Genomic DNA, 56,862 nt, shown 5'->3' on the forward strand with positions numbered 1-56,862 from the left:
CGACGGCCAGCCATTGCACCTGGCGCGGTGCATCCTTGGCGACGTAAGACAGCGAATCCTGACTTTTCACACCCACCAGGTAGGGCGCGGACGACACCAGCAAGGCACTTTGCGCCGCCACGTTGCGACCGCCTTCGGCCTCGAACACTTGGGTCATCACCTGCAAGCGATAGGTGCTGTTGGCAAAGCGTTGCAGGTTGAGGTCGATCACGGCCTGGCCGTTGTCGTCGACGGTGGTTTCGGCCAGATCTTCGGTCGTGGCGTCTTCCAGGGAATCGTTAAGGCGGAAACGGTAGTCCGGGTAGCGATCAAACGCCGCGAGCGTCGGGCTCAGGGACATCTTCGCGGTGACACGACGGCCCGCAGCCGGAGCGCCGAACAGGTGCATGGCGGTGACCTTGGCCACCACTTGGTCCGGTGCAATCCAGCCCTGCACCGGCGTGTCATGCAGGCTCAGGCTGACTTTCATGCGGTCCGGCTCGAAGTCGCGGACCTTGAAGTTCACGCTGCCCAGGTCGGTGCGCGTCTGCTTCTGGCCGATCAACTGCAAGGTCGCGGTGTACTCCCCGGCGGGGGCGACTTCGCTGCTGGGGAAATCAAAGGTTTCAAAGCCGCTGGCGGACAGTTTCAACGGCTGGCGAATCACCTCCAGCCCACGCGGGTCGGTGATTTGCAGCTCCACCGGCAGGCCTTGCAGCATGCCCTTCCAGTTGCCACTGCGCACGATCATGCCCAGGTGCGCGGTTTCACCGGGCCGGTACAGGCCGCGGTCAGTAAACAGGTAGGCGCTGAGACGATCACTCGCACCGTCTTCTTCCAGGCCGCCTACGTCGAAACGCGACAAATCCAACTGCTGGGACTGGCGGGCGATCGGCAGGAACGACTGGTCATTGCCGCGGGTGACCACATACATCAATGGCGTTTTCTCACGACGCAGTTCATCCAGCTTGGCGAAGTGCGCGTGGCCTTCGGCGTCGGTGCGGCCGCTGCTCACCGGCAAACCGTTACGCCCGATGATGTCGACTTGCGCGTCGGACACTGGTGAACCATTGCCGATGGATTGCACGTACACGTCATGGCTGCCATCACTGGAACGCTTGGCGATGATGCCCAGGTCTGTCACCACGATGAAACGCAGGTCGCTGGTGCTGCTGTGCTCGTACTCGAATGTGCGCGTGGCCGGGTCGTCCTGGGGGCTGAGCTTGAGCACGAAAATGCCGCGCCGACCGCCGTTGGCGGTGAGGTAGTGGCTGAGGTCGACATTGTCGTAGACGGTTTTCGCCGGGTCATTGGAGGACAGCGGGATATCCAACGCCTGACGCTCGACCATGCGATCGAAATACTCATTGCCGAAATTCGGCCGGGCAAAGCTGCCGCTGCTCTGGTCCACCAGGTGTTGCAATTGGTTGGGCAGCAGGCGGGCGATTTCCACATGGGCGCCGGGCACGCCACGGGCCATGAAGCCCAGGCGTTTTTCGCCGTTGAGGCTGAGCAAGGCGCCGTCGGACAGGAACTGCAAGGTACGCGGATACGCCGGCATGCTGATCAGCGACGCCGTAGGATTTTTTGCCAGGTAGCCGCCGATGGCTTCCAGGTTGGCGGGCACTCGCACATACAGGGCGCGACCGGCCGGGGCCTTGAATTTGAAGGCGTGCAGGGTGTTCAGCGGCTCGACGCTGGGCACGTGGGTCAGGTTGACCTTGGTGCTGCGGGCGAGCAGGGCGTCATCGATGTCGTTGCTGCTATAGGGGCGCGTGTCGTCCTGGGCTTTTTCCGGCAGGAGCCAGGCCTGTACCTTGCCAGCGATGGTCTCATCGGCCACGGCGCTGGAACTGCTGAACATCAGCACGGGCTCCGGCTCACCACGTTGGTTGTCGACAAAGCTGACTTCGGCCCCGGTGAAGGTCAGGCGATAGCGACCGGGCACGGTGACTTCCGCCACCAGCGGCGCAGTGCTGGTGTTGCCGCCGTCGCGGGCCTTGATGCCTTCGTCGAGCCGGGCGCTGACTGGCGTGCTTTCCAGTGGCGTGGCCAGGGCGGCGGAGCGTACGTAGGCGTTGAGTTTCTTCTCGTCGAAGGTAATTTCCGGGCGGTTGGGCAACTGGGCGTCGCGGTAGGCCATGCCTTTGCCGAGGGTCACGCTCACCCGCTTGCGTAGGGTGTCTTCATCCACCGGGTGGGAAAAATGGAAGGTCGCCACCAGCTGTTTCAGCGTCGGGTTGGACGGGTCCTGATACAGCTCGTTTTGCGCCAGGGTGGCGCGGAACGGTTGGGTGGAAAACTGCGTGCTGTATTGGTCCAGCAATACGCCATCGGCCAGCAGGTTTTTCTTCGCCAGGTCGAGGGTGTAATGGGCGTCGATGGGCCAGTCGTTTTCCGGGACGAACAACAGGGTGCGGTCGTCCGCCCAGCGCCAGGTGCCTGCGACTGCAGGTTTCAGGGTGATACCCTCAGTGACCGGCTTGCCGATGGCCGCCAGCGGGGCCACGGATTCGCCGAAGCGCACCTGCAAGTTATCCACAACCGGCGTGGGCTGGGTGTAGTCGGTGAGGTTCGGTTTGTGCAGCGAATAGCTCGCGGTATGTGGTTGCGGCAGGTTGGAATACCAGTGCCACCCATAGAAACCAGCGGCCGCCAGCAACGCCAGGCCTACTACGCCGGCACCGGTTTGACGTGGATAAGCGCGGGCTTGGCTGCCCAGGTTAGCCAGCCCACGGCCCACGGCACGCAGCCAGACCGGCGGATGCCACTGGCCAAAGATGGCCCCCACCACAGTCAATAACGCACCGAGAATACGGCGGCTGATCGCTTTGAACGAATCGAACATGGTGAGCATCCCTGGCTAAGTGCGGCGTATCTTACACGCGTCTTTGATACAAAAGATGACGCCGATACACCGTCCCGCCAGGCGTGTTGCACAAAAGTGAGGCGCACCTCACAACTGATACGCCGCGCCGCCGAGGCGCGGTTTGTCATGGGGCTGCTGCGCAGCCCAACGCGGGGCAAGCCCGCTCACCACCTGCCAGATCGTTATCTGGCTTTAGAGCGGACCTCAGGTCCACCAGTAGCGCACAAGATGAAAGAAGATCGGCGCCGCAAAGCACACCGAATCCAACCGATCCAGCATCCCGCCGTGCCCTTCGATCATATGCCCCCAGTCCTTCACGCCCCGGTCGCGCTTGATCGCCGACATCACGATGCCGCCGGCAAAGCCGAGCAGGTTGATCAGCAGCGCAATCAGGAACGACTGCCACGGGTTGAACGGCGTGGTCCACCACAGGGCTGCGCCGATCAGGGATGACAGGAGAATCCCGCCGACGAAGCCTTCGACGGTTTTGGAGGGCGACAGGTTGGGGGCGATCTTGTGCTTCCCGAACAACTTCCCACATACGTACTGCAGCACGTCCGACAGTTGCACCACGATCACCAGGTAGGCAATCAGCAACAGGTTGCGGCCTTCGTAGCCAGGGATGTCGAGGGTGAGCAGGGCGGGCACGAAGGATACGCAGAACACTGCGATCATCAGGCCCCATTGCACTTTCGAGGCACGTTCGAGGAAGTGCGTGCTGTCGCCACCCAGGGAGGCGAGGATCGGCAGCAGCAGGAACACGTACACCGGGATGAAAATCGAGAACAGCCCGTACCAGTCCGAATAGATCAGCAGGTATTGCAGCGGCAGCGCCAGGTAGAACGCGGCGACCAGCGCGGGATAGTCGCTGCGGCGGGTGGGGGTGAGGGTGAGGAATTCGCGCAGGGCGTAGAACGAGACGGCGTAGAACAGCAAGATCACCGCGCCGGTGCCGAGCCAGAAGGCGATGCCGATGACCACCACCATCACCCACCAGGCGTTGATGCGGGCGTTGAGGTTGTCGATCACCGCGTTGGGCGTACCACGGGTGCGCAGTTTGAGGATCAGGCCGATCAGCGAGGCCAGCACCAGAATCGCGCCGATACCGCCGAACAACATCAGGGTTTGGCTATCCATGTCAGACGTGCTCCGGAGCAAGGGCGAGCAGAGCATCGCGGGTACGGGCCAGGAAGGCGGCTTTGTCTTCGCCGTCTTCCAATTGCAGCGGGGCGCCGAAACTGGTGGTGCATAACAAAGGCAGCGGCAGCACGCGGCCCTTGGGCATGACGCGGTTGAGGTTGGCGATCCACACGGGGATCAACTCGGCCTGTGGGTAACTTTTCGCCAGGTGATAAAGGCCGCTTTTGAACGGCAGCAGGCCGTCTTCGAGGTTGCGCGTGCCTTCCGGGAAGATGATCAGCGAGTCGCCGCCTTCCAGGGCGTCGAGCATCGGCTGTAGAGGGTTATCCACAGGGTCCTTGCGTTCGCGGTCGATCAACACGCCGTTGAACACCCGGTTGATGATGTAGCGGCGCAGGGCGCTTTTGTTCCAGTAATCACTGCCGGCCACCGGGCGCGTGAATTTACGCAGGTTTTGCGGCAATGACGCCCAGAGCAATACAAAGTCGCCGTGGCTGCTGTGGTTGGCGAAGTAGATGCGTTGCACCGGCACCGGCGCGCACCCAAGCCACAGGCTGCGGGCGCCGGTGACGGTGCGGGCCATGGAGGTAATCAGCGTGGCGACCACGGGTTCGAACATGGGGATTCCTTATCCGGCGAAAGGCAGCCAAGGGCTGGCGAGGATCACGCCCAGGGTCAGCAGCGCTTGCGCGCCGAGCAGCCAGGCTTGTTTGCGCAACAGTTTAAGCGCGCCGCGACGGCGTTCAGCCCAGGGCCGGCCAATGCGCTTGGCCGATTGCAGGCCGAGCGTCACCAGGGCCTGGTCGAGGTCCGGCGTGCGCTCGATGTCGCGAGCCAGCAGGGCGAACAGGTCGGCGTCGAACGCCACGCGCAGCGCCCAGTACTTTTGCAGCAGCCCGAGGATAATCATCCACAGGCTGAGCAGCAGGCAGATGATCGAAATACTCGCCATCAACAACTGCGCCATGCCGAACAGCACACCGGCCAGCGTCAGGCCTGTGGATAACTGATCCAGCGAACGGCCACGACGCAGCAGGCTGGCGACCACCTGCAGTTCCATATCAGCGGGCATGGGGCAATCCCTCCAACGCTTCTCGGTGTGCGGGGCGCAGGACCACATCGGTCCGTGCTGTACGAATGATAGACAGCGCTTGCTCTACCGTCGCGGCGCGCCGGGTGTGCAGCAACCAGGCGGCGACGGCGGTAGCGCTGCGCGAGTAGCCGAGGGCGCAGCACACCAGCAAGGGGCCGCTGGCGCGCAGACGTTCGATGGCTTGGGCGGCTTGCAGGCATTCGGCAGGCGTGGGCGCGATCAGGTCGAGTACCGGGATGGATTGATAGGCCCGCCCCTGTGGATTAATCGGTAATTCGGCACACAGGTCGACGATGGCCTTGAAGGGCACTTGCTCGCTTGTGGTAGGAATACGCCCGAGCCAGACGTTATCCACAATCAGGTCGGGCTGTGGATGCTTGCGTGTCCACAGGCGCGAGTTGATCCAGGCGGCGGCCAGATAGGGTGCATATAGCCAGCGTGCGGCGGGCGTCTGTTGGCCGTCAGTGCGTTTCTGGAAGCCCGAAGCCCCCAGCACCAAGTAATTGGCCTTGATCAAGGCGAGGGAAACCGCCGGCCACAGTAGCCACAGCCACCAACCGCCCAGTACAAACGCTGGAATCGCCAACAGTACCGCGCCAAGCCCATAGCGCACGCCCAACCGCCAGCGCTTGGGATCTCGCGTCAGCCGTGCACTCAACAACGGGCTCGGATGTTCCACCGGCCACAGCCACACACAAATCCACCCGGCGAGGGCGCCTGTGGGTAAGTCGATAAAGTGGTGTTGATAAGTGGTCAGCACCGAAATACCGATCAACGCGAACCAGCCATGTACCAGCCAACGCCATACGCCTTGGGTGTGGCGCTGGTACATGACCCACAGGATCACCAGCAGCGCGATGTGCAGCGAGGGCGCCTGATTGAACGGTTTGTCGAACCCGGCCAACACCGCAAACAGCCAGCCAAACACACCATCCAGTTCCGGCCGTTCGAAGGTAAAGCGCAACGGCCAGAGCAGGAAGCAGCTCACGGCAATCACCTGGGCACTCAGCAAGCGCAGTGCATGTTGCTTCAGCTCATGCCGGGTGTTGGGCAACAACAACGAAAACCCATATAGCAGGTCGATGGACCAGTAAGGCACGATCGTCCATGCCCAGAACGGCATATGGGTTTCCCAGCCGAACACCAGCGTGCCGACGTCGCTGCGCTGGCTGGTGACCCAGGTGGCAAAGCCGTAGGTGCTGAAGAACAGCGGCGCCAATAGCAGCAGCCACAGCACCGCGGGTTTCAATAAACCGGGTTCGCGCATGTTCAGATCTTCTGTGCCAGGGACACGGTGAAAATGCCCCACTCATCCACACGCTGGGTGATTTTGCGGAAACCGGCCGCCTCCACCAGTTGATCTATTTCCGCCTGGCTGCGCCGGCGCATCACCCAGGCCTGGCCCTGGCGGTGGCTGGTCAGGGCACGGGCGATCAATTCCAACTGCGGGTGCCACGGTTGGCCGGTGTAGACCAGGTAACCGCCGGGCTCCACCGCTTCGGCCAGCCCGGCCAGCGAACCGCCGACCATGCCGTTATCGGCAAACAATTCATACAGCCCGGACACCACCGCCAGGGTCGGCTTGGGGTCGAGTGCCGCCAGGTCCAGGCTATCAAACGCATCACCTTTGACGAACTGCGCGATATCCCCCAAACCCTTCTCGCGAATCAACGCGCCACCGTCGCGCACGTTGATGTCGCTGTAGTCGCGCAGCAGGATCGATTCCGGCAGCGGCGACACGCCCTGCAAGGCTTCCAGGATGTAGCGACCGTGGCCGGCGGCGATATCCACGATGCGCACTTCCCGATCTTCACCGCGCAACTTGGCCATGGCCAGGCGCAGCAGTTCCTCCACATTCAGCTTGCGCTGGCGAATACCACGCCAGCCGATGGAGTTGAGGTAATTGGTGTCGATCATCCGCCCCAGCCCGCCTTTGCCGGTAGGCGTGTTGCGGTACACGTAGTCCAGAGTGCTGCCGGAGTCGAAACCGGTATCGAAGCCCAGTTTCACCCCGTCCGACAGGTTCTTGCCCAGGCCCATGCTGGCGCGGGTCATGCGCCAGTACAGGTCGCGCAGGGAGTTGCGCGGCAGCGGTGCGGCCAGGGCTTCGGATTCGGCGCAGGTGGCGCCGAGTTTGTCGGCGTCCAGCAGCGAAGCGCGATCCAGCGGGTGTTCGAAGTTCTGCAGGATGAAGCGCCGGGCGCTGCTCAAAGCCGTGGCGCGATCACGTTCGCCGAGGGTGTCGTGGAAGAAACCGGGGAGAATGTGCAGCTCTTTTTTCAGGCTGCCCAGGCGGTCGAAGAACTGTTGCTGGGGCTTGCGGTGCACCACAAAGTCGGAGCCGGAGACCAGCAACTGGGTCGGCACCTGGATCGCCTGGGCATCGGCTACGACCCGGTCGGCGGCTTCGTACAGGCCCAGCAGCACATTGACCGAAATGGCCTTGGTGATCAGTGGGTCGCTGTCGTAGGACGCCACGCGTTCCGGGTCATGGCTGAGGAACCTGGCCTTCACGTAGCTGTTGACGAAAAAGTTGCCGCGAAACTTGCGCATCAACGCCAGGCCCGGCCGGGCGAAGGGCACGTAGAGCTTGACCTTGAACGCCGGGGAGGCAAGCACCAGCGCGCGGATTTTCGGTGCGTAATCATGCACCCAGGTCGCGGCAATCACCGCGCCGACACTTTGCGCGACGACGGCAAAATTTTCTTCCTCGATGGCGTAAGTGGCGCCGATGTGGTCGCAGAAGGTCTGCACATCGCGGGCGCTGGTGGCGAAGCTGGGGCTGTCGCCGCGCTCGCCGGGGGATTGGCCGTGGCCGCGGGCGTCCCAGGCGAAGAAGTCGAATTGCGGCAGGTTCAGCTCATCCACCAGGTGGGCGATACGCCCGGAATGCTCGTGGCCGCGATGGAACAGCACGATGGCCTGGCGCTGACCGGTGGTTTCCGTGGCCGGCCAGTGGCGATAAAAAAGCTCGACGCCATCATGGGTACTGAAGGTGTGCTCTTGCTGTTCGCGCATCGCAAAAATCCTTATGCAATCGGTGAGGTTTCTTGTTGTTCTTTAAGGCCCTGGCGCACCCGGTTGACCAGGGTGTAGGCGAGCAGGGCGGCCACCAGCCACATCACCGCGTCGACCCAGCCGACGCCCAGCCAGCCCAGCGCCACGCCGGTGGCCAGTACGCCGAGCACAAAGGCACGATCACTCTTGCCCATCGGCCCGTCATAGCGGCGCGAAGCACCGACCATCGGACCGAGCACACCGGCGTACTCGCTGAACACCGCCAGCAGCGCCACCAGCAGCACCGGCACCAGGCTCACACCTGGGATCAGTGCGAATGGCAGGATCAGCGCGCTGTCGGCGATTACGTCGCACAGCTCATTCAGGTAGGCGCCCAGGCGCGATTGCTGGCCGAATTCCCTGGCGAGCATGCCGTCGATGGCGTTGAGCGCCATGCGCAGGATCATCCACAGCGGGATCAGCGCGAACAGCCACAGGTGGGTGGCGAAGCTGGCGATCAGCAGGCCGACCAGCAGCGAAATCACGCCGGCCAAAACGGTGATCTGATTGGCGGTGGTGCCGTTGTCGTAGAGGCGCTGCACCAGTGGACGCATCAGGTTTTGAAAACGCGGCTTGAGCTGATAGATCGAAATCATGGGGGGTGACGCTTCCTTGTCCGATGAGCCCGCGAAAAACTGTTCTGGAGTGTGACGATAATTCGTTGCCGGCACTAGTGATGGCTCGCGTTTATGGGGGGTTAATCACGATCTTGACGATGCGGTAGATCAAATGTGGGAGGGGGCTTGCCCCCGATGGCGGTGGGCCAGTTGATACCGGTGTTGGATGACACACCGCTGTCGGGGACAAGCCCCCTCCCACACGGGAACGGTGTACCGCTTAAAGCAATGTTTTTCGAACAAAAATTTCACGCTCCGTGTTATATCGTAACGAATTATGTACACGTGAGCGTTGAGTGGATGCAAGTGGATCTGGAAGCTGACGGCGCTTCGGTGGAAGGCCTTCCGCGTTTTCAACAAGGGTCGTTTCATGCCCGTCGATTGCGCCAGGCTGGTATCAGCCTGACGGTGCTGGCCGTTGCCGGTTGGGTGCTGGCGCTGTTTGTCGCGCTGTTTGCGCCGCTGTCGATCTGGCCGGTTGTGTTGATCAACTGTGCGTCGGCGTTGCTGCTGCTGGTGGCCGGATTGCAATCGGCGTGGTGGGTGGCGGACTGGCGCGCCCAGGCGATGGAGCAACCCGCGGCTGAAGTGCCGCTTGAAGATCCCGGCCGCTATGCACGGCTGATGCAGCGTTTTGGCACGCAGATCGGCACGCCCGTGTTGTGGCTTGGCGGCTGGGCGTTGCTGGCGTTGATCAGTATTGTCGAGTTCTGGAACCTGGGGTTGCCCGCTGCTCCGGTCGGCCAGTCGGCCAGCATCGGCGCCGCGCTGGCGTTGGCCCTGGCGTTTGGCTTGCTGGTATTTGAACGTCGCCTGGCCCAGGAAACCGCCGCGCAATGGCCGGAAGCCGGGCAGCTCGCGCAGTTGAGTCGGGTGGCGATTGTGTGCCTGGTGCTCAGTGCGATTTGCCTGCTGTTCGCTGGTGCCGAGTCCATCTGGCCATTGCGCCTGGCGGTGTTGATCGGCCTGCTGCCGGCACTGGTCTCGCTGGAGTTTGTACTGAGGGCCGTGTTGTCGCTGTTCAGCCCACGCCAGCCCCGCCTTGAGCCCCGCCTGATGGCGCACAGTTTTATCGCCGGGCTGCTGCGCTGGCCGCCTCAACCCTTGCTCGCCTTGCAGCACGAATTGCATAACCGCTTCGGCATCGACCTGCGCCAGATCTGGGCGTTTACCTACATGCGCCGGGCGTTCCTGCCGGTGCTGCTGGTGGTGCTGGCAGTAGGTTGGGCACTGACCGGCGTGCATGAAGTGCCGCTGCAAGGCCGTGGGATTTATGAACGCTTCGGTAAACCCATCCAGGTATTCGGCCCCGGTTTGCATGCCGGCCTGCCCTGGCCGTTGGGCCGCGTGATCAGCGTCGAAAACGGCGTGGTGCACGAGCTGGCCACCAGTGTCAGCGACGCCGCCGCGCCGGCGTTGACGCCCGCCGAAGCCCCGGCGCCGCTGATCGCCAACCGCTTGTGGGACGCCAGCCATGTGAACGACAAGTCCCAGGTGATCGCCAGCAGCAGCGGCGACAAGCAGGGCTTCCAGATCGTCAACATGGACGTGCGTTTCGTCTACCGCATCGGCCTCAGCGACCAGGCCGCGCTCGCCGCCACCTATAACAGCGCGGACGTGCCGACCCTGATCCGCAGCACCGCCAGCCGCATCCTCGTACATGACTTCGCATCGCGCACTCTCGACGAATTGCTCGGCGAACAACGCACCAGCCTGGCCGACGAAATCGGCCGCGCCGTGCAGGCCGACCTGCAAAAGCTCGACAGTGGCGTGGAAATCCTCGCCACGGTGGTCGAGGCGATCCACCCGCCGGCCGGTGCCGCCAACGCCTACCACGGCGTGCAAGCCGCGCAGATCGGCGCCCAGGCGCTGATCTCCCGCGAGCGCGGCGCGGCCAGCGAGCAAACCAACCAGGCCTTGTTGCAAGCCAGTACCGCCCGCGACCAGGCCACGGCCAGCGCCCGCGAAGTGAACGCTGGCGCCCAGGCGGCCGACCTGCGTTTTGCCGCTGAACAAAAAGCCTATGCCACCGCCGGGCAGGCGTTCGTGCTGGAACAGTACCTCGGTCTACTCAGCCAGGGCCTGGCCCACGCCAAGCTGCTTATCCTGGATCACCGCCTGGGCGCCGATGGCGCGCCGACGATCGATCTGCGTTCTTTTACCTTGCCGGCCGATCCTTCGCTGCCGCGTAAAGCCGTTCAATAAGGAGTCGGTCCGTTGAGCGCTCATTCCCACGATCACGGTCATCATCATGGCTATCACCACCATCATCATCACGGTGACGAGCACGCTGCCGGCCCATTCCCCTGGCGGCGCATGGCCTGGGCGGCGTTGCTGGTGCTGTTTGCAGTTGCAGCCGCCAGCCTGGTGCAGGTGCGGTCCGGCGAGGCCACGGTGATTACCCGGTTCGGCAACCCGGCGCGGGTGCTATTGGAGCCCGGCCTGGGCTGGCGTTGGCCAGCGCCGTTCGAAGCGGCGATCCCGGTGGATTTGCGCCTGCGCACCACCTCCAGCGGTCTGCAGGATGTGGGCAGCCGCGATGGCCTGCGCATCATCGTGCAGGCCTACGTGGCGTGGCAGGTGCAGGGCGATGCGGACAATGTGCAGCGCTTCATGCGTGCGGTGCAGAACCAGCCGGATGAAGCGGCGCGGCAGATCCGCACCTTCGTCGGCTCGGCGCTGGAAACCACGGCGGCCAGCTTCGACCTTTCGAGCCTGATCAACACCGACGCCAGCCAGGTGCGCATCGCTGATTTCGAAGCACAACTGCGCCAGCAGATTGATCAACAATTGCTCAATACTTACGGGGTGCGTGTGGTACAGGTCGGTATCGAACGGCTGACGCTGCCGTCGGTCACCCTGACGGCCACCGTCGACCGCATGCGTGCCGAGCGGGAAACCATCGCCACCGAACGCACCGCCGTGGGCAAGCGCGAGGCGGCGCAGATCCGCTCTGCCGCCGAGCGTGATGCGCGCATCATGCAGGCCGATGCCACGGTGAAAGCCGCCGATATCGAAGCGCAATCCCGGGTCGAAGCCGCGCAGATCTACGGCCGTGCCTACGCCGGCAATCCACAGCTGTATAACCTGCTGCGCTCGCTGGATACCCTGGGCACCGTGGTCACGCCGGGCACCAAGATCATCCTGCGCACCGACGCTGCGCCGTTCCGTGCCTTGGTAGACGGACCGAAGGACATCCAGCCATGACCGAGCGTGAGAGCCCGGACAGCCCATGGATACAGGCCGGGCGCCTGACGTTCCTGGCTCTGTACGCAGTGACGGTGCTGGCGGCACTGGCCTGGGCGTTTTCCAATGTGCGCCAGATCGACCCGCAGAACCGTGCCGTGGTGCTGCACTTCGGCGCCCTCGACCGCATCCAGAATGCCGGGCTGTTGCTGGCGTGGCCGCAGCCGTTCGAGCAGGTGGTGCTGTTGCCGGCGGCTGACCGGGTGATCGAGCGTCGGGTGGAGAACCTGTTGCGCTCCGATGCGGCGACCCAGGCCGACCGCGTAGCCAGTTTCGCCACGCCGCTGAGTGATGCACTGGCCGGCTCCGGGTACCTGCTGACCGGCGATGCCGGCGTGGTGCAACTGGATGTGCGGGTGTTCTACAAAGTCACCGAGCCTTACGCCTTTGTGTTGCAGGGTGAGCATGTGCTGCCCGCCCTGGATCGACTGGTGACCCGCAGCGCCGTGGCCCTGGCCGCCGCACGTGACCTGGACACGATCCTGGTGGCTCGCCCCGAACTGATCGGCACCGACAACGGCGCCGCCGAACGTCGCGAACGGCTGCGCGGCGACCTGGTGCAAGGCATCAACAAGCGCCTCGTGGAGCTAGCGTCCACAGGTTTGGGGTTGGGCATCGAAGTGACTCGCGTCGACGTGCAGTCGAGCCTGCCGGGCCCGGCGGTGAATGCCTTCAATGCGGTACTCACCGCCAGCCAGCAGGCCGACAAGGCGGTGGCCAATGCGCGCACCGACGCCGAGAAACTCACCCAGACCGCGACCCAGCAGGCCGACCGCCTGGTGCAAGTCGCCCATGCCCAGGCCAGTGAACGCCTGGCCAATGCCCAGGCGCAGACCGCCACCGTCGCCAGCCTGGCCCAGGTGAAAGACCCGGGCTTGCTGATGCGCCTGTACCGCGAGCGCCTGCCGAAGATTCTCGGCCAGGCTGGTTCCGTGACCACGGTCGATCCGAAAGACGACGCTCGCTTGATCATCCAGGGAGCCGAACAATGAGCGCACCCATGCTGACCTCTGCAGAACAGCGCAGCGCTGCCCGGCAATTGACCCTGGCTATGTTGGCCCTGGGGTTGCTGGCGCTGGGCCTGGTGTGGCGCTGGCTGGCGCCGGACCAGAGCGGTGTGAGCCAGTTGCTGCTGGGTGTCGCATCGCTGTTGGTGGCAGTGCCGGTGATGCGTTCGGCGTGGTACAGCCTGCGATTCCCCAGCCTGCATGGCATCACCGACCAACTGATCGCCCTGGCCATGCTCGGCGCCTGGGCCACGGGTGACCTGCTGACCGCCGCGTTGCTGCCGATCATCATGATTTTTGGTCATGTGCTGGAAGAGCGCAGCGTGATCGGCTCCCAGGAGGCGATCCATGCCCTGGGCAAGCTGACCCGCAGCCATGCGCGTTTGGTGCAGGCCGATGGCAGCATCCGGGAAGTAGACAATGGCACGCTGAATACCGGTGACATCGTCGAGGTGCGTGCCGGCGACCGGGTGCCGGCGGATGGCGTGGTGCTGTCAGGCCAGGCGAGCCTGGACACGGCGCCGATTACCGGTGAGTCGGTGCCGTTGGAAGCCAGCGTGGGTGTGCAGGTGTTTGGTGGGGCGATCAACCTCGATGGGTTGCTGCGCCTGCAAGTGACCCGCACCGGTAACGAGTCCACCCTGGGCAAAGTCATCGCACTGATGCAGAACGCTGAGCGTTCCAAGCCGCCGATCACGCGGTTGCTGGAGCGGTACGCCGGCAGCTATATGGTGCTGGTGCTGCTGCTGGCGGCGGTGACCTGGTTTGTGACCAATGATGCCCAGGCGATGCTTGCCGTGCTGGTGGCGGCGTGTCCGTGTGCGTTGGTGCTGTCGGCGCCGGCCACGGCGATTGCCGGGATCGCCGTGGCGGCACGGCATGGGATTCTGATTCGCAGCTCGGCGTTCCTCGAAGAACTGGCGGACCTGACCTCCCTGGTGGTCGACAAGACCGGCACCCTGACCTATGGCGCTCTGCGTCTGCACGCCATCGACACCACGGCGCCGGACCGGCAGGTGTTGTTGAACCTGGCGGCGAGCCTGGGTTCGGCCAGCAGCCACCCGGTCAGCCGGGCGTTGGCGGGGTTGGCGACGCAGGAACACAGGCTGGCGCTGACGGATATCCGCGAACGCCAGGGCCTCGGCGTGGTGGCGCAGACCGATCAGGGCGAAGCGGCTCTGGGCCGCCCGGAATTGTTCGAGCAGTTGGGCATCGCGACCACGCCGGTGCCGAACCACGATGGGCCCATCGCCGGGCTGGCGTTGGACGGTCAGTTTCTGGCCTGGCTGTTGCTGGCCGATAGCGTCAAGCCGGAGGCCCGCCAGGCCCTGCAAGAGCTGCGCGACCTTGGCCTCGGTCGTCAACTGTTGCTCACCGGCGACCGCCAGAGCGTCGCCGACAGCCTGGCGCTGGATGTGGGCATCAGTGACGTCCAAGCCCAGGCCCTGCCGGAAGACAAGCTCAACCGCGTGCTGGGTGAAATCGGCAGCGGTTTCCGGCCGATGGTCGTGGGGGATGGCATCAATGATTCGCTGGCGCTCAAGGCCGGTGTGGTCGGCGTGGCCATGGGCGCGGGCGGGGCGGATATCGCCCTGGCATCGGCGGATGTGGTGTTGATCGGCAGCGACCTGCGGCGCCTGGGGACGTGCGTGCGCTTGAGTCGTCAGTGCCGGCAGACGTTGCAGGTCAACGTGATCATCGGTCTGGGCTGGACCTTGGCGATCGTTATATTCGCCGCGTTTGGCTGGTTGGGCGCTGCCGGGGCGATGATTGCTGCGGTGTTGCATAACCTCAGCACCTTGCTGGTCCTGGGTAATGCCGGGCGCTTGCTGCGCTTCCAGGAGCCCCTTTTGAAGCTTGAAGAATAATTTCAGAAATTTTTGCGCACCCCTGTAACGCGGATGAGGGGCCTCACTCTAGTGGTGTGTCGAGACTGAACAATCCGTTCAGCCCGACACCCCTACTGATCGTTGAGGAATATAAAAAATGAACATCAAAAATGCCGTTTCCGGTGCTGCCCTGGCTATCGCTGCCGCCACCATGTTCGCCGGTGTCGCTACCCAGGCACAGGCCGCCGACGCTACTGTTCATTGCTACGGCGTCACCTCCTGCAAAGGCATGAACGATTGCAAGACCGCTGAAAACGCTTGTAAAGGCCAGGCTGTCTGCAAAGGTCACGGTTTCAAGGCCATGACCAAGGCCGCCTGCGACGCCGCCGGCGGCAAGGTCGGCGAGTAATCGCAAGCCGAGTGCAACCGCAGCGAGCCTTCAAGCCGCTGCGGACACTTTTCCAGGAGTCCGCAATGGCCATGTCTCTTCCCTTCCTGGGTTACGGCCTGGGTTTACGCAACGAATACTACGAACAGATCCTTGAACAATCGCCGGCTGTGGATTGGTTCGAAGTGATCTCCGAGAATTACCTGGTCCAGGGCGGTAAAGCCTTGTACTACCTGGACGCGATAGCCGAGCGTTATCCGCTGGTGATGCATGGGGTGTCCCTGTCCATCGGCGGGCCCCATGCCCTCGACACCGACTATCTTAAGCAGATCAGACAGCTCGCCGAGCGTATCCAGCCGGCGTGGGTGTCCGATCATCTGTGCTGGAGCCGCGGCAGCGCCCACCAGTTGCACGACCTGCTGCCGTTGCCTTACACCGAAGAAAGCCTCTATCACGTAGCCGCCCGCGTGCGCCAAGTGCAGGACACATTGGAACGCCCGCTGGTGCTGGAAAACGTCTCCAGTTACGTGCGTTCCAAGGCCGATGAGTTCACCGAGTGGGAATTCCTCAACGCCCTGGCCCACCTGTCGGGGTGCCAGTTGTTGCTGGACGTCAACAATGTGTACGTCAGCTCGCGCAATCATGGCTTCGATGCCTGGACGTTTATCCGCAACCTGCCGCCGCAGAGCATCCGCCAGCTGCACCTGGCCGGGCACATGGACTACGGCGACTACGTGGTCGATACCCATGACCATCCGGTGTGTGACCCGGTGTGGGACCTCTATCAACAGACGCTGGAGCACCTGGGGCCGGTGTCGACGCTACTGGAGCGGGACGACCATTTCCCACCCTTCGAAGAGTTGCTTACCGAGCTCAGCAAAGCCCGTGAACTGGGCGCCATGGCGTTGGCCAGGAGATCGTTATGCGCCTGACCGATTGGCAGCTGGCCTTCGAACAGCACCTTTTATCCGAAACACCTGTCGCCAACAGTGGCTTCGCCGCGACCCTGCTGGGCGGGCCGACGCTGGATGTGGACACGGGCCTGGCGATTTATCACAACGCATATATCTCGCGGTTGCAGGACGTCTTGCGGCATGACTTCAGCGCCATTCTCTATTGGCTGGGGGATGACGAGTTTGCCGCGCTGACCGAAGCCTATGTGCGGCGCTACCCCTCGGCCCATTACAGCCTGCGCTGGCTGGGCGAGCGTTTCCCGACGTTTATCCTTGAGTATCTGGTGGCGGAGCAAGGTGTGCCGCTGGCGGAGCTGGCGCGGTTGGAGTGGGCGTTTACCCTGGCATTCGACGCGCCGCAGGGCGAACCGCTGACCCTTCACGACATGGCAAGCCTGGCCCCTGAAGACTGGCCGGGCCTGCAGGTGACGCTGGCGCCCTCCGTGCAACAGGTCTTCTGCCGCTTCAATACCGTGGCGATCTGGCGAGCCAGCAAGGATGAGTCGAAGTTCCCCCACAGCCAGGCCTTGGACCCGGTGCAGATCTGCCTGGTATGGCGGCACCAGAATGTGTGCCACTACCGCAGCCTGGAACCTGCAGAAATCTGCGCCCTGGCAGGCATGGTGACCACCGGCTGGAGTTTTTCAGAACTGTGCGCGGAACTGGCAGTCACTTATGCAGAGGGTGCTCCACTGCAAGCCGTGACGTGGCTGAAACAGTGGGTCCAGGATGGTTTGCTCGAGCGCCGAGCCCCATAGAGGACCGCTATCAAATCGATAGCCTCCTACTTTGTCTTCGGATGGTCTACCCTCACAGCAGACGTCTGAAACAAGGGGGGACTACTCATGCTCGCGCAACTTCCACCGGCCTTACAGAATCTTCAGCTACCGCTGCGTCTTCGACTCTGGGATGGCCATGAATTCAACTTGGGCCCCGAGCCCAGTGTGACCATCGTGGTGAAGGACCCCACGGTTGTTAACAAACTGACCCATCCCACGCTCGATTCATTGGGCGAAGCCTTCGTCGAGGGTAAATTGGAGCTGGAAGGCTCCATCTCCGAGGTCATCCGGGTGTGTGACGAATTGAGTCACGCCCTGATCGAAGACGACGAGGGGAGTCGTCCGGTGCGCTCGATCCACGACAAGGCCACTGACGCAGCGGCTATTTCCTACCATTACGACCTGTCCAACGAGTTCTACCAGCTGTGGCTGGACCAGGACATGGCGTACTCCTGCGGTTATTTCGAAACCGGCAGCGAATCCATCGACCAGGCGCAACAAGACAAATTCCGCCATCTGTGCCGCAAGCTGCGGCTGCAGCCGGGCGAGTATTTGCTCGACGTAGGTTGTGGTTGGGGTGGGTTGGCGCGGTTTGCTGCGCGGGAGTTCGGGGTCAAGGTGTTTGGTATCACCCTGAGCAAGGAGCAGTTGGCCCTGGCCCGGGAACGGGTGAAGGCCGAGGGCCTCGAAGACCAGGTGGACCTGCAATTGCTCGACTACCGCGACCTGCCGCAAGACGGCCGTTTTGACAAAGTGGTGAGCGTGGGCATGTTCGAACACGTCGGCCACGCCAACCTGGCGCAGTACTGCAAGACCCTGTTCGGCGCCGTGCGCGAAGGCGGCCTGGTGATGAACCACGGCATTACCGCCAAGCACACCGATGGCCGCCCGGTCGGTCGTGGCGCCGGGGAGTTCATCGAGCGTTATGTGTTCCCCAACGGTGAGCTGCCGCACCTGGCGATGATGACCGCCGAGATCAGTGAAGTCGGGCTGGAAGTGGTCGACGTCGAGAGCCTGCGCCTGCACTACGCGCGTACCCTGGACCATTGGAGCGAGCGCCTGGAAGACAACCTGGAGGCGGCGGCGAAGATGGTGCCGGAGCAGGCGCTACGCATCTGGCGCCTGTACCTGGCCGGTTGCGCCTATGCGTTTGCCCGGGGCTGGATCAACCTGCACCAGATCCTGGCGGTGAAACCCCATGCCGATGGCAGCCATGACCTGCCGTGGACGCGGGAAGATATCTACCGCTAACCCCGTTTCTGCGAAAAATGAAGGTCCAAGCGTGGGAGGGGGCAAGCCCCTCCCACAGGGTTCACCGCAGTGTGTTAAAGAATCGGTGAAATAAGCCGCGCGACCCGCATGCCCAGTTGTTGCAGGCGGCGCGTCTCGCGGCTCTCTTGCTGGCTGACCTCATGGGCCAGGGCAAAGTCGTCCAGCAGCATCAGCTCCACTTCCCGGGCGAAGGCTTCGTCGACCGTCAGCAACATCACTTCGAAATTCAGCCGGAACGAGCGGTTGTCCATGTTCGCACTGCCGATGGCGCTGATTTCGCTGTCCACCAGCACGACTTTCTGATGCAGGAAGCCCGGCGTGTAGCGGAACACCCGTACTCCGGCGCGCACGGCTTCGATCGCGTAAAGGCTTGATGCCGCGTAGACGATGCGATGGTCGGGCCGTGAGGGCAGCAACAGGCGTACATCGACCCCGCGCAGCACTGCCAGGCGCAGGGCGGCGAACACCGCTTCGTCGGGGATGAAGTACGGGCTGGTGATCCATACGCGTTCGGTCGCCGCATGAATGGCCTCGACAAAAAACAATGAGCAGGTTTCATACGGGTCGGCGGGACCGCTGGCGAGCAATTGGCAGAGCACGCCGTCTTCCGGGTAGGCGTCCGGCAGGATCAGCGGCGGCAGCTCGCGTGCAGCCCAGAACCAGTCTTCGGCAAACGACTCTTGCAAACACGCCACCACCGGGCCGGTCACCTGCACATGGGTATCGCGCCACGGCGCCAGCGGTGGTTTCTTGCCCAGGTATTCATCGCCGACGTTATGCCCGCCGACAAACCCGGTGATGCCGTCCACCACCACGATCTTGCGGTGGTTGCGGAAATTGACCTGGAAGCGATTGAGCCAGCCGCCGCGGGTGGCGAACGCTTTGACTTTCACCCCGGCGTCCCGCAGCGATTGCACATATCGGTGGGGCAGGGCGTGGCTGCCGATGCGGTCATAGAGCACGTGGATGTCTATGCCTTCAGCCGCTTTTTCCTTCAACAGCGCGTGCAGTTGGCGGCCAAGCTCGTCGTCATGAATGATGAAGAACTGGAACAGCACCGCCGTCCTGGCGTTGCGAATGGCCTCGAAGATTGCGCTGAACGTGGCCTCGCCATTGATCAACAAGCGCACTTCATTGTTGGCCAGGCACGGCATGCGGCCCAGCTTGGGCATGGCGCGCAAAGAGGTGTACGCGCTGGAGTTGCGCGCCGCGAGGGCTTCCTCGACCCAGGGGCGCCAGTTCAGCGCGGTGATCGCGGTGTGCATTTCCTGGTTGGCCTGGCGGCGGGCCTGGATGTAGGCGTCGAACGTGCTGCGGCCGAAGATCAGGTAGGGGATCAACGTGAGGTAGGGCATGAACATCAGCGACAAGGCCCAGGCGATCGAGCCTTGGGCGGTCCTGACGGTCAGCACCGCGTGGATCGCGGCGAGAGTCCCGAGAAAGTGCAGCGTGGCGATGAAGTAGGCGAGCAGGTGCGGGCCAAAGAAATCCATGGACGACGGTACTCCAGGCAATCCAAGTGCCTAACAGACCATGTCTGCTTACGAATGTCGCTATTTTATTTGCCGTGCAACACTGGCGCCCTGGCGGCGTCTAACGCCCAACATTAACCAGGAGTTACCCGATGAATGCACGTCTGCTGTCTTTAGCCATGGTTATGGGGTTGTCGCTGCCGGTGGCCGCACAGGCGCAGATGCTGGCGCCGGGCTTGTGGGAATTGACCACTAGCAATATGAAAGTCGATAACCAGGACCTGCCGGACCTGTCGCTGATCCTTGGTCAACTCAAGCAACAAATGACCCCCGAACAGCGCGCCATGCTGGAAAAACAAGGCATCACCATGGCCGGCAAAGGCGTGCAGGTGTGCCTGACACCGGCGCAGGTCGCCTCTGATTCTATCCCGTTGACCGACCCGCAATCGGGCTGCAAACAGCAAGTGACGGACAAGACCGGCAACCGGTGGAAATTCCGCTTCAGTTGCCCGAAAGCCCAGGGCACGGGCGTGGCGACCTTCCAGAGTCAGAAGGAATTCACCACCACCATCAACGGCACCTTCAATGCCACTGGTATCCAGCAAAAGGGCAGCCTCGACAGTCACGCCCAGTGGCTGGGCAACGATTGCGGTACGGTCAAGCCTCGCGCTTAACGCAGGAAATGCAATGGCAGGCCCTGGCAACTGTCGACTACCTGACCGTTGTGCCAGGCCAAGTGGCCGGAGACCAGCGTGGTGCCGACGCTATGACGAAAGCTGCGCTCGGCGAAGGGGGTCCAACCGCAGCGGGCCAGGATCGGCTCGCTGCTCACCGGCTTGCCGTGGGGCTCGGGTTTGATCAGCACCAGGTCGGCCCAATAGCCTTCGCGTAGGTAACCCCGATCCGGGATGGCGAACAGGTCGGCCACGCGATGACTGGTCTTCGCCACCAGCGTGGTCAGCGGCAGATGCCCGTCAGCCACCAGTTCCAACAGTGCCGGCAGCGCGTGTTGCACCAGCGGCAGTCCGGACGGCGCCTCTCGGTAACCCAATTGTTTTTGCCCCCAGGTGTGAGGCGCATGGTCGCTGCCAATCACGTCCAATCGATCACTCAGCAAGGCCTGGCGCAAGGCGTCGCGGTCGGCACGACTCTTGATCGCCGGATTGCATTTGATCTGGTGGCCGAGGCGGTGATAGTCGCGGTCGTCGAACAGCAGGTGGTGCAGGCAGACTTCGGCGGTGATGCGTTTTTCGGTCAGGGGCTTGTCATCGAACAGCGCCAGTTCGCGGGCGCTGGTCAGGTGCAGCACATGCAGGCGCGTGCCATGGCGCCTGGCCAACTCCACGGCAAAAGATGAGGAGCGATAGCACGCCTCAGCATCGCGGATCAGTGGATGCGCGACGGCGGGAATATTGTCGCCGAAGCGCTCGCGCAGACGTTGTTCGTTGGCCTGGATACTCGGCGTGTGTTCGCAATGGGCCAGCAGGATGGTTGGCACTTCGGCGAACAGGCGCTCCAGGATCCGCGGGTCATCCACCAGCATATTGCCGGTGGACGCTCCCATGAATACTTTCACCCCGGCGACTTCACGCGGGTCGAGGGCGGCGACGGTGTCCAGATTTTCGTTGCTGACACCAAAGTGAAAGCCGTAGTTGGCCACCGAGTGCAGGGCGGCACGGCGTTTCTTGTCGGCCAGCGCTTGCAGGTTCAAGGTGGCCGGGTTGGTGTTGGGCATGTCCATGAAGCTGGTGATGCCGCCGGCCACCGCGGCGCGGGATTCGCTGTAGAAGCTGCCTTTGTCCGGCGCGCCGGGTTCGCGAAAGTGCACCTGGTCATCGATCATGCCCGGCAGCAGCCACTGGCCTTGGGCGTCGATTTCCACCGGCTCGTTATAGCCGTCAAGGCTGGCGGCGATCTTCTCGATACGGCCATTGGCGACCAGTACATCGGCGTCGAACTCCTGGCCTTCATTCACCAGGCGGGCATTGCGAATCAGCACGCGACTCATGGCTCAGAACTCGTTTTGCAGGGCTTTGTAGCCACGCACCAGATCGACGTTGGTACGCGCCACGTCTTCGGAAAACTCCGAGGCGCTTACGCTGACCGGCGGGAATTGCGACAGGTCGGTGGCAGGCCCGATGCGGGTGGTGGAGGGCACGTAGAAGGCGGCGGGCAAATCGCGACCGTCGACCACCGAGTTGTGACGCACCACGCAGCCATCACCCACGGCGCAGTTGAACAGCACACTGTTGAAGCCGATGAACACACGGTCGCCGACGCTGCAGGGGCCGTGGACGATGGAGCGGTGGGCGATGGAAGTGAACTCGCCGATGGTCACCGCCGCGCCGGACTTGGAGTGGATGACCACGCCGTCCTGGATGTTGGAGTTGGCGCCGATGGTGATCGGGTCCATGCCCCCGCTGGCGTCGACTTCATCGGCGCGGATCACCGCGTAGGGGCCGACGAAGACGTTCTCGCCGATGATGACCTTGCCGCAGATGATTGCGGTCTTGTCGACGTAGGCTGACTCGGCAATGACGGGAAGATCGCCGGATGGGTTCTTGCGGATCATGCTGGGGGCTCCGTGAGGATGTGAACGTAGTCGCCATCGATAGCGTTGTAGAAGCAGGTCGGTCGACCGGTGTGGCAGGCCGGGCCGTGCTGGTCGACGATCAGCAACACCGCGTCGCCGTCGCAATCCAGGCGCGCTTCGACCAGTTGTTGCCAATGGCCGGAGCTTTCGCCTTTACGCCATAGCTGCCGACGCGAGCGTGACCAGTAGCAGACTTGCCCGGTGGCCAGGGTTTCGTTTAGGGCCTGGCGGTTCATCCAGGCCAGCATCAATACTTCACCGCTGCCGTGTTGCTGGGCGATGGCGGCGATCAGGCCGTCGCTGTTCCAGGGCAGGGCGTCGAGCACCTGTCCGAGTGGAAAGCGGCTGCCCACGGCAGCCCCTTCCAGATCGAGCATGCTCAGGGTCATGGCTTGCCCAGGGCCGCGCACAAGGTGTTGAGGTTGTATTCGAACAGCCCGGTAAAGGTGCTGGCCGGACCTTGCGCGGCGAGGGCGTCGGAGTAGAGCGTGCCGCCGATCTGCGCGCCACTTTCGTCTGCGATCTGCTTGAGCAGGCGCGAGTCCTTGATGTTTTCCATGAACACCGCTTTGACTTTATCTTTGCGGATCTGGGTGATCAGCGCGGCGACCTCGGCGGCGGACGGTTCACGTTCGGTGGACAGACCCTGGGGCGCAAGAAACTCAATGCCGTAGGCCTGGCCCAGGTAGCCGAAGGCGTCATGGGAGGTGACGATGCGGCGGTTGCCTGCTGGCAGCGCACCGAACTTGGCCTTGGCTTCGGCCAGCAGGCGGTAGATTTCTTTCAGGTAGGCCTGGCTGTTGCGCAGGTAGTCAGCCTTGTTCGCCGGGTCGGCGGCGACCAGCGCCTTGGTGATGTTGTTCACGTAGATTTCGGCGTTGGCCAGGTTGTGCCAGGCGTGGGGGTCGGGGATCGTTTCGCCGTCCTCTTCCATGGTGTGGGAAATCACGCCTTTGCTGGCGGTGACCACGGTCGCCTTGGTTTCAGTGCTGGCCACCAGCCGGTCCAGCCACGGCTCGAAGCCCAGGCCGTTCTTGATGATCAGCTTGGCCTTGAGCAGCGCCTTCGCGTCGTCCGGCGTTGGTTCGTAGGTATGGGCGTCGGCGTCAGGGCCGACCATGTTGCTGATCTGGATGTGATCGCCACCGATCTGGTGGGTGATGTCATCGAGAATACTGAAACTGGTCACCACCTGGAGTTTGTCGGCGGCCTGGGCCATCGACAACGGCAGCAGCAGACTGAACAGCACGAGTAAAGCGCGCATTGGGAAACACCTCATTGGGATGTAAGGGAGGGCGGGCGGCGCAGCAAGCCGTGCACCGGACCGAAGACCACGGACAGCAGATACCCGGCACCCGCCACCAGCACGATGGCCGGGCCGCTGGGCAACGAGTAGTAGAACGACAACAACAAACCCAGCCACACCGACAGGCTTCCCAGCACCGCCGATACCGCGATCAACACCGGCAGGCGCCGGCTCCAGAAACGTGAAGCGATGGCCGGCAACATCATCAAGCCCACCACCATCAAGGCGCCGATGGCCTGGAAACCGATCACCAGGTTCAGCACCACCAGGGTCAGGAACAACCCGTGGGCCAGTGGGCCGAGGCGGCTGACGGTTTGCAGGAACAGCGGATCGAGAGTGTCCAGCAGCAACGGTCTGTAGATCACCGCCATGGCGATCAGGCTGAACCCGGAGACCCAGAGCATGCCGGTGAGGGTGGTTTCATCCACCGCCAGGGCCGAGCCGAACAGCAGGTGCAGCAAGTCCAGGCGCTTGCCGGCGATGCCGAGGATCAACACGCCGGCGGCGAGGGAGATGGGGTAGATGGCGGCGAGGCTGGCGTCTTCACGCAGGCCGGTGCGACGGGTGATCCACGCGGACAGGCCGGCCATGCTCAAGCCGGCGCCGAGGCCGCCGATGGTCAGGGCCGGCAGGCTGAGGCCGGCAAACCAGAAACCGAGTGCGGCGCCGGGCAGGATGCCGTGTGCCACGGCGTCACCGATCAGGCTCATGCGTCGCAGGATCAGGAACACACCCAGCGGCGCGGTGCTGCAGGCAAGTACCAGTCCGCCGATCAACGCACGACGCATGAACACGAAGTCGAGGAAGGGCATCCACAGGTGGGCGGCGAAGTGCATCAGGCCACCTGCATTTGGGGCTGTGGGCGGATCAGCTCTTTGCTGGGGCCGAACAGGCAGCCGGTATTCTTGATCTGCACCACGTGCTGGGTGTGATGGCGCACGGAGGCAAGGTCATGGCAGACCACGATCAGCGTACGGCCTTGATCGTGCCAGGCGTGGATGTGTTTCCAGCACAGCGCCTGGCCTGCTTCATCGAGGGCGGCGTGGGGTTCATCGAGCAGCAGCACCGGCGCTTCGGCCAGGCTCATGCGCGCGAGCAGGGCGCGTTGCAGTTCGCCGCCGGAGAGAGCCATCAGCGGGCGATGTTCCAGGCCGCTGAGGTACCAGTCTTCCAGCACGGCTTCAAGGCGCCGGCTGCGTTGTTGCGGGGAGAGCTGGGTGCCCCAGAAGCCGGCGGCGACCAGCTCTTGCAGGCTGATCGGGAACTGGCGGTCCAGGTGCTGTTGCTGCGGCAGAAACGACAGACCGCCACGGCGTGGAACCGCCACCGTGACCTTGCCCGCCAAGGGCTTTTGCAGGCCGGCGATGACCTTGAGCAGGCTGCTTTTGCCGGTGCCATTGGCGCCGATGATGCCGGTGAGGCTGCCTTTTTCCAGAGTGAGGTCGAGGGCGGGCGTCAGCGGTTGGCCTGGGGCGCCCCAGCGTAAGGCGGTGCAGGTGATCATGCAGGGTTTCTCGTCCAGCGGCTTTCCGCCACGGCATCGTGCGCGTGCAGACTTTCGGCGTGGATCACTTTCAGGTGGAAGGCGTTGACCGCATCCGAGCGTTTCAAGGCGAGGTTCAGGCGGCGGGCGGCGTCTTCGCAGAACATCAGGTTCTGCCCATTGGCCAGGGCGAAGGCTTGTTCGTCCGCGCGTTTTACAGCGGTTTGTACGGCGGTGCCGAGGGCGGCTTCGACGTTATCGATCAGTTCGGTGATGGGCAGGCTGGGTTGGTCGCCGTCCAGCTCGATCAGCAACTGCGCGCTGCTGCGCTGGCTGTGAGGTGTGGCGACGATGCCGTTGGCGCTGCCGAGCCAGGTCAACACGTCTTCATGCTGCAGCGGGGTGTTGCCGAAGTCTTGCAGAAATTGCTGCTGAATCAATTGCCTGGCGAGGGCGGCGGAGCACGGGCAGGTTGAGGAATAGGTAACGTCAATTTTTAGTTCCACGTGGAACATCTGGTTTTCCAGGCGGGCCTGGATGCTCACCGGGTAGCCTTTCCAGCCAGCCAACGGGCTGACCAGCGCCGAGCGCTTGAGCAGCAGATCGGTATGGATACGCAGGTAGGCGTTATTAGATAAACCTTCATGACTGTCGAGAAAACGCTGCAGTACATTACGCAGAAGTGCAGGTGTAAGCGGCTGCTGGTCGAGCATCTCCAGCGCCAGGTACAGGCGTGACATATGAATGCCACGGGCGGCGCCATCATCCAGGCTTACGCCGGCATCGGCAGTAGCAGCAAGACGCTCGCCGTCGATGAGGATCGGCAGGGCGATGCCGCACATGCCTACCCAGTCGAGTGGCAAGGCTTGGCGTGAAGCCTGCGCGGCGATATCCGGCAGAGTCAGCGCATTCATGAGCAGGTCCATCATTGGAAATAAAAAGACATGTTATAGTATAACTATTGTGTCGACGATGGTTTTTCTGCGCCAGCCTTTTTTCAGTCATGTCGAGCAGGGACGCTCCTTTTTGCGGTAACTTTTCATGCACAGACGTCAGCTTCTTAACCTGCTTCTGGCCAGCCCTCTTTTCACCTTGCCATTTGCAGCCCACGCCACGCAGATCAGCAACGCCCGCCTGTGGCGCTCGGACGACAAGCTGCGGTTGGTGTTCGACCTCAGCGGCCCGGTGCAATACAAGACCTTCACCCTGAGCGCGCCGGAGCGCCTGATCATTGATCTGAGCGGGGCTGGGCTCAGCGGTGATTTCTCTCAGTTGGCGTTGAAGAACAGCGGCATCACCTCGATTCGCTCGGGGCATTTTGGTAAAGGCGATACGCGCATCGTGCTGGACCTGGTCGCACCGATGCAGCTCAACAGCTTTCTATTGCCGCCTCAGGACGGCCAGGGTCATCGCCTGGTACTGGACCTGACCAGCGCCACCCAGGTGCCTCGCCAGATGGCCGCTGAACCTGCGCCGCGCGTGGACAAGGCCCACCCCAAGCGCGACATCATCGTGGTGGTGGATCCCGGCCACGGCGGCAAGGACCCGGGTGCAGTCGGCTCCAAGGGCCAGCGTGAAAAAGACGTGGTGCTGTCCATTGCGCAACTGTTGGCCAAACGCTTGAAGCGCGAGAAAGGCTTTGACGTGAAGTTGGTGCGCAACGACGATTTCTTCGTACCGCTGCGCAAACGGGTGGAGATCGCCCACAAGCACAATGCCGACATGTTCATCTCCGTGCATGCGGACGCGGCACCACGCATCACCGCCTCGGGCGCGTCGGTGTATGCCCTGTCCGAAGGCGGCGCGACGTCCGCCACGGCGCGGTTCATGGCGCAACGGGAAAACGGTGCCGACTTGCTCGGCGCCACCAGCCTGCTCAATCTCAAGGACAAGGACCCGATGCTGGCCGGGGTAATCCTGGACATGTCGATGAACGCTACCATCGCCTCCAGCCTGCAACTGGGCCACTCGATCCTGGGCAGCCTGGAAGGCATCACCAGCCTGCATCAGAAACGCGTGGAACAGGCGGGATTCGCGGTGCTCAAGTCACCCGACGTGCCGTCGATCCTGGTGGAAACCGGGTTTATCTCCAATGCGCGTGACAGTGCGCGGCTGGTTACCGCGCGGCATCAACAAGCGGTTGCCGATGGGTTGTTCGAAGGCTTGAAAAAGTATTTCCAGAAGAACCCACCGATGAACAGCTACATGGCGTGGGTGCAGGAACAGAAGAACGCCCAGGTCTAGCAACCCGTTATACGGCTGCAGGTGAATTTTGCGCTGGCACCACCCGAACTGGAAAACCGGTTGAGGGTGGTCCAGCCCACGCGCCGCGTGTAGCCGACCCACGCCTCACCGTCCGACGCCAACCCGGTAAAAAAGGTCAGCTGCCCGTAGCGGCTGTTGGTCTGTGCCCAGTAGCGCTTGCCTATCACCTCGTATCCGCGCAGATACGTGGTACTGCCGACCGTCGCCACGCTGTAGGCATTGCCCAATGGGTCGACACAAGCCAGCAGGTTGGCGCTGCGCGTGCAGTGGGCCAACAGGTTGGGGGCCTGGGCGCAGGCAGGTCCCGCCGCAGCCAAAAACAGGGCGCACACCAGGTATTTCATCAGGTTTCTCGTGGCAGGGAAGTGTTCAAGCATTGCGCCCTTCGTCGTGGTGAGCAAGAGGGGATTGGCTTATTTGTATTGTTATACTATAACATTAAAGCACAGCCTGACCCGTGAACCGTTCTCCATGACCGAACAAGACCTGCTGGCCCAACCGCCCGCCGACTATATGAATGAAGCCCAGCAAGGCTTCTTCCGTGAGTTGCTGCTGGCGCAACGCAATGAGCTGCAAGCGCGTATCGACGCCGAATTCCTGCTGCTGCGCGAGCAGGAAACCAACAGCGACCCTGCCGATGTGGGCAGCGCCGAAGAACAGCGCCAATGGCAACTGCGCCTGCTGGAGCGGGAAAAGAAGCTGTTGGACAAGATCGACGACGCCCTCGAATTGCTGGCACGCGGCGAGTACGGCTGGTGCCGCGAGACCGGCGAGCCCATCGGCCTGCAGCGCTTGTTGCTGCGTCCTACCGCCACCCTGTGTATCGAAGCCAAAGAACGTGAAGAGCTGCGCGAACGCCATAAACGGGCGATTTGACCGGCCAACCCTGATGAGGAATACCTGATGCCCAATCGCCTCCCCGTTACTGTGTTGTCCGGCTTTCTCGGCGCCGGTAAAAGCACGCTGCTCAACTACGTCCTGCGCAACCGCGAAAATCTGCGGGTGGCGGTGATCGTCAACGATATGAGCGAAATCAATATCGATGGCAGTGAAGTCCAGCGCGACGTCACCCTCAACCGCGCCGAAGAAAAACTGGTGGAGATGAGCAACGGCTGCATCTGCTGCACCTTGCGCGAGGACTTGCTGGAAGAAGTCGGAAAACTCGCCAAGGAAGGTCGCTTCGATTACCTGCTGATCGAATCCACCGGTATCTCCGAGCCCTTGCCGGTGGCCGAGACCTTCACCTTTCGTGATGAAAACGAGCAAAGCCTGGCCGATATCGCCCGCCTGGACACCATGGTCACCGTGGTCGATGGCATGAACTTCCTGCTCGACTACCAGGCCGCCGAAAGCCTGGCCTCGCGCGGTGAAACCCTCGGTGAAGAAGACGAGCGCTCCATCACCGACCTGTTGATCGAGCAGATCGAATTCGCTGACGTGATCCTCATCAGCAAGATCGACCTGATCAGCAGCCGCGAACGTGAAGAATTGATGGCAATCCTCGAACGCCTCAACGCCCAGGCGGAAATCATCCCGATGGTCATGGGGGAGGTGCCGCTGAACAAGATCCTCAACACCGGCCGTTTCGACTTCGAGCGCGCCGCCCAGGCGCCGGGCTGGCTGCAGGAATTGCGCGGTGAACATGTGCCGGAAACCGAAGAGTACGGCATTGCCTCCACCGCTTATCGAGCTCGCCGCCCGTTTCATCCGCAGCGCTTTTTCGACTTTATCGACCGCCCGTGGGTCAACGGCAAACTGCTGCGTTCCAAGGGTTTTTTCTGGCTCGCCAGCAAACACCAGGATGCGGGCAGTTGGTCCCAGGCCGGTGGCCTGATGCGTCATGGGTTTGCCGGCCGCTGGTGGCGCTTTGTGCCCAAAAGCCAATGGCCTCAGGACGAAGAGAGCATCGCGGCGATCATGGGCAACTGGCAACTGAGCACTGGCGACTGCCGCCAGGAGCTGGTGTTTATCGGCCAGAACATCGACTTCACCCGCATGCGCGCCGAGTTGGATGCGTGCTTGCTCACCGATGAAGAAATGGCCCTGGGCGTCGAAGGCTGGCGCCTGCTGGCCGACCCTTTTGGCCCCTGGTATGAGGAGGCAGCCGCCTGATGCTGGCCCCGGTGATTCCCCTGCGTCCCGTGATTCGCCAGACCTGCGGTGACACCCCGCTGGCGCTGTCCGATATCCTCGAAGACGGCGTCAACCTGGCGCTGTGGCAGCGCCAGCTGCCGCTGCACATCGCCGAGTTCGGCGCCTTGCTGGTGGCGCTCAACGAGCCGTTGGCCGACTCCATGGTCATCGAGCTCAACAACGACGACGCCGAGCCAAACTTGCAGGGTTTGGCGTCGAGTTGTCGTGATCTTGAGGGCTACGAAGGCTTCATCGCCGATGTGTCGTGGCTGGTCAGCGCGTTCGCCTGTCTGCTTGGTGCCAAGCGTATCGGCGTGCGCCTGCGTCTGTTGGATAAAGCCATGTGCCCGCGTTTTCACGTCGACCACGTGCCGGTGCGCCTGATCACCACCTATGCCGGAGTCGGCAGCCAGTGGTTGCGTGAAGGCGTGATGGACCGTCGCAAGCTCAGCCAGCCGGATGCCGAACCCACCGAGCGTATCGAGCAGATCCACTGCGGCGAAGTCGCCTTGCTCAAGGGCACCAAATGGCATGGCAATGAAGGCCATGGCCTGATTCACCGTTCACCCGCACTGAGGGCCGACGAGCGCCGCTTGATCCTGACACTGGATTGGCTCGCATAACCGCGTAGGATCAAACGCTCTACACGGTCCGAACGATGCCCCTCATGTTGCAGAACATTCCTACCCACGTGATTGCCGGGCCCCTGGGCGCCGGCAAGACCAGCCTCATCCAGCACCTGCTTGCCCAGCGCCCGGCCAACGAGCGCTGGGCCGTGCTGATCAACGAGTTCGGGCAGATCGGCCTGGATGCTGCCTTGCTCACTCAGGATGACGACGGCATTGCCCTGGGCGAAGTCGCCGGAGGTTGCCTGTGTTGTGTGAACGGTGCTCCGTTCCAGATAGGTCTTGGCCGTTTGCTGCGTAAGGCTAAGCCCGATCGGCTGTTTATCGAACCCTCGGGCCTGGGTCATCCGGCGCAGTTGCTCAAGCAGTTGCGCGAAGCACCGTGGCAGAGCGTGCTGGCCGTCCAGCCGTGCGTGCTGGTGCTGGATGCGCAAGCGCTGGCGGCGGACAAGCCCCTGCCCCCAGCGCAGCAGGAGGCGTTGGCGAGTGCCGGGTTGCTGGTGTTGAACAAGGATGAAGCGCTGGATGCGGCGCAGCGCGAGCAGATCGAGCACCAGTTACCGGAATGCCCGCTTTACTGGACTCGACAGGCGTATTTGCCGCTGGCGCATTTACCTGGCCTTGACGCGCGGGCTGCTGCGGCTGTGGACAACTTCGCCGTACCCAAAGGCCTGGCGCAAATGCCGGCCATCTGGACCGATCCTGACCAGCCCATTTGCCTGAGCCAGGCTCAAGAGGGCGGCTGGAGCATTGGCTGGCGCTGGCACCCCAGCCAGCAGTTCGACACCCCGCAGCTGCATAACTGGCTTACAAGCCTTGATTGGCGCCGCGCCAAACTGGTTATCCACAGTGCCGAAGGCTGGGTGTCCGCCAATGCTGTGGATAACGGCCCGCTCACCTGGCAACCCAGCGAATGGCGGCGCGATTCGCGTATCGAATTGATCTTCAGCGAGCCACAGGACGTGGGCGTGTTACAGCGTGCGCTGGCCGCCAGCCGTCAGTGACGCTTCTTGGACGCGTGGTCCTGGCGCCACTGGCTCAGCTCGATCACCTCGGCACTGGGCAACGGCGTCTTGATCTCGAACGGGTAGGGCGCCAGTTCGATCTGTGCGCTGTGGGCACCAAACTGGGTGATGGTCCCCGGATGGCGGGTTTCGCCGGTCACGGTGAACTCGAAGTTGTAGATGCGCGCCAGGCGCCGCCGACCGTTGGCATCCTTTACAAAACCGATGCGCTTGAGTGCCACCGCACCGTCCAGCAGTTCGATGTCGAGCTTGGCGCAATGCTGCTTGACCCGCTCCAGCGCCCGTTCGCGCAGGCCATGGTTGTGCCAAACCCAGGCGGCACCGGTCGCCAGTAGCATCAACACGAACATGTTTCCCAGGGTCAGCATGCGAAAAACTCCAACAAAGTGAGAGCAGCTTAACTGTGTCGCCGGTCTGTCGTACAGGCTGCGTTTAGTCGCATACTGCGCGGCCAGAATTTCATTGGTTTTACGGAAATCTCCCGCATGAAACGCACACCTCATCTGCTTGCGATCCAGTCTCATGTGGTCTTTGGCCACGCCGGAAACAGCGCCGCCGTGTTCCCCATGCAGCGCGTTGGGGTGAACGTGTGGCCGCTGAACACGGTGCAGTTCTCCAACCACACCCAGTATGGCCAATGGGCGGGAGAAGTGTTGGCGCCACAGCAGATTCCCGCGTTGGTGGAAGGCATTGCCGCCATCGGCGAGCTGGGCAATTGCGATGCGATTCTGTCCGGCTACCTGGGCAGCGCCGATCAGGGCAGGGCGATCCTGACTGGCGTGGCGCGCATCAAGGCCATCAACCCCAAGGCCCTGTATCTGTGCGACCCGGTGATGGGGCATCCGGAAAAAGGCTGCATCGTTCCCCAGGAAGTCAGCGATTTCCTGCTGGACGAAGCCGCGGCCATGGCCGACTTCCTGTGCCCCAACCAACTGGAACTGGACAGCTTTGCCGGGCGCAAGCCGCAATCGCTGTTCGATTGCCTGGCCATGGCCAAGGCGTTGCTGGCGCGTGGGCCGAAGGCCGTATTGGTCAAACACCTGGATTATCCGGGCAAGTTGCCGGACGGTTTCGAGATGCTGCTGGTGACCCCCGAAGGCAGTTGGCACCTGCGACGGCCGCTGCTGGCGTTCCCACGTCAGCCGGTCGGGGTGGGCGATTTGACCTCGGGGCTGTTCCTGGCACGTGTTCTGTTGGGCGATAGCCTGCTCGCCGCCTTCGAATTCACCGCTGCAGCGGTCCACGAAGTGTTGTTGGAAACCCAGGCCTGCGCCAGTTACGAGTTGGAGCTGGTGCGCGCCCAGGATCGTATTGCCCATCCTCGCGTGCGTTTCGAAGCCACTCCCATTGGATTGTAGGAATATTCCTGATTGAGTCAGGCAAAGAGCGTCCGGTACTATCGGGCGCCTCTTAGTCCCCTGTGCTTTTCAAGGAAGAACCATGTCTCCCGTATTCCCTTCGCCACGGGCGCTGACCGCTCTGGTGCTGACGTCGTTGCTGGGCGGTTGCAGTGTGAACGGCACTTACCCTGACGCCACCGAGCCGGACGCTGCGAAACTGCGCTTTATCTCCAATACGTCCAACACCACCATCGACGTCTACGATGCGCAACATTGCATGGGCCAGACCACCGGCATGCTCAATAATATTTTCCTGGTCGATACCCGGCGGCGTGTCGGCATGTCGGTGCCCCCTCCGGCCAAGGCCAGGGGCTTGCTGGAGTTCAAGCTGGCTCCCGGCAAGGAAACCATGCTGATGATCAACACCAATGGCGGCAGCTATGTCTGCGGCAAATCAATGAGTATCACGCCAAAGGCCGGGGAAGAGTACGAAGTGACCTTCGATATGGCGCGGGGCATCTGCACGACCTCGTTGCAGCGCCTGACGCGCTCCGGTGGCAAGGACGTGCGCATTCCACAGCCGATATTCGAGAACGGCATGCCATCGTGCGCGGGCAAAAGCCCGATATTCGGCAAGGTGATCCCGGATACGCCACACCGAACTGCGTTGATCAACGCAATCGTTGAAACCCATATGCAACTCATCACGTTGATGGAGCCTGACACGGCGCAGCGCCCGCAAGCCGTCGAGGAGGCAATCGCCGAGCGCAAGGCGCGGTTCGGCCAGTTCACTCCGCCTGAGGCCTATTGGACTCAATACCGTGAGAACTATGCACGGGTAAATCAGGAAATGGCCGGCCGCAAGGCGCGTACCCTCGAGCTGTATGAGCGGGTTTACCGCATGCGCCTGAGCGGCACCGAAGATGCGATCCTGGAGCAATGGCAGAACCCGACGGACGCCGCCGTGGTCGAGCGCGTCAAGGCGAACGACAAGTTGATGGCGCAGTACTACAAGAACACCAGCAAAGCGGTGATGGTGGACATCGTGAATCATCATATGGAGCGCATGAGCCAGTTGGACCAGCGCTTTGATGTCTGTGCCCACGATGATCAGTGCTGGCGGCTGTAGGAGCGCAGTTGCTCGCTCCTAAAGGCGGGAAATGGCCTACAGTGCGTCTGCCTTGATTTCCTGGTAGCGCTTCTCCAGTTCCTGTCGGATCTGTCGACGCTGCTGAGCCTGTACGAATCGGCGCTTGTCCTCGCTGTTCTGCGGTTGCAGCGGGGGCACGGCGGCCGGTTTGCGCTGGTCGTCCACGGCGACCATGGTGAAGAAGCAGCTGTTGGTATGGCGCACGGAGCGTTCGCGGATGTTCTCGGTCACTACCTTGATGCCCACCTCCATCGAGGTGTTGCCGGTGTAGTTGACCGACGCGAGGAAGGTCACCAGCTCGCCGACATGGATCGGCTCGCGAAAGATCACCTGGTCCACCGACAGTGTGACCACATAGCGGCCGGCATAGCGGCTCGCGCAGGCATAGGCCACTTCGTCGAGGTACTTGAGCAGGGTGCCACCGTGGACATTGCCTGAGAAGTTGGCCATGTCAGGGGTCATCAATACCGTCATCGACAGCTGGGCGTTTCCGGGTTCCATAGCACACTCACGGGTTGTAGGCATTGGTTGGGGGGCACCTCTGCGGGTGCTGGAATCTTTGCAGGACCATCCATAACGGGACGCCGGTGGGCGGCTAGCCGTCACGCGCGAACCGATCTGTTTCCATATATTGCACCGGCTTTCCGGCGGAAGTCGCGGTGTTAACCTTCAAAAGCCCATCTCAGGGCATTTCTTACGATCAAGGCAGACTTTTCCTTCCGCACTTTGCGACATTTCAAAGGCGCGCGCGGAAGTGGGAAAAGCACCAGTACCCTCAAGGAGCCCCTCGCCATGCACGCCATCAGCTTTATCCAGGACTTGGCCGTGATCATGCTGGTGGCAGGGGTTGTCACCATCCTGTTTCACCGCCTCAAGCAGCCGGTGGTGCTGGGCTACATCGTTGCCGGGTTCATCATCGGCCCCCACACCCCGCCGTTCGGCCTGATCCACGACGAAGACACCATCAAGACCCTCGCCGAGCTCGGGGTGATCTTCCTGATGTTCTGCCTGGGCCTGGAATTCAGCCTGCGCAAGCTGTTCAAGGTCGGCGCCACGGCGTTTATCGCGGCCTTCCTGGAAATCATCCTGATGATCTGGATCGGCTACGAAATCGGCCGCTGGTTCGACTGGAACACCATGGACTCACTGTTCCTTGGCGCGATCCTGGCGATTTCCTCGACCACCATCATCGTCAAGGCGCTCAATGACCTGAAGATGAAGAACCAGCGTTTCGCCCAATTGATTTTCGGCGTGCTGATCGTCGAGGACATCCTCGGCATTGGCATCATCGCCTTGCTGTCGAGCATCGCCGTCAGCGGTACGGTCAGCTCCGGCGAAGTGTTCTCCACCGTCGGCAAGCTTTCGCTGTTCATGATTGTCGCGCTGGTCATCGGCATTTTGCTGGTGCCGCGCTTGCTGGCGTACGTGGCCAAGTTCGAAAGCAACGAGATGTTGCTGATCACCGTACTGGGCCTGTGTTTCGGTTTCTGCCTGCTGGTGGTCAAGCTGGAATACAGCATGGTGCTGGGCGCGTTTCTGATCGGCGCAATCATGGCCGAATCCCGGCAGTTGATTAAGATCGAGCGCCTGATCGAGCCGGTTCGCGACATGTTCAGCGCCATCTTCTTTGTGGCCATTGGCTTGATGATCGACCCGCAGATCCTGCTGCAATACGCCTGGCCGATTGCGGTGATCACCGTGGCCGTGGTGTTGGGCAAGATGCTGTCCTGCGGCCTGGGCGCGTTTATCGCTGGCAACGATGGCCGTACCTCACTGCGCGTGGGCATGGGGCTGTCACAGATTGGCGAGTTTTCCTTCATCATCGCGGCGCTGGGGATGACGCTGCAGGTGACCAGCGATTTCCTATACCCCGTCGCGGTAGCGGTTTCGGCCATCACCACACTGCTCACGCCGTACCTGATTCGCGGCGCCGACCCGCTGTCCTTGAAGATCGCAGCGGTTATGCCCAAGCGATTGAGCCGGGTTTTCGGCATGTACGGCGAATGGCTGCGCAGTATCCAGCCTCAAGGTGAAGGCGCGATGCTGGCATCGATGATCCGCAAGATCATCCTGCAAGTCGGGGTCAACCTGGCGCTGGTGATCGCGATCTTCTTTGCCGGCAGCTTTTTCGCGGCGCGCATCGGTGGGTATCTGGAAGGCTGGATCGGCGATCCAAGCTGGCAGAAGGCGTTGATCTGGGGAGGGGCGTTGCTGTTGTCGCTGCCATTCTTGATTGCCGCGTATCGCAAGCTCAAGGCGCTGTCGATGCTGCTGGCGGAGATGAGCGTGAAGCCAGAAATGGCCGGGCGGCATACCCAGCGGGTGCGAAGGGTGATTGCAGAGTTGATCCCGATCCTTTCGTTGCTGGTGATCTTCCTGCTATTGGCAGCCTTGTCGGCCAGTATTTTGCCGACCAACAAGTTGCTGGTGCTGATTGCCGTGGTGACGGCGGCGGTGGCGGCGGTGCTCTGGCGGTGGTTCATCCGCGTGCATACGCGGATGCAGGTCGCCTTGTTGGAGACGCTGGATAACCATAAGGATACGCCGGAGCATTGAGGGGCTTGGGAGGGCTGCTTCGCAGCCCGACGCGGGGCAAGCCCGCTCGCCACAGCGAGCCCGGTCAGCCAAACAGCTCTGTCAGCTTTCCAGCCAGACGTCCCGCGCCCAGTGCCACACCGATTCCCAGGTTTCTTCGGTGACGATTTCTTCTTCGCCGGACCACAGCACCACGGTGCCGTCTTCTTCGACGCAGTAGTAGTCGTCGCCGTCCTGGCAGATCGGGATCAGGCTGCGGTCGACACCGGCATCCCAGGCGTTGGCGGCCACGTCCGGCAGGTAGGTGTGGGACTGCGGGTCGGTGACGGTCACCGGCTCCAGGCTGCCGTACACCACGTCGCTGACGGTCAGCAGGAATTCACGGAAGACAAACGGGATGTCGATGAACAGTTGTTCCTCGATCTCCACCAGTTGGTCTTCGTCAGGCAGCTCCAAGGGAACCGGGACCGGTTCGTTGGCTTCACGCAATTGTTCGATGATTTCTTCCACGGCCGGGATCCTCTTGCTAGATGGCGCGGTTTATAGGGGCGTTTTATACAGTAGCTCGCTATAAGTGCAACCGTGAAATAGAAAACCCCGGACAGGTCCGGGGTTTTTTGTATCTGTTTACCAAGCGTGCAGGGATCAGCCGTTCTGGCGGATACCGGCGACCAGCCATGGCTGGTTGTCGCCCTGTGCACGTTCCATGTTCCAGCTTTCGCTGAACACTTCGCCCTGGTCGAAACGCGAGGTCTTCGACACACCGCTGAAGGTCAGGGTGGCGATGGTCTTGTCGGCGCGATCATCCACACCGTCCAGTTGCACGCGCAGGTCGTCGATGTAAGTCGACTGGAATGCATCGCCAATCTCGGCGCGTTCGCGCTTGAGGAACTCCAGCAGTTGCGGGGTCACGAACTCGGCGATCTTGTCCATTTCGTTGGCGTCCCAGTGCTGCTGCAGGGACTGGAAGTGGCTGCGAGCCGCCTCGACGAAACGTTCTTCGTTGAACCAGGCCGGTGCATTGATCACCGGGCGGGCCGCGGCAGGTGCTGCCGAACCACCGAAGATCGAACCCATGGCTGGTTTTTGCTCGAACACTTCACGCTGCATTGGCGCGCCGGCTGGAGCCAGGTGCTCCTGCTGCTTGCGGCGACGAGCGGCGATAAAGCGGAAGACCAGGAAGGCGATGACCGCCATGATCAGGATGTCGAAGATCTGCATACCCTGGAAGCCGCCGCCCATGAACATGGAGGCGAGCAGGCCACCGGCGGCGATGCCGGCAAGAGGGCCCAACCAGCGCGAAGCACCGCCGGCCTTGGCGGCAGCGCCTGCAGCACCGGCGGCGCCTGCGGTGGCCGCAGCACCGCCGGCACCGGCGGATGGAGCCATTTGGCTGGTCTGGTGAGTCGGTGCTGCGCCTGAGCTTTTGCCGCCACCGAAGCGTTTGGCGTTGGCGTCGAGGCTCATCGTCAGGCCGATGCACAACGCCATGGCGATGCTAAGAAAACGTTTCATAAAGGGAATTCCCATTTGTGGATTGCACGCGCGCCATGTTGCACAGGTGTGGTGACAGTGGCTAGCGGCATAATGTTTCGGGCTTTTGCGTAGGACAGATTCAGAACGGTCTGTAGGACTTATTACAGATATTGGCCCGCGCTTGTTAAAAACAAGGGTGGGCCAAGAACCTTCATGTAGGCAAATGTTTCAAACGGCTTCGAGTTTCGCGTAACCCATCATCAGCCACTTGCTGCCTTCGGCGAAATTCACCTGCACCCGCGCCTGGGCACCGGCACCCTCGAAGTTGAGGATCACCCCTTCGCCGAACACCGAATGCCTGACCTGCTGGCCCAGGCTGAACTGGGTCTGCGGAATCTCCGAGCCCGCAAACATGCTGCTGGAGTTCTGCTGCTGGCCCCCGCCGAACGGGCGGCTGACGCTGTTGGACAGGCGCACTTCCTGGATCAGCCCCTTCGGTACTTCACGTACGAAGCGCGACACCTTGTTGTAGGTCTCGCTGCCGTACAGGCGTCGGGTCTCGGCGTAGGTCATCACCAGGTTCTGCATCGCCCGGGTGATGCCCACGTAGGCCAGGCGGCGTTCCTCCTCAAGGCGGCCGGGTTCTTCCAGGCTCATCTTGTGCGGGAACAGGCCTTCTTCCATGCCCACCAGGAACACGTAAGGGAATTCCAGGCCCTTGGCGCTGTGCAAGGTCATCAGCTGGATGCTGTCTTCATGCTCGTCGGCCTGGGTATCGCCGGCTTCCAGCGAAGCATGGCCGAGGAACGCGGCCAGCGGTGTCAGCTCTTCGTCTTCCTCGGTATTTTCGAACGCACGGGCTGCGCTCACCAGTTCTTCAAGGTTTTCTACCCTGGCCTGGCCTTTCTCGCCTTTTTCCGCTTCGTGATAGGCGATCAGCCCGGATTGCTCGATCACGGTCTGGGTCATCAAATGCAGGGGCATTTGCGCGCACTTGGCCGCCAGGTTCTCGATCAGCTCGACAAACACACCCAGCGCACCCGCCGCACGACCGGTCAGGCCCTTGTTGTCGATGAGCAGGCGCATGGCTTCCCACATCGACACATCGGCGTGGCGGGCGTGGTCGCGAATGGCTTCGACGGTTTTTTCACCGATGCCACGGGCCGGGATATTGATCACCCGTTCCAGCGCTGCATCGTTGCCACGGCCTTCCAGCAAGCGCAGGTAGGCCATGGCGTTCTTGATTTCCGCCCGCTCGAAGAAGCGTTGGCCGCCATAGATGCGGTACGGGATGCGTTCGCGCAGCAAGGCTTCTTCCAACACCCGCGATTGGGCGTTGGAACGGTACAGAATGGCGATATCGCTGCGCGCCAGGCCGGTTTTCAGCGCGCTTTCGATGGTTTCCACCACGTAGCGCGCTTCATCGTGTTCGTTGAACGCGGCGTACAGGTTGATCGCTTCGCCTTCGCCGCCGTCGGTCCACAGTTCTTTGCCCAGGCGCCCGGTGTTGTTGGCGATCAAGGCGTTGGCCGCCTTGAGTATCCCGGCGGTGGAGCGATAGTTCTGCTCCAGGCGGATGGTGACCGCGTCCGGGAAGTCTTCGGAATACTGGTAGATGTTCTCGATTTTCGCGCCACGCCAGCCGTAGATCGACTGGTCGTCGTCGCCCACCACCATCAGGCTGTCGCCACCTTTGGCCAGCAGGCGCAGCCAGGCGTACTGCACGGCGTTGGTATCCTGGAACTCGTCCACCAGAATATGGCGGAAGCGTTTCTGGTAATGCGCCAGCAGGCCTGGGTTATCGCGCCACAGGTCGAGGGCGCGCAGCAGCAGCTCGGAAAAGTCGATAACCCCGGCGCGTACGCAGGCGGCCTCATAGGCTTCATAGATGCTGCGCATGGTGGCCAGGAACAGATCGCCGCTGGCCTGGATATGTTGCGGGCGCAGGCCTTCGTCTTTCTGGCCATTGATGAACCATTGCGCCTGGCGCGCCGGCCAGCGTTGTTCGTCGAGGCCCAGCTCGCGGATCACCCGCTTGACCAGGCGTTGCTGGTCATCGCTGTCCAGAATCTGGAAGGTCTGGGCCAGGCCCGCTTCCTGCCAGTGCGCCCGCAGCAAGCGGTGCGCCAGGCCGTGGAAGGTGCCCACCCACATGCCGGCCGGGCTGATGCCCATCAGCTGTTCGATGCGGTGGCGCATCTCGGCAGCGGCCTTGTTGGTGAAGGTCACCGACAGGATGGAATGCGGGGACGCGTTCTCGACCTGGATCAACCAGGCGATACGGTGCACCAGCACTCGGGTTTTACCGGAGCCAGCACCGGCCAGGACCAACTGACGGCCAACGGGGGCCGCTACAGCCTGGCGTTGGGCATCGTTGAGGGAGTTCAGCAAAAGGGAGAGATCATCGCGCATCGGCGCATTCTATGGCCCCCGGGGAAGTGGGGCAAATGCCAATGCCGGCTGGTCGACGGAAAACCCTCGGGGTGATGACCGGTCGGTCGATGGTCGCAGCCCGCGCAGCGTCTCGCTCAAGCCGTCTGGCCCGGAAGTTTGCGCTGCATGACCGCGCAGTTTTTATGACATGGAGCAGTTTGGCCCAAGCGCTTGCTTGTGTATGCTCCGTCGACGTTTCGGGCTCACCATTATAAGAACACTGCCTATGACCCTTAGCACCGACCTGCTTGGCCCCTCGGCGGCTCCCGCGCAGGTTATCCGTAAACACTACGCCACGGAGATGGCGGTCGAGCGCACACGCCTGCTGTATCAAGGCTCACTGCTGCCGACCCTGTTGATGTTGGTCAATGGCCTGGTCTGCGCCTGGCTACTGTGGAACCCTCAGCAATACCTGTTGGACAGCATCTGGTTGATCTGGCTGCTGGCCCTGGTGGCAATGCGCGTGATCCAGGTGGCCGCGTTCGACTCGGCGATGCCCAGCCGCCAGGCCCAGCCGGTGTGGCAGCGCATGTTCCTGCTCGGCTCGGCGGTCAGTGGCCTGACGCTGGCAACGGCCGCCATCGCCCTGGTGCCGGGTGACAGCTTCATGCAGCAGGCCTGGGTATTCGGCCTGATCGGCGCGGCGACCTTGTCGGCCAGCGTGGCGTACGCCGTGAGCCTGCCGGCGTTCCTGTCCTTTGCCTTGCCGTGCCTGGTGCCGTCCATCTTCTACCTGTTCTGGAGCGGCGACCCGCAGCAGCGTGGTTGGGGTGTACTTGGCCTGATCCTGCTGGCGTCCTTGAGCCTGGTGGCGTGGCAGGTCAATCGCCTGATCCAGCGCGGGCTGTTGCGCCGCTTCCAGAACCAGGCGCTGATCGAACACCTGCAACAGGCGCAGCAGCGCAGCGAGCAACTCAATCAGGACCTGGTGCGTGAAGTCGAGCAGCGCCGTCAGGTCGAACAGGAGTTGCGTGACGCCCAGATCGGCCTGCAAGACCGCGTCGCACAGCGCAGCCAGGAACTGGACGCCGCCAGCCTGGCCTTGAACAAAAGCGAAGCACGCCTGGCCATGGCGCTGCAAGCCAGTGAACTGGGCCTGTGGGACTGGAACCTGCAAACCGATGAGGTCCATCACACCCAGCTCAAGGAGCTGTTCGGCCTGGAGCCGGAGTACGTCACGGCAATGCTCAGCCACCTCAAGCCGCGCCTGCACCCCGACGACCTGCCGCTGCTCAAGCGTGCCCTGGTGGAACACCTCAAGGGCCGCAGCGAGGACTATCAGGTGGAATACCGCGTGCGCCATGGTGACGGGCACTGGGTGTGGATCGAAGACCGTGGCCGCGCCGTGGAGCGTGCGCCCAGCGGCCGGGTCACGCGCATGCTCGGTACGCGCCGCGATATCAGCGCCGGCAAGGCCCTGGAGGAACAGCAGCGGTTGGCCTCGACCGTATTTGAAGCCGCCAGCGAAGGCATTGTGATCCTTGATCCGGACTACAAGCTGATCGCCGTCAACCAGGCTTTCAGCCGCGTTACGGGGTTCGAAACCGATGACATGATTGGCCGCAATGTAGTGGAGCTGCCCAGCAGTCGTGACGCCCGCCGCCATTTTCCGGTGATCCGCCAGGCGTTGCTCAGCCACGGCACGTGGCAGGGCGAATTGGTGGAGACCCGCAAGAACGGTGAGCTTTACCCGCAGTGGCTGCAGTTGAACGTAGTGCGGGATATTCGAGGCAAAGTCAGCCATATCGTAGGCTTCTTCGCCGATCTCTCGGCGCGGCGTGAGTCCGAAGAGCGTATGCGCTACCTCACCCACTACGACGAACTGACCGGCCTGGCCAATCGCTCGCTGTTTCGCGAACGCTTGCGCGAGGCGCACCAGCGTGTCCGCCAGGGTGGGCGTAGCCTGGCGCTGCTGCACATCAACCTCGATCGCTTCAAGCTGTTGAATGACAGCCTGGGCCATGAAGTGGCCGACCAGTTGCTGCAAAAAATGGCGCGACGCCTGATCAATGCCTTGCCCGAGGCCGACACCATTGCACGCCTGTCCGGGGATGAGTTTGCCGTGTTGTTCGACGCCTACGGCAACTTGTCGAGCCTGGCGCGGGTCGCCACGCGGCTGCTGGCCAAGCTGCGGGTGCCGGTGACGGTGGAGGGGCATGAACTGGTGGTGAGTGCTTCCATGGGGGTCAGCCTGTTGCCGGACAACGCGCGTGAAATTTCCGCATTGGTCAGCCAATCGAACATGGCCATGCAGCACGCCAAACACTTGGGCGGCAACAACTTCCAGTTCTACACCGACAGCCTGCAAGCCAGCACCCTGGAGCGCTTGCAGCTGGAAAACCACCTGCGCAAGGCCATCGAAGAGCGTCAGCTCACGGTGTTCTATCAACCGAAACTGTGCTTGGCCACTGGCAAGCTCAATGCTGCCGAAGCGCTGATCCGTTGGGACCACCCGCAGTGGGGCATGGTGCCGCCGGGGGAATTTATCGGCCTGGCTGAAGAGACCGGCCTTATCGTACCGCTGGGCGAATTCATACTGCGCGAAGCCTGCTGGCAAGCCTGTGAATGGCAGCGCCAGGGGCTGGCGCCGATCCGGGTATCGGTCAACCTCTCGGTGCACCAGTTGCGCCAGGGCAAGCTGGTCAGCCTGGTGCGCCAGGTGCTCGAAGAAACCGGCCTGGACCCGCAATACCTCGAGCTGGAGCTGACCGAAAGCCAACTGCTCGACAGCGTCGAACACATCATCGCCACCTTCCAGCAACTGCGTGACCTGGGCGTGAAGCTGGCCATCGATGACTTCGGCACCGGGTATTCGTCCCTCAGCTACCTCAAGCGCATTCCCGTGGACTACGTGAAGATCGACCAGACCTTCATTCGCGGCCTTGGCCAGGGGCGCGAAGACGCGGCCATCACTCGGGCAATCATCGCCATGGCCCACGGGCTGGCGCTGAAGGTGGTGGCCGAGGGTGTGGAAGATCAGCAGCAGCTGGATTTCCTGCGGGGTGAGCATTGTGACGAAGTGCAGGGCTATTTGATCAGTCGGCCGATGCAGGCCGATGGGTTGGCAGATTTGTTACGGAAAAATGCAGAATTTCCTTAACGACGCCGGGGGCGCCCCTGTGGCTACAACGCGGCCGCCCTTAGATTCAAAGGGGGGCAGGGCGATTTAGTGATGCGTCGGACGGGCAAAAGGGCAATTCTTGTAGTATAACTACAAGCTTGCTACATCCCTGGCCCTGCCCATAACAAGAGTCCTGCCCTTTGAACCTGTTGCAACATATCGCCCAGTCGCGCCACCTGTTACGCAAATCGGAACTCAAGGTTGCCGATCACGTGCTGCTTGACCCTGCGGCTGTGATGCACAGTTCGATGGCCGACCTGGCCCATAGCGTGGGTATCAGCGAACCGACCATCGTGCGATTCTGCCGCGCCATCGGTTGTTCCGGGTTCCAGGACTTGAAACTCAAGCTGGCCCAGAGCCTGGCCGCCGGTGCCAGCTTCGGGCAGTTCGCGATCCATGAAGACGATTCCGTCGCCGACTACAGCCTGAAAATCTTCGATACCACCTTGCACACGCTCATGGAAGTGCGCGAGAAGCTCGACCCGGTGGAGTTGCAAAAGGCCGTGACGGCCATGTCCCAGGCCCAGCGTGTGGAGTTCTATGGCTTCGGTGCTTCAGGTGCGGTGGCCGCCGATGCCCAGCACAAGTTCTTCCGCTTGCTGCTGACCGCTGCGGCCTACAGTGACCCGCACATGCAGGCCATGTCGGCGGTGACCCTGAAACCTACTGACGTCGCCATCTGCATTTCCCAGTCGGGCCGCTCCAAGGACCTGCTGATCACTGCCAACCTGGTGCGTGAAAGCGGTGCATCGTTGATCACCCTGTGCCCGAGCCAGACGCCGTTGGCGGAACTGTCCACGGTCAACCTGGCGATCGATGTGCATGAAGACACCGAGATCTATACCCCGCTGACCTCGCGCATCGCCCACCTGGTGGTGATCGATGTATTGGCGATGGGCGTGGCCATGGCGCGCGGGCCGAGCCTGGTCAACCACCTCAAGAGCGTCAAGCGCAGTTTGCGCAGCCTGCGTCTGTCGCCCAAGTCCGTCAAAGCCCTCGATGACTAGAGCGGTACACAGAGCAAAATGTGGGAGGGGGCTTGCCCCCGATAGCAGTGGGTCAGCCAATAAATTTGCTGGCTGATACACCGCAATCGGGGGCAAGCCCCCTCCCACATTTGGATCTCCTGCAAACCCAGAATCTTCATCAGGCTGTCATCGCTGCGTCATCGCCCAGGGCCATCCTGAACTCCCCGTACTCGCATTGGGAGACTCCAAATGGCCCGGACTTACGAAGACAGCAACAGCTCCGTCAAAACCCGTCGTCAGCAGGAAGACCAGCGCCGCATGGCGTTCCGTCGCGCAATCGAAGACCGCTGTGAGGAGCGCCAGTTGCTCCAGAGCATCAGCGACTACCCGGAACTCCACTGGCAGGCACCCGCGGCAGCCCAGCGAAACGCTCAGCCAGTACGCTGATCTGCACCCTCTCGCTGCGGATAAAGCCCAGGAACGCATGGGCCACCGGTGACAGGCGCTTGGCCTTGGCCTGCACCAGGCACCAACTGCGGTACAGTGGCAGCTCTTCCACCGGCAGCTCCCGGAGCCCGCCGGTGGCCAGTTCCATGTTGACCGCATGACGCGTCAACAGGGCCACGCCCAATCCCGCACAAACACATTCACGCTGCGCCTCGGCCGAGGCTACTTCCACGGTTTGGGTGAAGTGCACGCGTTTTTCCTTGAAGTACTCCTCGCAGGCCAGTCGCGTGCCGGAGCCCGGCTCGCGCAGCAGCAGGGTGTAGGGTTCCAGGTCCTGCAGGCGCAGCGGGCCTTGCAGGCTCAAGGGATGGTCGGGCGGCGCCACGGCGACAATCGGGTTGTTGAGGAACGGCAGGAATTCCAGGCCCATGTCCTGGGGCACCATGGACATGATCACCAGGTCGTCGCGGTTGTCCGAAAGCCGGCGAATCACCTGGGCGCGGTTCACCACCGTCAACTGCAACTGCACTTCCGGATGCTGGCGCTTGAAGGCGGCGAACAGGTGCGGCACGAAGTACTTGGCGCTGGACTCAATCGCCAGTTTCAACTGGCCCTGCAACGAGCCCTGCATGTCCGAGAGCTGCATATCGAGGTTTTCCAGACGTCCGAAGATATCGCGGCTGGCGCGCTGCAAGGCTTCGGCTGCCTCGGTCATGTAGAGCTTTTTGCCCACGTAATCGAACAGCGGCTGGCCGATCAGCTCTTCCAACTGGCGAATTTGCAGGCTGACGGCCGGTTGCGTGAGGGACATTTCCTCGGCCGCACGGCTGTAGGAACGCAAATCGCACACCTCATGGAAGATCTGCAATTGACGCAATGTCAGTCTCATCAGTGACTTACGCATTTCTTAGTGCTCTCGCCGCAAGCTGTCCGGATGACTATAAGTCTTTACTTATGCCCAACCCAATAATTATTGATTTTTGTTAATCCCTTGGCGGGCTTAGTGTGTGTCTCGCGACTGTCATGAAACATTTGGTCACGCGCCGACCCGGCTCCAGCGGGTCGAAGAACGCAGCAATCGGCTCAAGGGAATTTCCAAGTGATAAAAAAGATCCTGATCGCCAACCGTGGTGAAATTGCCGTACGAATCGTGCGTGCCTGCGCCGAGATGGGCATTCGCTCGGTCGCGGTCTACTCCGATGCCGACCGCCACGCGTTGCACGTCAAGCGTGCCGACGAAGCCCACAGCATTGGTGCCGAGCCCCTGGCCGGCTACCTGAACCCACGCAAGCTGGTGAACCTGGCGGTGGAAACCGGCTGCGATGCGCTGCACCCCGGCTATGGCTTCCTGTCTGAAAACGCCGAACTGGCGGACATCTGCGCTGAACGCGGCATCAAGTTCATTGGTCCATCGGCTGAAGTCATTCGCCGCATGGGCGACAAGACCGAAGCGCGCCGCAGCATGATCAAGGCCGGTGTGCCGGTCACGCCGGGTACCGAAGGCAACGTCGCGGATATCCACGAGGCACTCACCGAAGGCGACCGCATTGGTTACCCGGTGATGCTCAAGGCCACCTCCGGTGGTGGTGGTCGTGGTATCCGTCGCTGCAACAGCCGCGAAGAACTTGAACAAGCCTTCCCCCGTGTGATCTCCGAAGCCACCAAGGCCTTCGGTTCGGCGGAAGTGTTCCTGGAAAAGTGCATCGTCAATCCCAAGCACATCGAGGCGCAGATCCTCGGTGACAGTTTCGGCAACGTGGTGCACCTGTTCGAGCGTGATTGCTCGATCCAGCGCCGTAACCAGAAGCTCATCGAAATCGCCCCAAGCCCGCAACTGACCCCTGAACAGCGCGCCTACATCGGCGACCTGTCGGTGCGCGCCGCCAAGGCCGTGGGCTACGAGAACGCCGGCACCGTGGAGTTCCTGCTCGCCGAGGGCGAAGTGTACTTCATGGAGATGAACACCCGGGTGCAGGTGGAACACACCATCACCGAAGAAATCACCGGGATCGACATCGTTCGTGAACAGATCCGCATCGCCTCCGGCCTGCCGCTGTCGGTGAAACAGGAAGACATCCAGCACCGTGGTTTCGCGTTGCAGTTCCGTATCAACGCTGAAGACCCGAAAAACAACTTCCTGCCCAGCTTCGGCAAGATCACCCGTTACTACGCGCCCGGCGGTCCCGGCGTGCGTACCGATACGGCGATCTACACCGGCTACACCATCCCGCCGTTCTACGACTCCATGTGCCTGAAACTGGTGGTGTGGGCGTTGACCTGGGAAGAAGCCATGGACCGCGGCCTGCGTGCCCTGGATGACATGCGCCTGCAAGGCGTGAAGACCACCGCCGCTTACTACCAGGAAATCCTGCGCAACCCGGAATTCCGCAGCGGCCAGTTCAACACCAGTTTCGTGGAAAGCCACCCTGAGCTGACCAACTACTCGATCAAGCGCAAACCCGAAGAGCTGGCCCTGGCCATCGCCGCCGCCATCGCCGCCCACGCAGGCCTGTGAGGAATACAACAATGTCCAAGAAAATCTTTGTCACCGACACCATCCTGCGCGACGCCCACCAATCGTTGCTGGCGACCCGCATGCGCACCGACGACATGCTGCCGATCTGCGACAAGCTCGACAAAGTCGGCTACTGGTCCCTGGAAGTCTGGGGCGGCGCGACCTTCGACGCCTGCGTGCGCTTCCTCAAGGAAGACCCGTGGGAGCGCCTGCGCAAACTGCGCGCCGCATTGCCCAACACCCGCCTGCAAATGCTGCTGCGCGGCCAGAACCTGCTGGGCTACCGCCACTACAGCGACGACGTGGTCAAAGCCTTCGTCGCCAAGGCCGCCGTAAATGGCATCGACGTATTCCGCATTTTCGACGCCATGAACGACGTGCGTAACCTGCGCGTCGCCATCGAAGCGGTGAAGGCCGCCGGCAAGCATGCCCAGGGCACCATCGCCTACACCACCAGCCCGGTGCACACCGTCGAAGCCTTCGTGGCCCAAGCCAAGCAACTGGAATCCATGGGTTGCGACTCCATCGCGATCAAGGACATGGCTGGTCTGTTGACCCCGTATGCCACGGGTGAGCTGGTCAAGGCGTTGAAGGCCGAGCAGAGCCTGCCGATCTTTATCCACTCGCATGACACTGCAGGTTTGGCCGCGATGTGCCAACTCAAGGCGATTGAAAACGGTGGGGACCATATCGACACCGCCATCTCCAGCTTCGCCTGGGGCACCAGCCACCCGGGCACCGAGTCGATGGTCGCCGCTCTTAAAGGCAGCGAGTTCGACACCGGCCTGAGCCTGGAACTGCTGCAAGAGATCGGCCTGTACTTCTACGCCGTGCGCAAGAAGTACCACCAGTTCGAAAGCGAATTCACCGCTGTCGACACCCGTGTGCAAGTCAACCAGGTGCCGGGCGGGATGATTTCCAACCTGGCCAACCAGTTGAAAGAGCAGGGCGCCCTCAGCCGCATGAGCGAAGTGCTGGCCGAGATCCCGCGCGTGCGTGAAGACCTCGGCTTCCCGCCGCTGGTCACCCCGACCTCGCAGATCGTCGGCACCCAGGCGTTCTTCAACGTGCTGGCCGGCGAGCGCTACAAGACCATCACCAACGAAGTGAAGCTCTACCTGCAAGGCGGCTACGGCAAGGCGCCGGGCACCGTAAACGAGAAACTGCGGCGCCAGGCCATCGGCAGCGAAGAGGTGATTGACGTACGCCCGGCCGACCTGCTCAAGCCGGAAATGACCAAGCTGCGTGGTGAGATCGGCGCGTTGGCCAAGTCCGAAGAAGACGTGCTGACCTACGCGATGTTCCCGGACATCGGGCGCAAGTTCCTCGAAGAACGCGACGCGGGCACCCTGGCGCCGGAAGTGCTGCTGCCGATCCCGGAAGCGGGCGGCGTGGCGCGTGCCGGTGGCGAAGGCGTCCCGACTGAGTTCGTCATCGACGTGCACGGTGAAAGCTATCGCGTGGACATTACTGGTGTCGGCGTCAAGGCCGAGGGCAAGCGCCACTTCTACCTGTCCATCGATGGCATGCCGGAAGAAGTGGTGTTCGAGCCGCTCAACGAGTTCGTCAGCGGTGGCAGCAGCAACCGCAAGCATGCTACCGCGCCGGGCCATGTCAGCACGGCGATGCCGGGTAATATCGTCGACGTGCTGGTCAAGGAAGGCGATGTGGTCAAGGCCGGCCAGGCCGTGCTGATTACCGAAGCCATGAAGATGGAAACCGAAGTACAGGCCGCGATTGCCGGCAAGGTGACTGCCGTTCATGTGGCCAAGGGCGACCGGGTCAACCCTGGCGAAATCCTGATTGAAATCGAAGGCTGAAAACAGCCTTCGACACTACCGCTTAATCCTCGGGGGGGCAGGTGCCCCCTTTTTTTTGCCTGGAATTTGGTGGGTCAGAAGCTCATCTTCCATTGTCCCATCAGGCCTTGGTTACGGCTGTTGGTACCGGCCTGGGCGCTGTAGGTCAGGCCGACGGTGTGTTGTGTCGACAGGGCCAGGTCCAGCCCGGCTTGCAGATCCAGGCTATTGCGATCCAGCGAAGTGCCCTGGACCGTGAAGCCGTCAACCCGCCCTGGCAATGCGCGGTAGGACTGGCGCACCTGGCTTTCGACCTCGCCGTAGAGGTGTTTCCAGCCGGTGCTGAGATGAGGTGTGAGGCTGACCTGGTTATCGAATCGATACACCGTTGCCAGGCGAAGGCCCACGGTGCTGCTCAGGTTCTGCTGGGTTTGTGCGCCAACGTTCAGCGCGCTCAGGCCACCGGTTTCCTTGAAGCCGTCACGGTGGTAGCGCTGGAAACCGAGGCCGGCGAAGGGCTCCACGCTGAGATCCGCGCTGCCCAGTTGATAGCCCAGTTCGGAAAACAGGGTCTGGCTCTGGGCGTTGTATTGGCCCCTGAGTTGCTCCTTGTAATCCAGCAGGTTGACGTTACGTTTGTTCTGCCCCGCATGGTCGCTGTAGATCGCGCCCAGGCGTAGGGCCAACGGGCCGTCCTGGCGCACGGCATAACCGCCCAGGTGCCAACTGTCCAACTCGGACGCGAAGCGCGGGGTATCGAGGTGGCTGGTGGATTTTGCGCCCATGACACCCACGCGCCAGGCGTGATCCAGCGCCCAGTCGGCGCCCAACAGCAGGCCTTCGGTGCTGTATTTCAAGCCGGCGCTGCCGCCTTGTTCGTCGAGGCGGCCGTCGTGGCCCAGGCCTTGAACCCAGAAGTGTCCCTCGTCGTCGGCGGGCAGTGTGCGTAGGTTCGAGAGCAATTGGCTGCCGATGTGTTGTGTGGTGTTTTGCGTTGCACCCGCGAGGTTGGCGTTCTGGCTGCCGGCCAATTGCTCAAGGCTTGCACCGATCCCGCCGGGCTGTTTCTCCAGCGCTTCCCCGAATTTATCCAGGGCTTTGATTTGTTCGGAAGTCAGCTCTCCGGACTTCAGCAAACGAATCAATGCGGGCTCCAGCACTTTTGCCACTTGCAAGCCGTTGTGCGAGGTGGCCTTGCGGATGAGATAACCGTCCAGGGGCAGCGCTTTGGGTTCGGGTGTGTAGAACCAGTCGTCATCCAGCGGATCGTAGGGCTGATACCAGTACGGCCTGTATTCGATATCGCCCCGCGCCTGTGCGGTTTGAAGGCTGGCGGTGCTGAGTGCAAGGGCAATGACAAGGGCAACTCTGTGCGGTGTAAAAGGCATGAAATCCCAACCTCTGATGAATGAGGCCGGGAATTTAGCGAGATGGTGTGGTGATAACTGTCAGGCCATCGACCCCTGGTTTGCGGGAGTTGTCTCTAGTGATGCGCGATTAAAAACTGATCCTACTTTGGTCGGTGCTTTTTGAATCTGCATTTTATTGCGTTCATAGGGGGTGCATGGGTTCCATATCTGCACTATATTGCAATTTCAGTTCGCTTTTTCAGCTGGTGAATGCATTAAATTGCAGGTGAGAGCCATGGTCCGTCTGACATTACAAATCTACGCCGAAGGAAAATGGCAGGACGCCATGCTCCTGACAGTCGATACGCCGCAACTGGGTTTCGAAAGTCGGTGCAGTTTTGGTTATGACCAGCGCTATCTGGTGGAACACCTTGATGAAATGGCGACGCCCTTCGCCACCTCCGTGAGTGCCAGGTTCCCACTGCAATGGGAGGGTGGGAGAGCCCAGAGTGCTCCTGCTTTTGTACATGACATCGCACCGGCGGGTGCCGCTAAACGGTTTCTGATGGCGCGTATTGGTGGGGATAAGCCGGCTGACGTCAGTGCAGACCTTTTTCTGTTGATGCGCAGTACGCCTGCCCCCATTGGCCATATGCGAATCAAAGAATCGATTGAGGCTTTGGACGATCGAACCCCCATGGGGTTTGAACGTGATGAGGTTGTCCGACGGGACAACCGTTTCCTTGAGTATGCCTATGAGCAAGGCGCAGCCATCGGTGGGGCCACGGGCGCGGGCGGGGAGGCGCCAAAGTTACTGCTGACAGAAAACCAGGATGGGTTGCTATTTCCGGATGCGGTGCTGGACGACAAGCAGGTCAAGCAGCATTGGTTTGTGAAATTTGCACGCAACAAAGGCACGCAGACAGATCAGGACATTCTGCGTAGTGAATTCCACTACTACAAAGCCTTGCAGACCTTGGGTATTGATACTGTGGCGAAGTCGGGGTTGTCGCTGGAGGAGGCGAGCAAGCCCAGTGTGTGGATGCACCGTTTTGATCGACGCGTCACTGCGCAGGGGGTTGAACGCTATGCCGTGGAGTCAATCTACTCTTTGGCGGGTGTCTCGGTGCCTGGCAGCGCCATGGCGCATCGCGAGGTTGTCACGTTGTTGGTTGAATTGTGGCGAGAGGCTGGTCAGTCCAATCAAGTACCGGCGTTGGTCTCTGAGTACCTCAAGCGCGATCTTTTGAACAAAATCCTCGGCAACTCGGACAACCATGGTCGCAATACCTCGATCATTCGCGAAGTGAACGCCCTGCGTCTTGCACCCATTTACGATTTGGCGCCGATGGTAATGGACGACGAAGGCATCACGCGCACGACCAAATGGCCCAGGGAGCTTGAACGGGCGGGCGATGTGGATTGGCGGGGTGTATGTCATTTGCTGGGTGATCTTGTCGACAGCGAGAAGCTGTTCGAAGACCTGAGGGAGGCCGCGCAACAGCTTTCAGCCCTGCCAGACATACTCAATGCCAGCGGCCTGCCTGCAGTGACAATGAACCATCCCGGCATTGCGTTGAAACATCTGCCGCAGCGGTTGAAAGAATGGGGACTGAAATGAGCTTGACAGTCGAAGAACGAACCCTGTTGATTGAAAGCATTCAGGATGCCTTGGCAGAGGGCACGCTGGAAATCGCCGAAGCGGTACGCCGCTTGCGTACGGAAGTCACCGGCCTGCATCAAAGCCAGTTTGCCAGGATGTGCAAAATTTCCGTGCGCACTTTGGTGCATATCGAGCATGGCGAAGGCAATCAGACGCTGAAATCGCTGAATGCAGTCTTCCGGCCATTCGGATTGAAGATGGGCGTGGTGAAGGTTCGCAGAAGCCTCTAGGTAATGGCGCTAGCACTGAAGATCCGTGTGGGAGCCTGGCTCCCACATGGATCAACGCAGGTTTGACGATTCAGGCGCGACACTCCGCCAATGTTTTCACCTGCCCATCCCCGCGCTGATTCTCCTGCGATAACCACTTCTCAAACCCCGCTCCAACCTTGGGCCACTGCGAATCGATGATCGAGTACCACGCGGTATCACGGTTCCTGCCCTTGACCACCATGTGCTGGCGGAACACTCCTTCATAGCTGAAGCCCAACCGCTCGGCCGCGTATCTGGAGCGATCGTTGGCGTTGTTGCACTTCCATTCCAGGCGGCGGTAGCCCTGTTCGAACGCGTATTTGGCCAGCAAGTACACCGCTTCGGTGCTTTTCGGCGAGCGCTGCATGGGCGCACCGAAGGTGACGTGGCCGATTTCGATGCGGCCCTGTGCGGGAACGATGGACATCAGGCTGAGAAGCCCCTGTACCTGGCCGGTCTGGCGGTCGATCACGCAGAAGAAATACGGGTCGCTGTGGGCCGCGTGGTTGTTCAGCCAGTCATTGAAGGCGCTGCGCTCCGGGAAGGGGCCGTATGGCAAGTAGTCCCACAGCTTGGGGTCGGCACCGGGGCCCTGGAGGGCCTGGAACAATTCGTCGCCATGGCGGGCCGGGTCGAGTTTTTCCAGGCGGATGAAGCGTCCTTCAAGCAGTGTGACGGTAGGGGCCGGTGCGCCTTTCCAGTCGGCGAGGGAAGTAGTCATGCTGCGCTCCTTAAAGACCTTTGCGAAATTGGATGAACCCAGGGCGTTCGGCGATGCGTTCGTAGAGTTGGATCGCGGTGGCATTGGTTTCGTGGGTCAGCCAATGCACCTTGGCGCAGCCATCGGCCTTGGCGGTGGCGTAGACGAACTCGATCAGCTTGCGACCGACGCCGGTGCCACGTTGGGCCGGGTCCACCAGCAAGTCCTGCAGGTAGCAGGAATTCTCGATGCTCCAATTGGAGCGATGGTAGATGAAGTTGACCATGCCCACCGCTTTGCCGTCCTGCCAGGCCAGGGCCGAGTGTGTCGGTTCGCTGGCGTCGATCAAGCGTTGCCAGGTGCTTTGGCTGACCGCGTCCGGCAGTTCGGTTTCATAGAACTTCAAGTACGCCTGCCACAGCGGCAACCAGGCAGCGTGGTCGGCGGCGGTGACCTGGCGGATATTGATCGGGCTCATTCTGGGTCTCCTTGGGGAATAAAGCGGGCGAGGGTCTGGTCGCGCACATCGGCGCTGGTTGCCAGGCCAGCACGAACGCCGGCCATGTCGGCCGCGCTGCGGTTCTGGCTGAGTTTGCGTTTACCGATCAGGCGTTCGATCGGCAGGGCGAAGCCGACGATGGCCTTGAGCATGCCGTCGATGTAATCGGCTGGAGCGTCGCTGACCTTCCAGGGCTGGGCGCGGCCGCCTTCATGGCGATCGGTCAGCGCAGTGACCACCGCGAGCAAGCGCTCGGCATCGTTGAATACCTCGGCTTTGCCATAAGCGTGCACGGCGATGTAGTTCCAGGTAGGCACGACTTTGCCGTGCTCGGCCTTGGCCGGGTAGAACGCCGGGCTGATGTAGGCCTCGGCACCGGCAAAGATCACCAGCGCTTCGCTGCCGTTCTGCAGGTCTTTCCACTGCGGATTGGCTTTGGCCAGGTGCCCGTAGAGCATGCCGTTGGGGCCTTCATCCGGGTTGAGCAGCAAGGGCAAGTGACTGGCTTGCAGGCCTTGCTCGCCAAAGGTCACCAACTGCGCCAGGCGGGTGTGCTGGATCAGTTGCTGCAATTCGGGCAAATCGTCGAGGGCAAAGGCGCGAGGTGTGTACATGGAAAAATTCCTTGGCGAATGCCTGCATCCTAGGCAGGCTAATGGCTCGTTGAAAGAGCCATCTGGCACCCATTTCATAGGTCCAATATGTCGCCTGTCTCGCCGCCACTGTCGTTCAACCCCACTGGTATTGAACTGGATCGCCGCCAAGGCCTGACGCGCCAGCTGTATGACGCCCTGCGCCAGCGGGTGCTGGACGGTCGGTTGGTCAGCGGGACGCGCCTTCCCGCCACCCGTGACCTGGCGACGGCGTTGTCGATTTCCCGCAACAGCGTGGTACGCGCCTACGATCAGCTGTATGCAGAAGGGTTTATTGAAAGTCGGGTCGGCGATGGCACCTATGTCGCCCAATTGCCCACCGCAAAAAAACTATCCACAAAAGTATCCACAGGGTTTTCAACAGGCTTATCCCCAGCCTTATCCACAAAGTGGACGGATTTGCCGGAAGACCTGGACAGTGAAGTTATCCACAGCGCGGGCTTGGCACGGATAAAAACCAACCACCTGTCTCTGCCTCCAGCCGGCCCGCCACGGGCATTTCGCGTGGGTGTGCCAGCCTTCGATCTGTTCCCGTTCGAGGTCTGGGCCAAGCTGAACGGGGCCTTCTGGCGCAAGCCGGACCTGGAGCTGCTGTGCTACGGCGACCCCGCGGGCGACGGCCGACTGCGGGGCCTGATTGCCGCCTACTTGCGCAGCTCACGAGGCATGCAGTGCACGGCTGAACAAATAGTGATCACCAGTGGCGCGCAGCAGGCAATCAGCCTTTGTGCACAGTTGCTGGTGGAGCCAGGGGACGGCGTGGCGGTGGAAAACCCCGGCTATCGCGCGGCGGGGCATGCGTTCGCCCTGGCGGGCGGCAAATTGCACGGCGTGCCGGTGGATGGCGAGGGTATTGATTGCCAGGTGCTCAATAGCCTGGAGGATTGTCGAGTGGCTTACGTCACGCCTTCCCACCAGTATCCGATGGGTGTGGTGATGAGCCTGGCGCGCCGCCTGGAACTGCTGGCCTGGGCCGAGCGCACAGGCGGTTGGATCATCGAGGACGACTACGACGGCGAGTACCGCTACAGCGGTGCACCGTTGTCGCCCCTGGCCGCGCTGGATCGCAGTGGGCGCGTGCTCTATGTCGGCACCTTCGGCAAGGTGGCCTTTCCCGCGTTGCGCCTGGGTTACCTGGTCTTGCCGGCGGGCCTGGTGGATGCGTTCGCCCGGCGCCGTGCCGTCGACATGCGCCACTCCGAAGTCAGCACCCAGGCGGTGATGGCCGAGTTCATGGCTGCCGGGCATTTCCAGCGGCATATCCGCCGTATGCGCCGTGCTGCGCTGAGCCGGCGCAATGCCTTGCTGGCGGGCTGGCCAAGCGGGTTGGCCGGCGTGGGTGAACTGCCCAGTGTCGCGGCAGGGCTGCATTTGACCGTGCGCGTGGACAGCCTCGCCCGCGAGCAACAGCTGCTCGACCTGGCGCGGGCCGTAGAGGTTGAAATCAATGGCTTGAGCAGTTATTGGCTCGCGCAATCCAGCCCGCCTGCGGACCAGCGCGCCGGTCTGGTGCTGGGGTTCGCCGCCGTGCCGGAACCTGCCATCGTGCAGGCCCTGGAGCGCCTGCGTACGGTATGGCAGGGTGTTCACTGACGATGCATCAAGTGTTGAAAAACATCTCTGCGGCCAGTGAGGGGCCGATGGCGGCTCGCTCAATTTCAATCTGCTGCTTATCGTTCAGCCTGGTGTACTGAACGGCCCCGCCAAGTTTTTGTTGTTCCACGGTCTTGAAGTGGCCAGCGACAAAGTCCCTCACCTCTGCGTGCGCCGAGGGATAGTGAAAGTGGGCGTACCACAGCACGGCACGGGTCTTGTGATCGAGCACTTCATATTCGTCCAGAAAGTCGTTACGGCGTTTCAGGCGCTTGCGCGTGAGGGTTTTTCTCACGGTTATCTCGCCCTGCTTGTACAGCCACTCCACACGATCGGCCACAGGCGGCTGCTGCTTGATCATCCTGATACGCGTGCTTTTACCTTGCGCATAGAACTGCTGCACCGCGTCATTGAGCTTGCGCTTGAGTTCTGCGGCCTGGGGGTGGTCGATTTCCGTCAGGTTGCGCTGGGTGAGTGCATCTTCGATGTGCTCGATGGCCCGCTCCAGGGGCGGCACTTCCAAGTGGTACAGCCCTTCGACATCCAGCGGCAGGCGCCAGAGTTTGCCTGACTTCTCGAGCCGTTTGAGCACGGTGGGCACGCCGTCGAGAAGGGACTGGCCCTCCTTGAGGCTGGTGTCCAGGTTGACGGGTCGGGAGGTTGAGGGGCGGGAGCGTTCCTCGATGTGCTTGACCCAGACGGTCGGCGACTTTTCGTGGAAGGTGGCGATCACATTGCCGGTCAATGGTGCTATGACATCCACCAATGTCGGGTCCGCCTCGCGCGGTTCGCCCACGATCACCCCGTGAAAGCGTGTCTTGATGATTTTGCGGCGTGCCGGCGGCGCAGCGCGAGAAGGGCCTGGCTTGGGTTCCAGCGCCCTGCGTTCCCTTATCAACACGGCCAGGTCGCGAACCGCCAGCTGGTTGAATTGGTCGACAAGCTTGAGCAGCTCGTTGAGAGGCTCCCTGAGTACCTGATGGCTGGCGTCGGTGTGCAAATCACGCAGGCGTTGATCGGTGATCGTGAATTGGTCCACCAGGCTGTCGAGTGCTTCGATACGTTCGGGCAAGGGGCTGTCGGCTTCAGGCTGTTGGGTATCGAGGTAGCTTTGTACGGCGAGGTCGGCGTTCGTCACGATGGTGTTCAGGCGCGTGCGAGCCTGCAGCTGCTCCGGGGCGTTACCGCGCTTGATGCACAGGTAGCGCGAGACCATGATCTGTAAGGCCTTGAGGTCG

General features: G+C 61.9%; 52 protein-coding genes (2 of these 52 running past the window's edge). 25 read left to right on the top strand and 27 right to left on the bottom strand.

Going from position 1 to position 56,862, the window contains the following annotated elements; translation table 11 throughout:
• The 7 genes from BM026_RS00775 to BM026_RS00805 form a co-directional block, all read right to left on the bottom strand.
• Positions 1–2,827 carry the 5' end (the start) of an MG2 domain-containing protein gene (locus BM026_RS00775; protein WP_093527357.1) on the bottom strand. Its footprint begins 2,978 nt before the window's first position, so the window shows 2,827 of its 5,805 coding nt (coding positions 1–2,827); its start codon is at positions 2,825–2,827; the stop codon falls past the left edge of the window.
• A 225-nt stretch (positions 2,828–3,052) separates the two neighbouring features.
• On the bottom strand, positions 3,053–3,985 hold the full coding sequence (locus BM026_RS00780; RefSeq protein ID WP_017528659.1) for a phosphatidate cytidylyltransferase: 933 nt from the start codon (positions 3,983–3,985) through the stop codon (positions 3,053–3,055).
• Between the two features lies 1 nt (position 3,986).
• Entirely contained in the window at positions 3,987–4,607 is a 621-nt protein-coding gene (locus BM026_RS00785) for a lysophospholipid acyltransferase family protein (protein WP_071490877.1), read from the bottom strand.
• Positions 4,608–4,616: 9 nt separating this feature from the next.
• Positions 4,617–5,060, bottom strand: a complete 444-nt coding sequence (locus BM026_RS00790; RefSeq protein WP_071490876.1) for a hypothetical protein — start codon at positions 5,058–5,060, stop codon at positions 4,617–4,619.
• Complete coding sequence (locus BM026_RS00795; protein WP_093527109.1) at positions 5,050–6,348, bottom strand: phosphatase PAP2/dual specificity phosphatase family protein; 1,299 nt, start codon at positions 6,346–6,348, stop codon at positions 5,050–5,052. Before BM026_RS00795 ends, BM026_RS00790 begins: the two co-directional genes overlap by 11 nt.
• A 2-nt stretch (positions 6,349–6,350) precedes the next feature.
• A complete protein-coding gene (locus BM026_RS00800) occupies positions 6,351–8,099 on the bottom strand; it encodes a bifunctional alpha/beta hydrolase/class I SAM-dependent methyltransferase (protein ID WP_093527111.1) in 1,749 nt (582 codons plus the stop codon).
• An 11-nt stretch (positions 8,100–8,110) separates the two neighbouring features.
• Positions 8,111–8,734: a CDP-alcohol phosphatidyltransferase family protein gene (locus BM026_RS00805; RefSeq protein ID WP_093527113.1), complete on the bottom strand. Its 624-nt coding sequence runs from the start codon at positions 8,732–8,734 to the stop codon at positions 8,111–8,113.
• 321 nt (positions 8,735–9,055) lie between these two features.
• Here BM026_RS00805 and hflK (BM026_RS00810) point away from each other — a divergent pair, with 321 nt between their 5' ends.
• The 8 genes from hflK (BM026_RS00810) to cfaB all read left to right on the top strand — a co-directional run bounded on the left by hflK (BM026_RS00810) (position 9,056) and on the right by cfaB (position 18,208).
• Positions 9,056–10,960, top strand: coding sequence for a protease modulator HflK (gene hflK / locus BM026_RS00810; protein WP_093527115.1), 1,905 nt, complete (start codon positions 9,056–9,058; stop codon positions 10,958–10,960).
• Between the two features lie 12 nt (positions 10,961–10,972).
• On the top strand, positions 10,973–11,962 hold the full coding sequence (hflC, locus tag BM026_RS00815; RefSeq protein ID WP_093527117.1) for a protease modulator HflC: 990 nt from the start codon (positions 10,973–10,975) through the stop codon (positions 11,960–11,962).
• Positions 11,959–12,993, top strand: coding sequence for a protease modulator HflK (gene hflK, locus BM026_RS00820; protein WP_093527119.1), 1,035 nt, complete (start codon positions 11,959–11,961; stop codon positions 12,991–12,993). Before hflC ends, hflK (BM026_RS00820) begins: the two co-directional genes overlap by 4 nt.
• Positions 12,990–14,876 (top strand): cation-translocating P-type ATPase, encoded by a 1,887-nt coding sequence (locus tag BM026_RS00825; protein ID WP_092241535.1) that lies wholly within the window; start codon positions 12,990–12,992, stop codon positions 14,874–14,876. The genes hflK (BM026_RS00820) and BM026_RS00825 overlap by 4 nt, the downstream gene beginning before the upstream one ends.
• Before the next feature lie 118 nt (positions 14,877–14,994).
• Positions 14,995–15,246 (top strand): BufA2 family periplasmic bufferin-type metallophore, encoded by a 252-nt coding sequence (locus tag BM026_RS00830; protein WP_071490868.1) that lies wholly within the window; start codon positions 14,995–14,997, stop codon positions 15,244–15,246.
• 65 nt (positions 15,247–15,311) lie between these two features.
• Positions 15,312–16,157, top strand: a complete 846-nt coding sequence (locus tag BM026_RS00835) for an MNIO family bufferin maturase (RefSeq protein ID WP_092241537.1) — start codon at positions 15,312–15,314, stop codon at positions 16,155–16,157.
• Positions 16,148–16,936, top strand: coding sequence for an HvfC/BufC N-terminal domain-containing protein (locus BM026_RS00840; protein WP_093527121.1), 789 nt, complete (start codon positions 16,148–16,150; stop codon positions 16,934–16,936). Before BM026_RS00835 ends, BM026_RS00840 begins: the two co-directional genes overlap by 10 nt.
• Positions 16,937–17,023: 87 nt before the next feature.
• The gene (cfaB, locus tag BM026_RS00845) at positions 17,024–18,208 is read left to right on the top strand and encodes a C17 cyclopropane fatty acid synthase CfaB (RefSeq protein WP_071490865.1); all 1,185 of its coding nucleotides are present in this window, start codon (positions 17,024–17,026) and stop codon (positions 18,206–18,208) included.
• A 74-nt stretch (positions 18,209–18,282) separates the two neighbouring features.
• On the opposite strand, the gene cls is transcribed toward cfaB, so the two are convergent.
• Complete coding sequence (cls, locus tag BM026_RS00850; protein WP_071490864.1) at positions 18,283–19,722, bottom strand: cardiolipin synthase; 1,440 nt, start codon at positions 19,720–19,722, stop codon at positions 18,283–18,285.
• A gap of 131 nt (positions 19,723–19,853) precedes the next feature.
• Between cls and BM026_RS00855 the strand changes: the two genes are divergently transcribed.
• Positions 19,854–20,375: a DUF3617 domain-containing protein gene (locus tag BM026_RS00855; RefSeq protein ID WP_093527123.1), complete on the top strand. Its 522-nt coding sequence runs from the start codon at positions 19,854–19,856 to the stop codon at positions 20,373–20,375.
• On the opposite strand, the gene BM026_RS00860 is transcribed toward BM026_RS00855, so the two are convergent.
• Genes BM026_RS00860 through folE2 form a run of 7 tightly spaced genes read right to left on the bottom strand, consistent with a single transcriptional unit; the run spans position 20,372 to position 25,997 of the window.
• Positions 20,372–21,709: a dihydroorotase gene (locus BM026_RS00860; RefSeq protein ID WP_092241547.1), complete on the bottom strand. Its 1,338-nt coding sequence runs from the start codon at positions 21,707–21,709 to the stop codon at positions 20,372–20,374. The two genes, BM026_RS00855 and BM026_RS00860, sit on opposite strands and share 4 nt — an antisense overlap.
• Before the next feature lie 3 nt (positions 21,710–21,712).
• On the bottom strand, positions 21,713–22,273 hold the full coding sequence (locus BM026_RS00865; RefSeq protein WP_093120247.1) for a gamma carbonic anhydrase family protein: 561 nt from the start codon (positions 22,271–22,273) through the stop codon (positions 21,713–21,715).
• Positions 22,270–22,683: a phosphoribosyl-AMP cyclohydrolase gene (hisI, locus tag BM026_RS00870; protein WP_093514234.1), complete on the bottom strand. Its 414-nt coding sequence runs from the start codon at positions 22,681–22,683 to the stop codon at positions 22,270–22,272. Before hisI ends, BM026_RS00865 begins: the two co-directional genes overlap by 4 nt.
• A complete protein-coding gene (locus tag BM026_RS00875) occupies positions 22,680–23,558 on the bottom strand; it encodes a metal ABC transporter substrate-binding protein (protein WP_071490859.1) in 879 nt (292 codons plus the stop codon). Before BM026_RS00875 ends, hisI begins: the two co-directional genes overlap by 4 nt.
• Positions 23,559–23,569: 11 nt before the next feature.
• Positions 23,570–24,436, bottom strand: coding sequence for a metal ABC transporter permease (locus BM026_RS00880; protein ID WP_071490858.1), 867 nt, complete (start codon positions 24,434–24,436; stop codon positions 23,570–23,572).
• The gene (locus tag BM026_RS00885) at positions 24,436–25,104 is read right to left on the bottom strand and encodes a metal ABC transporter ATP-binding protein (RefSeq protein ID WP_093527125.1); all 669 of its coding nucleotides are present in this window, start codon (positions 25,102–25,104) and stop codon (positions 24,436–24,438) included. Before BM026_RS00885 ends, BM026_RS00880 begins: the two co-directional genes overlap by 1 nt.
• Complete coding sequence (folE2, locus tag BM026_RS00890) at positions 25,101–25,997, bottom strand: GTP cyclohydrolase FolE2 (RefSeq protein ID WP_093527127.1); 897 nt, start codon at positions 25,995–25,997, stop codon at positions 25,101–25,103. Before folE2 ends, BM026_RS00885 begins: the two co-directional genes overlap by 4 nt.
• Positions 25,998–26,124: 127 nt before the next feature.
• Between folE2 and BM026_RS00895 the strand changes: the two genes are divergently transcribed.
• Positions 26,125–27,327, top strand: coding sequence for an N-acetylmuramoyl-L-alanine amidase (locus tag BM026_RS00895; protein ID WP_092241559.1), 1,203 nt, complete (start codon positions 26,125–26,127; stop codon positions 27,325–27,327).
• Here the strand turns inward: BM026_RS00895 and BM026_RS00900 are convergent.
• Entirely contained in the window at positions 27,324–27,692 is a 369-nt protein-coding gene (locus tag BM026_RS00900) for a glutamine synthetase (RefSeq protein ID WP_093120259.1), read from the bottom strand. The two genes, BM026_RS00895 and BM026_RS00900, sit on opposite strands and share 4 nt — an antisense overlap.
• 127 nt (positions 27,693–27,819) lie before the next feature.
• Here BM026_RS00900 and dksA point away from each other — a divergent pair, with 127 nt between their 5' ends.
• Genes dksA through BM026_RS00920 form a run of 4 tightly spaced genes read left to right on the top strand, consistent with a single transcriptional unit; the run spans position 27,820 to position 31,111 of the window.
• On the top strand, positions 27,820–28,224 hold the full coding sequence (gene dksA, locus BM026_RS00905; protein WP_058424325.1) for an RNA polymerase-binding protein DksA: 405 nt from the start codon (positions 27,820–27,822) through the stop codon (positions 28,222–28,224).
• Positions 28,225–28,251: 27 nt separating this feature from the next.
• Positions 28,252–29,460: a zinc metallochaperone GTPase ZigA gene (gene zigA, locus BM026_RS00910; protein ID WP_092241563.1), complete on the top strand. Its 1,209-nt coding sequence runs from the start codon at positions 28,252–28,254 to the stop codon at positions 29,458–29,460.
• Entirely contained in the window at positions 29,460–30,104 is a 645-nt protein-coding gene (locus BM026_RS00915) for a DUF1826 domain-containing protein (protein ID WP_071490852.1), read from the top strand. The genes zigA and BM026_RS00915 overlap by 1 nt, the downstream gene beginning before the upstream one ends.
• 44 nt (positions 30,105–30,148) lie before the next feature.
• Complete coding sequence (locus BM026_RS00920; protein ID WP_093514230.1) at positions 30,149–31,111, top strand: CobW family GTP-binding protein; 963 nt, start codon at positions 30,149–30,151, stop codon at positions 31,109–31,111.
• Here BM026_RS00920 and BM026_RS00925 read toward each other — a convergent pair.
• A complete protein-coding gene (locus tag BM026_RS00925) occupies positions 31,105–31,500 on the bottom strand; it encodes a DUF3301 domain-containing protein (protein ID WP_092241567.1) in 396 nt (131 codons plus the stop codon). The two genes, BM026_RS00920 and BM026_RS00925, sit on opposite strands and share 7 nt — an antisense overlap.
• A gap of 117 nt (positions 31,501–31,617) precedes the next feature.
• Between BM026_RS00925 and pdxY the strand changes: the two genes are divergently transcribed.
• Entirely contained in the window at positions 31,618–32,490 is an 873-nt protein-coding gene (gene pdxY, locus BM026_RS00930) for a pyridoxal kinase PdxY (protein WP_071490850.1), read from the top strand.
• An 82-nt stretch (positions 32,491–32,572) separates the two neighbouring features.
• Positions 32,573–33,601, top strand: a complete 1,029-nt coding sequence (locus BM026_RS00935; RefSeq protein ID WP_093120268.1) for a hypothetical protein — start codon at positions 32,573–32,575, stop codon at positions 33,599–33,601.
• A gap of 36 nt (positions 33,602–33,637) precedes the next feature.
• Here BM026_RS00935 and BM026_RS00940 read toward each other — a convergent pair whose 3' ends face one another.
• Entirely contained in the window at positions 33,638–34,123 is a 486-nt protein-coding gene (locus BM026_RS00940; protein ID WP_033897247.1) for an acyl-CoA thioesterase, read from the bottom strand.
• A gap of 291 nt (positions 34,124–34,414) precedes the next feature.
• On the opposite strand from BM026_RS00940, the gene BM026_RS00945 reads away from it, so the two are divergent.
• Positions 34,415–36,178, top strand: a complete 1,764-nt coding sequence (locus tag BM026_RS00945; protein ID WP_093514228.1) for a cation:proton antiporter — start codon at positions 34,415–34,417, stop codon at positions 36,176–36,178.
• A gap of 81 nt (positions 36,179–36,259) precedes the next feature.
• Here the strand turns inward: BM026_RS00945 and BM026_RS00950 are convergent, their stop codons facing one another.
• The 3 genes from BM026_RS00950 to uvrD form a co-directional block, all read right to left on the bottom strand.
• Positions 36,260–36,667: an SMI1/KNR4 family protein gene (locus tag BM026_RS00950; protein ID WP_028618538.1), complete on the bottom strand. Its 408-nt coding sequence runs from the start codon at positions 36,665–36,667 to the stop codon at positions 36,260–36,262.
• Positions 36,668–36,802: 135 nt separating this feature from the next.
• Positions 36,803–37,672 carry a Tim44 domain-containing protein gene (locus BM026_RS00955; RefSeq protein ID WP_071490847.1) on the bottom strand — a complete coding sequence of 290 codons (870 nt, stop codon included), beginning with the start codon at positions 37,670–37,672 and terminating at the stop codon, positions 36,803–36,805.
• Between the two features lie 189 nt (positions 37,673–37,861).
• Positions 37,862–40,045, bottom strand: coding sequence for a DNA helicase II (uvrD, locus tag BM026_RS00960; RefSeq protein WP_093527129.1), 2,184 nt, complete (start codon positions 40,043–40,045; stop codon positions 37,862–37,864).
• 247 nt (positions 40,046–40,292) lie between these two features.
• On the opposite strand from uvrD, the gene BM026_RS00965 reads away from it, so the two are divergent.
• The 3 genes from BM026_RS00965 (at position 40,293) to BM026_RS29285 (ending at position 44,602) form a co-directional block, all read left to right on the top strand.
• Positions 40,293–43,166 carry an EAL domain-containing protein gene (locus tag BM026_RS00965; protein WP_092241577.1) on the top strand — a complete coding sequence of 958 codons (2,874 nt, stop codon included), beginning with the start codon at positions 40,293–40,295 and terminating at the stop codon, positions 43,164–43,166.
• Positions 43,167–43,327: 161 nt separating this feature from the next.
• Positions 43,328–44,194, top strand: a complete 867-nt coding sequence (hexR, locus tag BM026_RS00970) for a transcriptional regulator HexR (RefSeq protein ID WP_003177007.1) — start codon at positions 43,328–43,330, stop codon at positions 44,192–44,194.
• 210 nt (positions 44,195–44,404) lie between these two features.
• The gene (locus BM026_RS29285; RefSeq protein ID WP_083351517.1) at positions 44,405–44,602 is read left to right on the top strand and encodes a PA3496 family putative envelope integrity protein; all 198 of its coding nucleotides are present in this window, start codon (positions 44,405–44,407) and stop codon (positions 44,600–44,602) included.
• On the opposite strand, the gene BM026_RS00980 is transcribed toward BM026_RS29285, so the two are convergent.
• Complete coding sequence (locus BM026_RS00980; RefSeq protein ID WP_093527131.1) at positions 44,532–45,506, bottom strand: LysR family transcriptional regulator; 975 nt, start codon at positions 45,504–45,506, stop codon at positions 44,532–44,534. The genes BM026_RS29285 and BM026_RS00980 overlap by 71 nt on opposite strands.
• Before the next feature lie 195 nt (positions 45,507–45,701).
• On the opposite strand from BM026_RS00980, the gene BM026_RS00985 reads away from it, so the two are divergent.
• Positions 45,702–47,117: an acetyl-CoA carboxylase biotin carboxylase subunit gene (locus tag BM026_RS00985; protein WP_003195732.1), complete on the top strand. Its 1,416-nt coding sequence runs from the start codon at positions 45,702–45,704 to the stop codon at positions 47,115–47,117.
• Positions 47,118–47,128: 11 nt separating this feature from the next.
• Positions 47,129–48,937 carry a sodium-extruding oxaloacetate decarboxylase subunit alpha gene (gene oadA / locus BM026_RS00990; protein WP_093527133.1) on the top strand — a complete coding sequence of 603 codons (1,809 nt, stop codon included), beginning with the start codon at positions 47,129–47,131 and terminating at the stop codon, positions 48,935–48,937.
• A 74-nt stretch (positions 48,938–49,011) separates the two neighbouring features.
• On the opposite strand, the gene BM026_RS00995 is transcribed toward oadA, so the two are convergent.
• On the bottom strand, positions 49,012–50,304 hold the full coding sequence (locus BM026_RS00995) for an autotransporter outer membrane beta-barrel domain-containing protein (protein ID WP_092241581.1): 1,293 nt from the start codon (positions 50,302–50,304) through the stop codon (positions 49,012–49,014).
• Between the two features lie 256 nt (positions 50,305–50,560).
• On the opposite strand from BM026_RS00995, the gene BM026_RS01000 reads away from it, so the two are divergent.
• Both BM026_RS01000 and BM026_RS01005 read left to right on the top strand, forming a co-directional pair.
• Entirely contained in the window at positions 50,561–51,886 is a 1,326-nt protein-coding gene (locus BM026_RS01000; RefSeq protein ID WP_093527135.1) for a type II toxin-antitoxin system HipA family toxin, read from the top strand.
• Complete coding sequence (locus BM026_RS01005; protein WP_092241585.1) at positions 51,883–52,158, top strand: helix-turn-helix domain-containing protein; 276 nt, start codon at positions 51,883–51,885, stop codon at positions 52,156–52,158. The genes BM026_RS01000 and BM026_RS01005 overlap by 4 nt, the downstream gene beginning before the upstream one ends.
• Before the next feature lie 70 nt (positions 52,159–52,228).
• Here BM026_RS01005 and BM026_RS01010 read toward each other — a convergent pair whose 3' ends face one another.
• From BM026_RS01010 to BM026_RS01020, 3 genes are read right to left on the bottom strand one after another with little or no spacing between them, the layout of a single operon-like run.
• Entirely contained in the window at positions 52,229–52,900 is a 672-nt protein-coding gene (locus BM026_RS01010) for a GNAT family N-acetyltransferase (RefSeq protein WP_093527137.1), read from the bottom strand.
• Positions 52,901–52,910: 10 nt separating this feature from the next.
• Positions 52,911–53,357 carry a GNAT family N-acetyltransferase gene (locus BM026_RS01015; RefSeq protein ID WP_093514226.1) on the bottom strand — a complete coding sequence of 149 codons (447 nt, stop codon included), beginning with the start codon at positions 53,355–53,357 and terminating at the stop codon, positions 52,911–52,913.
• Positions 53,354–53,992, bottom strand: a complete 639-nt coding sequence (locus BM026_RS01020; RefSeq protein WP_093527139.1) for an FMN-binding negative transcriptional regulator — start codon at positions 53,990–53,992, stop codon at positions 53,354–53,356. Before BM026_RS01020 ends, BM026_RS01015 begins: the two co-directional genes overlap by 4 nt.
• A gap of 87 nt (positions 53,993–54,079) precedes the next feature.
• On the opposite strand from BM026_RS01020, the gene BM026_RS01025 reads away from it, so the two are divergent.
• Positions 54,080–55,624, top strand: coding sequence for a MocR-like pyridoxine biosynthesis transcription factor PdxR (locus BM026_RS01025; protein WP_093527141.1), 1,545 nt, complete (start codon positions 54,080–54,082; stop codon positions 55,622–55,624).
• 7 nt (positions 55,625–55,631) lie between these two features.
• Here the strand turns inward: BM026_RS01025 and BM026_RS01030 are convergent, their stop codons facing one another.
• On the bottom strand, positions 55,632–56,862 hold the end of the coding sequence (locus tag BM026_RS01030; RefSeq protein WP_093527143.1) for a dermonecrotic toxin domain-containing protein. Its footprint extends 3,425 nt past the window's final position; the window shows 1,231 of its 4,656 coding nt (coding positions 3,426–4,656); its start codon lies beyond the right edge, outside the window; it ends in the stop codon at positions 55,632–55,634.

Source organism: Pseudomonas sp. NFPP24 (assembly GCF_900112095.1).
Taxonomy (GTDB): domain Bacteria; phylum Pseudomonadota; class Gammaproteobacteria; order Pseudomonadales; family Pseudomonadaceae; genus Aquipseudomonas; species Aquipseudomonas extremorientalis.

Bases quoted from the DNA above. Each gene is read 5' to 3' on its own strand.
- BM026_RS00780 (WP_017528659.1), bottom strand. From the start codon at position 3,985: ATGGATAGCCAAACCCTGATGTTGTTCGGCGGTATCGGCGCGATTCTG.
- BM026_RS00785 (WP_071490877.1), bottom strand. From the start codon at position 4,607: ATGTTCGAACCCGTGGTCGCCACGCTGATTACCTCCATGGCCCGCACC.
- BM026_RS00790 (WP_071490876.1), bottom strand. From the start codon at position 5,060: ATGCCCGCTGATATGGAACTGCAGGTGGTCGCCAGCCTGCTGCGTCGT.
- BM026_RS00795 (WP_093527109.1), bottom strand. From the start codon at position 6,348: ATGCGCGAACCCGGTTTATTGAAACCCGCGGTGCTGTGGCTGCTGCTA.
- BM026_RS00800 (WP_093527111.1), bottom strand. From the start codon at position 8,099: ATGCGCGAACAGCAAGAGCACACCTTCAGTACCCATGATGGCGTCGAG.
- BM026_RS00805 (WP_093527113.1), bottom strand. From the start codon at position 8,734: ATGATTTCGATCTATCAGCTCAAGCCGCGTTTTCAAAACCTGATGCGT.
- hflK (WP_093527115.1), top strand. From the start codon at position 9,056: ATGCAAGTGGATCTGGAAGCTGACGGCGCTTCGGTGGAAGGCCTTCCG.
- hflK (WP_093527119.1), top strand. From the start codon at position 11,959: ATGACCGAGCGTGAGAGCCCGGACAGCCCATGGATACAGGCCGGGCGC.
- BM026_RS00825 (WP_092241535.1), top strand. From the start codon at position 12,990: ATGAGCGCACCCATGCTGACCTCTGCAGAACAGCGCAGCGCTGCCCGG.
- BM026_RS00830 (WP_071490868.1), top strand. From the start codon at position 14,995: ATGAACATCAAAAATGCCGTTTCCGGTGCTGCCCTGGCTATCGCTGCC.
- BM026_RS00835 (WP_092241537.1), top strand. From the start codon at position 15,312: ATGGCCATGTCTCTTCCCTTCCTGGGTTACGGCCTGGGTTTACGCAAC.
- BM026_RS00840 (WP_093527121.1), top strand. From the start codon at position 16,148: ATGCGCCTGACCGATTGGCAGCTGGCCTTCGAACAGCACCTTTTATCC.
- cfaB (WP_071490865.1), top strand. From the start codon at position 17,024: ATGCTCGCGCAACTTCCACCGGCCTTACAGAATCTTCAGCTACCGCTG.
- cls (WP_071490864.1), bottom strand. From the start codon at position 19,722: ATGGATTTCTTTGGCCCGCACCTGCTCGCCTACTTCATCGCCACGCTG.
- BM026_RS00855 (WP_093527123.1), top strand. From the start codon at position 19,854: ATGAATGCACGTCTGCTGTCTTTAGCCATGGTTATGGGGTTGTCGCTG.
- BM026_RS00860 (WP_092241547.1), bottom strand. From the start codon at position 21,709: ATGAGTCGCGTGCTGATTCGCAATGCCCGCCTGGTGAATGAAGGCCAG.
- BM026_RS00865 (WP_093120247.1), bottom strand. From the start codon at position 22,273: ATGATCCGCAAGAACCCATCCGGCGATCTTCCCGTCATTGCCGAGTCA.
- hisI (WP_093514234.1), bottom strand. From the start codon at position 22,683: ATGACCCTGAGCATGCTCGATCTGGAAGGGGCTGCCGTGGGCAGCCGC.
- BM026_RS00875 (WP_071490859.1), bottom strand. From the start codon at position 23,558: ATGCGCGCTTTACTCGTGCTGTTCAGTCTGCTGCTGCCGTTGTCGATG.
- BM026_RS00880 (WP_071490858.1), bottom strand. From the start codon at position 24,436: ATGCACTTCGCCGCCCACCTGTGGATGCCCTTCCTCGACTTCGTGTTC.
- BM026_RS00885 (WP_093527125.1), bottom strand. From the start codon at position 25,104: ATGATCACCTGCACCGCCTTACGCTGGGGCGCCCCAGGCCAACCGCTG.
- folE2 (WP_093527127.1), bottom strand. From the start codon at position 25,997: ATGAATGCGCTGACTCTGCCGGATATCGCCGCGCAGGCTTCACGCCAA.
- BM026_RS00895 (WP_092241559.1), top strand. From the start codon at position 26,125: ATGCACAGACGTCAGCTTCTTAACCTGCTTCTGGCCAGCCCTCTTTTC.
- BM026_RS00900 (WP_093120259.1), bottom strand. From the start codon at position 27,692: ATGAAATACCTGGTGTGCGCCCTGTTTTTGGCTGCGGCGGGACCTGCC.
- dksA (WP_058424325.1), top strand. From the start codon at position 27,820: ATGACCGAACAAGACCTGCTGGCCCAACCGCCCGCCGACTATATGAAT.
- zigA (WP_092241563.1), top strand. From the start codon at position 28,252: ATGCCCAATCGCCTCCCCGTTACTGTGTTGTCCGGCTTTCTCGGCGCC.
- BM026_RS00915 (WP_071490852.1), top strand. From the start codon at position 29,460: ATGCTGGCCCCGGTGATTCCCCTGCGTCCCGTGATTCGCCAGACCTGC.
- BM026_RS00920 (WP_093514230.1), top strand. From the start codon at position 30,149: ATGTTGCAGAACATTCCTACCCACGTGATTGCCGGGCCCCTGGGCGCC.
- BM026_RS00925 (WP_092241567.1), bottom strand. From the start codon at position 31,500: ATGCTGACCCTGGGAAACATGTTCGTGTTGATGCTACTGGCGACCGGT.
- pdxY (WP_071490850.1), top strand. From the start codon at position 31,618: ATGAAACGCACACCTCATCTGCTTGCGATCCAGTCTCATGTGGTCTTT.
- BM026_RS00935 (WP_093120268.1), top strand. From the start codon at position 32,573: ATGTCTCCCGTATTCCCTTCGCCACGGGCGCTGACCGCTCTGGTGCTG.
- BM026_RS00940 (WP_033897247.1), bottom strand. From the start codon at position 34,123: ATGGAACCCGGAAACGCCCAGCTGTCGATGACGGTATTGATGACCCCT.
- BM026_RS00945 (WP_093514228.1), top strand. From the start codon at position 34,415: ATGCACGCCATCAGCTTTATCCAGGACTTGGCCGTGATCATGCTGGTG.
- BM026_RS00955 (WP_071490847.1), bottom strand. From the start codon at position 37,672: ATGAAACGTTTTCTTAGCATCGCCATGGCGTTGTGCATCGGCCTGACG.
- uvrD (WP_093527129.1), bottom strand. From the start codon at position 40,045: ATGCGCGATGATCTCTCCCTTTTGCTGAACTCCCTCAACGATGCCCAA.
- BM026_RS00965 (WP_092241577.1), top strand. From the start codon at position 40,293: ATGACCCTTAGCACCGACCTGCTTGGCCCCTCGGCGGCTCCCGCGCAG.
- BM026_RS29285 (WP_083351517.1), top strand. From the start codon at position 44,405: ATGGCCCGGACTTACGAAGACAGCAACAGCTCCGTCAAAACCCGTCGT.
- BM026_RS00980 (WP_093527131.1), bottom strand. From the start codon at position 45,506: ATGCGTAAGTCACTGATGAGACTGACATTGCGTCAATTGCAGATCTTC.
- oadA (WP_093527133.1), top strand. From the start codon at position 47,129: ATGTCCAAGAAAATCTTTGTCACCGACACCATCCTGCGCGACGCCCAC.
- BM026_RS00995 (WP_092241581.1), bottom strand. From the start codon at position 50,304: ATGCCTTTTACACCGCACAGAGTTGCCCTTGTCATTGCCCTTGCACTC.
- BM026_RS01000 (WP_093527135.1), top strand. From the start codon at position 50,561: ATGGTCCGTCTGACATTACAAATCTACGCCGAAGGAAAATGGCAGGAC.
- BM026_RS01005 (WP_092241585.1), top strand. From the start codon at position 51,883: ATGAGCTTGACAGTCGAAGAACGAACCCTGTTGATTGAAAGCATTCAG.
- BM026_RS01010 (WP_093527137.1), bottom strand. From the start codon at position 52,900: ATGACTACTTCCCTCGCCGACTGGAAAGGCGCACCGGCCCCTACCGTC.
- BM026_RS01015 (WP_093514226.1), bottom strand. From the start codon at position 53,357: ATGAGCCCGATCAATATCCGCCAGGTCACCGCCGCCGACCACGCTGCC.
- BM026_RS01020 (WP_093527139.1), bottom strand. From the start codon at position 53,992: ATGTACACACCTCGCGCCTTTGCCCTCGACGATTTGCCCGAATTGCAG.
- BM026_RS01025 (WP_093527141.1), top strand. From the start codon at position 54,080: ATGTCGCCTGTCTCGCCGCCACTGTCGTTCAACCCCACTGGTATTGAA.